This window comes from Streptomyces sp. NPDC006624 (assembly GCF_040611555.1).
GTDB lineage: Bacteria > Actinomycetota > Actinomycetes > Streptomycetales > Streptomycetaceae > Streptomyces.
Genome location: NZ_JBEXOM010000015.1, coordinates 1 through 54509 on the forward strand (window position 1 = coordinate 1; position 54509 = coordinate 54509).

The window sequence follows — 54509 nt, forward strand, 5'->3', positions numbered from 1 at the left end:
GCGCGCCGTTGCCTCCGGCAACATGACGCGCCGTCACTTCGCGACGGAATGCTGTTGCGTTGCTCCGCAACGCTAGAGGAAGAGGGTGGGGCGGGTGCCGCTACTCTTTGTGATTTTCGTGGGGGCCGGCGGGGGTGGCTGGTGGTTCGGTGGGGGTGCCGGCTGAGTGGGCTGTGTGCCGCTGGTGGGGTGTTTTGGCTGGTCAGTGGCTTGTGTAGTTGTATTTCGGTGGGCCCCGCGTCGCCCTCCGGGCTCCTTGGGCCCGCTCTCTTGTGGTTACAGTATGGCAGCAACAAGAGGGGGTGGCAAGCGGGTCGGTGTCCGCTGCTTTCTGACGGTTCATCATAACCATACTCGGCGACGGCTGGCAACTGGTCTACACCACTAGAGTAATAGAAACGGGTTGGTGGCACTTGAAACGAGGTTACAGAGCCTTGCCGGGATGAAATCTGACAGGAAATCAGAGAAAGCAGCAACAATGCGGTGTGCGCCGCTGCTTATTCTCCGTCAGAAGCCGCTCCATAAAGCGTAACAAACTCGGCCCGAAAACCTGTTACGTAATCCCCCGAGATTTCAACACGTAACACCCGGACGGGAAAGGCGAATTACGCCTTAGCCCGGCAGCCCGGAGCCGGCGGCGACGGTCGAGGGGCGGGCGGGAGGACGCGCACGCGAGCACGCCAGCCGGGACCGGGGGCCGGGCCGGACACCACCAGCGGCCGCAGACCGGGCCCAGGGCCGGGCGACGGCCGGACCACGAGGCTGACGACGGGGGTGCGGCACGGCGAGGGGCAGACGGCCGGGGGCGGCATGGCGGACCGGGACGCGGACGGGCCAGGCGCCCGGGGCCCCTGGCGGCCCTGCGAGCGCGCGGTCGGGGCCGCAGGGCGCGAGCGCGGCGAGGCCGACGGCCGGCGGCTCGAGCTGGAGGCCGACGGCCGGCGGCGGAAGGCGGCGCAGCCCGGGCGGCGGGCGGCGGCCAGAAGACGCAGCTGGTGGCCTGCGAACGAACGGGGCCGGCCCGGCACCACACGGGCCGACGGGCGAGCGGGACCTCCGAGCCGGGTTCGACGGCACGGGACGAACACGCTGGACGACGACCCGGCGGCACGGCGGCGATCGGCGCGACGGCAGACCGAGCCAGGAATACGGCGAGGAGCCACACCACCAGGACCACGAACACACGGGCACCGTGCAGGGTGGCACCCGGCCCGGCTCGCAGACGACGGCACACAGGCGCGGAGACGCCGACCAGCCCACGCCCACGGGCACGCCCGCGGGCACGGCCGCGGGCGCCGCGGCAGGAGGCGAGCGCGGCGGCGGACGCCGGCGGGCGGCAGAGCGGCGCGCAGAGGGCCGGGGCGGGGAGCCGGGGGCGGGGAGCCGGGGGCGGCGAGGCGAGACCCGACGGACGGCGACGCGGGCGAAGCGGGGAGCAGCACGGCGCGGCGCGGCGCGGCTGGGCCGCAGGCACACCGACGGCGCAGGGGTCCGGCGGGGAGCGCCCGGCGGACGGCCGCGGACGGCCGCGGACGGCGCACGGGGCCGACGGGCGGCGATGGCGGAGCAGCGCGCGCAGTCACACCACCACCAGGAGGAGCCCGAGCTCCCAGCCCGACACAACCCGACGCAGCGCAGCCGGGCGCAGCCGGACAGCGCCGGGACGCGGCCGGCCCGGCCGGGCCGCAGGCGCGGGGGCGGCGGGGAGCGGACGCGGGAGCGGCGGGCGGCGGACGGCGGACGGCGGACGGCGGGCACCGACCGACGGGAGCGGCGCGGCGCGCAGGGGACCGCACGGGCCAGGGACGGAGCGGCGGGCGCGGCACGGGCCACGCGGGCGGCCGGCGGAGAGCGGCGCGGGCGGCCCGCGCGGAGGCGACCGGCGAAGACGGGACGCGGGCGGACGGGCGCCCGCCGTCCGCCCGCAGAAGGCCAGCAAGACCGCCGGCCAGGCCGCAGGCACCGGCCGGCGGCGGGAGCAGCTCGACGCTGTTCAGCAATGTTCGGCGATGCTCACCGAACAACGCCGAACAACCCCGAACAACCCACAAGCACCCCACGAACGGCACGGCACGGCACGACACACCCCAACCCCAGGCCACAGGCCACAGGCAGGACGGCAGGCGGGACGAGGCAGAGGAGGGGCGGACACCCGGCGGACACCCGGCGGACGCGCGGAGGAGGGACGGGGGGCAGCGGGCGGACCTGAAGATAGGTCGCTACCCGATGCCGTGCTCGCGCAGGTACGCCGCGCGCTCCTCGGCGGTGCGCTTCGGCCCGGTGTAGGGGCGGTCGCGCCACGACGGGCGGGCAGACTCCACGACGGCCGGGACCGGCGGGTGCGGAACGCCGGTCATGGGGTCGGTCTCGTCGTAGGCGGCCGGGACCCGGCCGACGGGCGCGGTCGTCTCGTTCGGCTCGTCCGCCCAGTCGCCATGCAGGTGCCAGCCGGCGGCGAGGAGCACTGCGGCCGCTGCCTCCTTCGCCTCGTCGAGCCTGCCCGGCCCGGACGGGACGTCCAGGTCCTGGTCCAGGTCGGGATCGGCGTCGAGGTCGAGGCCGCCTTCCTCGTCGTCGGCGTGGACGGTGAGGTGCATGTGCGGGCCCTCGACCCAGGTCAGGTGGGCGCGGTGCTGCGCAACGGGCATGGCAGTTCCCTTCGTGACGGTACGGGCGTGTTCCGTACCCGCGCACGCGGGAACAGCCGACCTTGGGTCGCGAGGCCGTCCCGAGCCGCATCCCCTGTTGCCAGGGTCCAGGCGGAAGGCGATGCCTCGGCCGTCCGCAGCCACCACGCTATCGCAAGGGGCTGGGGTCAGGCGGCGGGCGGACGGTGGCGCGGCAGAAGCAGCGGTGGCGAGCAGCAGGGCGACCGACAGGCCCGTGGCCCAGGGCCGAGCGAGCGACGGAGGCCGTCGAGGACCCGGCGGCGGGCGTGGGCCCGGTCGCGGTGCGACACCCAGGAGGTGCGGGGCACGGGCAACGCCGTCACGGACCTCTTGTCCTGCGCCGGGGGGTCTCCCAACACCCTTTGATTGCGTAATTGGATTTATTATGGTAGTGTTGGCGTTGTTGGGCCGGAGAGGTTGAGTACCTCTCACATCGAGGGGGAGAAAGCCATGGACCTCAGTCCCGCACAGGAGGCCGTCTTCAGGAAGGCCAGGGCCCGAGTCTCGCACCGGTTGACTTTCAGCAAGACCACCGAGCCGCGCGGGTTCCTCGCAACCGAACTCCTGGGCCCGGCCATCCCCGACGCCTTCAAGGACGGCGCGGTACAGGCGGGCGAATGGCAGCAGACCCCCGAGTTCTGCGTGAACGGCCAGGCGCTTGAGGATCCGACCGAGCAGCACTGGCTTGGCCACTTCCTCTCCATGGTGATCAACGAGGCCGTCCACGAGGCCCTGGAACACTTCCAGGTCGACGGGAAGCCCTACCTGAACCCCCACGGCAAGAGCGAGGAGCTGATCTACATCCACGTCAACGAGCTGGCGGCCCAGCTGGCCGAACTCGCCGAGGAGGAAGAATCCGCATGACCAAGACCCGATTCGCCCAGCCCGGCGAAGCCGCCGCAGTGTCCGCCTTCGCCCTCTGACACAACCCGACTTCAACGTGAAAGGCGGCGCCTCTATGGCAGTCCTGGACTACAGGCCCTTCAGTCACCGCCGCGACGAGATGGACCACCTCGTCGGGCCCCGGCCCCGCGGGGAGCGCCGCCGCAACAGCCGCCGCGCCCACCGGCGGAAGATCAAGCGCCTCGAAACCCGCACCTGGCGCCTCGACGCTCTCCACCAGACCGCAGAACCCAACTAGGTACAGGCAAACAACAGAGCACGCCCAGGCCCCGGACGGACGGCGACGCGCGGCGCGGCCGGACCGCCACAAGCGCGAGCTCCCCAGACAGCCACGCGGCCGGGTGAAGGGCTGCGGCGGGGCGCTGCCGGTCCGAACACGCGGCCGGACCGCAACAGAGGACCCGGTGACACGCGGCCCGGAGGGCTCGGTGGCACGGCCGGCAGCGGGCCAGGGGGCTCCGAGCATGGCCCTCGGACGGCTCTGTTCAGCGAACAACCCCGAACACCCCAGGGCGGCACCGGCGTGCGACAGCCGGGCCGCCGAACGGGGCGGCGCAGGCGGCGGCAGGCATGAGCGGTTCGCGCGCCGGGGAGCCGCCGCCGGGGACGGAGGCATGCACGGGCGTGCCCCGGACAGATAAAACTTGCTTAATTGGATTTATTACGGTAGGGTTTGCGGCATCGCGGTATCCGGCAGCCCCGGCAGAGACCCGAGAGGAGTACCCCCGGTGGCACGCATGCTCGCCAAGTCCGCACGCCGCCACGCCGGCCACCCTTGCCGCTACGCCGGCCGTCGCGGCTGCACCTGCTACTACTTCTCCGCCCCTCCACGCGGCTGGCACCAGGCCATCGAACGGCGTCAGGCGCGAGCGGCCGAGAAGCAAGCCTGGCGCCACGCCCTTGAGAAGGAAGACTGAACGTGACCCAGTTCGTCGCCAGCCCGACGCACATTCTTGCCCTGGTCAAGGGAGCCGCTGAAGGCGACCCGATCAAGCACATCACCCCGATGGGCTTGGGGGTTCACCTCGACGACGCCGTCGCCTGTGGCCTGCTCGCGACGAGGAGCAGCCCGTACGACCTGCACGTGACCGACACAGGACTTGCCTTGTACGAGGCGCACTTGAAGGATCTCCCAGACGGCCGAGCCAACCACTGGGGCAGCGCCGTCCCGGCTGTCGCCGTCGACCAGGTGATGCGACTGCACCTGAAAGCCACAGGCCGTCTCGCCGTAGTCGAGGTCACCCTGACCAAGCCGGGCATCGGTGTCGTGACCGTCCCCCAGGGCACCCGCTCCCCCAAGCAACCCCAGGGCACTCTGGGACGCACCCGCAACGCTGCGGGCCGAGCCACCGGCTGGTACGTGGACGACGCGTGCGGCCACGACGGCCGCAAGCCGATCCGCGTCACCGGGCGCACCAAGGACGATGCCCTCCGAAAGTACCTGCGCGCGCTCGGCCTCTGGCCCGACGCGATCACCTACGCCCACTTCCACTACACGTCGCAGCGAGGCAACTGATCAATCGGCCGGAGACGGGGTGGCGCGGTCAGGGGCATGGCGTGGAGCTCGCCAAGCCCCGCGACGCCAGCCGTCCTAGCTGCACCTGGGCCACTGCTTCATTGCCGGACCCAGGCCAACCTTGAGCACCAGACCATCGAACGGCGACGGGCACGAGCTCGCCGTCATCCTGTTGAGAGAGGACCACTTGATGTGTAGTACGACGTCCCCCATGGCGGAGGGTCCGAGCAGCGGAGCGGAGCCGGACGCGGTGGGCACGCTGCCCGAGTATGCGCAGGAGCCGGCGGTCGTCGCAGCGCTGGGGGTGCTACGGGCGGGCGGTGTGACGCTGGCGACGGTGCCGGGCCGGAAGATGCTCTACCGGGAGTGGCACAGCGCGCAGGGGCCACAGGGCGCGTTCGTGTGGCCGGGGGCGGGCCGGACGCTGGAAGTGGTCTGGTTCATCAATGGGGCGCAGGACGAGCGGGGCATGAGGACGCGGGACACCCGGAGCGTGCGGGCCGCCCGTAACGAGGCCCTTGACGGCGTCGCCTCGGTGTTCCAGGCCGCCGGCTGGAACGTGTGGCGGGTGGAGAGCCGCCGGACCGCTACGCGGCGCGCCCTTCGGATGGACGTGACACCACCGGCCGAGGACGACCCTCTGTCCGTCATCTCCGAGGAGGAAGCCGAAGCCCTGGTGGCCGAGTTCGGCATCGGGGAGGGCGACCTCGACGAAGCCGTGTACGACGCGGCCAACGAGGACGGGGCCGACGAGTACAACGGCGGCGCGCACCCGGAGTCGAGCGACGCGGACGCTTACGAGCAAGTTCATGAGGCGGCCGACGCGCGGGCGAGCAGCGTGAACAATCAGGGGGCAACGGCCCAGGTGCAGTTCCTCGCCGAATGCTGCGGCACCGTCGAGGGCCTCCGGTCACTCCTGGGGGATCTGACGTCGTCGCCTGCGGCTGCGAAGTCCATGTCCACCTCCTGACGCCCCCATCGCGGGCGGCGACAACGGAGGACACCCGCCCCGCAAGTTGCATAATTGGATTTAATCCTGTAGTGTGACGATTGCAGTCAGGCTCCTGTAGCTCAGAAGGAAGAGCGGTCGTAAAACGGAACGACGACACGGTGGGACGGTTGCGGATGCACCGGGACCGGGCCCTGGCCAGCCAAAAGCTCCAGGGTTGGGGAACCTCAACGAGAAACCGCGCGAGCTGTTTCGAACCCCCGGCAGGGAAGCGCGTTGTCCAAGCCCACCTACTCGGCGCGGGTTCGAGTCCCGCCAGGAGCGCCTCTACGTTGCCATTCGACCGTAAACGCCTTACGCAGCTCAGAAGGAATCGCTAAATTGCCTCGTCCCCGGCCTTTGCTGATGCTCGACGTCGACGGGCCACTGAACCCATTCGACGCAAAGCCACACCGACGACCGCCCGGCTATCAAACACACCGCCTCAAGCCAGATAACTGGATTTCCCAGCACCCGGGGGTGCCTGAGAATCGAATCAGGCCCCTTCGTGTATGGCTCAACCCCGCACACGGCTCGGCCCTGATGGCGCTACCTTTCGATTTGGTCTGGGCCACCACCTGGGAGCACGACGCGAACGAGTGGATCGGTTGGCGTATCGGTCTGCCACGTGAACACGACTTTCCCGTCATCGAGTTTGACGACCAATTCACTATTCGCCCTGACGGTACCTACGTGAAAACATGGACGGTCGTCCAATATGCGGCAGGTCGTCCCTTCGCGTGGGTCGACGATCAGATCGAGGATGTCGACCGCGACTACGTCGCTCGACATCACAGTGGCCCCGCGCTCCTTCACCGCGTCGACCCACGCAAGGGGCTGCAGCACCACGACTTCGCCGCCCTCTCCGACTGGGCCTCACGGATCGGCAACGACTAACCCCTACACCCGCGGGGTCGGCGTAACGCGGCGACCCGGGTCCGGGCGGGCGGTGGGCATGACGTCAGAACGGCGTGCGACGGTCACGAGCCGCAGCGAGGGAGAGCGCACCGAGCTCCGGTGTGTCGCCTGCCCCTGACGCAACTGCGGAGAGGAGCTGCCGACGGATCCGCTGGGCAGAACACCGCGCTCCTTCTTGGCCGGGCGCCCATCAGGGCCCCGGCCGGCTCACAGGCCGTCGCGCAGCAGCCGGTACAAGGAGTCAGGTGCCTCCAAGACGCCCCAGTTGCGGGGCGCGCACGGGCGCAGGGGCGGGGGCAGAACGATTCCCAGGTACGCACTGCCCCCGAGGTCCGACCAGGTCGGATCGATCACATAGCCGTTCGCGTCCGTACACCAGGCGTGGGCCGTCGGTACGGGGCTGCCGTCCGCGACGGCGAAACCCTCGGTGTAGGCCAGGTGCGGGTGTTCCTGCTCGGTCGCCGCCGCGTTGGCGAAGCACTGCCGCTCCGGGAGGGCCTGGACCTCGGCCGGGAGGGCGGCGGGGGTGAACCAGCGGCCGTGCGCGGCGACGAGCTCGTACACCGAACGATGCTTCCAGCTGGCGGTGCCGTCGTGGTCCAGCCGGCCCTCCAGCGCAAGGTGCAATTCCAGCCAGTCCAGAAGCACTTGCTCGGAGGGGGACGCCCGGCGGGCAGGGGCAGCAGCGCCGACGACGTCGCGGACCGTCGTCACGTCCGCCAGGACGCCCCCGCTGTCTGCATCACTCGGCATGCTTCCCTCCCCTGCCGGGGCTCTCCCGGCGTTCCGGTCCGCTTCCTACCAGCACCGGAGGCTGCACGTCCAGCAGCAACGTGAGGCCGGACAGCGCGACGGGCCAGGACTCCTCGGGCGGGCATGCGAGACGAGACGGTCGTTCGCTCTGCCGGTGACCCGGCAGAGCCCCGACAGTCCGTCGGACAGCCTGATCAGCAGGCTTGCGAGGGTCAGCTGGTTGCCGGCACGTGCAGAGGGTGCTGGGGCAGGACGGCCGGTTGGCTGGGCGTCGGGGCGTGCTCGGCGAAGAGGATTCGAAGGCGCGTCGGTGGATGGGTGCACAGGCTGCGGGTCGTCGCCCAAACCCGGGGCGGGAGCGAGCGTGCTTGGTCGCGCTCAAGGTCCTCGCGCCACATGTCGGCCACAGCGGCCCGGCCGCAGAAGCGGACGGCCGCGAGGTCACAGGCGAGTTCGCCCCACCAGAAGAACAGGACGGTCAGCATCCAGGCGGCCGTTGCGGCAAGGAGGAAGGCAGGCAAGGACAGGAGGCCGGCGAGCAGGCCGACTACCGCAACGGCGAGGGACTCGGCGGCGAGGCGCTTGCCGGTGTCGCGGCGCTGGAGGTGGGCGAGCTCATGCTCCAGGACCGCGGGGAGGTGGGCGGTGTGACGGGGGTGGAGCCACCGCATGCCGAGCCAGACGTGTCCCCGGCCGCCGTGGCCGGTGGAGCGGGCATCGGCCCAGCTGCCGGTCTCGTCGGAGGTGCCCAGGGTGACCTTCTCCAGTCCACGCTCGGCGGTGGTGCGGCGTACGTGCTCGGTGGTCTGCCGCATCCTGGCAGCGATGCGTTTGTGCGTGTCGCTGTCGGAGGGGCGAGGCTTGCGGTCTGCGTGAACCTGCCAGGTCAGAGCCTGGGCTGTCGGCCCCAAGGCGACCGCCGACTGCTGACGGGCGCGCCCTTGAATCGCCCACAGCCCGCCCGCGGCCACCGCGACGGCGACCGCGATCCCGGCTGCCGGCCCGCGCAGGTGCGTCATGACGGCCTCGCTGATGATCGCCGTCGACACCACGGCCTGCGCGGCGTGGCGTTGCAGATTGTCCCCCAGTGTCATGGTGATCACCGTAGTCGGGCAGACGCGACCGTCCCGGCGCCTGCCGGTCGCGTCCCCTTCGCCTCGGCATCGTGCCCATGGGTCTCATGGCGGCCGCGGCGGCCGGTCCTCCGGTCGGCTACGGCGTGATGCTGCCGTTCTGGGTGTCGGCCCGTCGTGCGGCGGATGAGTTCCGTACGCCGGGTACAAGGCGCCGGGCTCTGTCCGCGACTGGTGCACCGATCAGCCCGACGTGACTGCAGGCCAAGCCAGCCCGCTCGCGACGGTGAGGTCATCCGCTCCAGGGGACGCGTGCGAGAACGAGTCCCCGGACGTCGGCGGCTCCGGTCGCCCGGAGCCGGCGCGCTACGTGCTGGAGCTGCGATCCGCTGGTGAGGACGTCGTCGACAAGGAGGACGGTGGCCCCTTTGATGTCGCCGGTGTCTCCGGTCCAGGTCAGAGCGGCAGCATGCGCAGCGGCGGCCGCTCGCTTCTCGTCAAGGGTGCGGCTCGCGGACCGGGCTGTCTCGGTCTGCTTCACCAGCCGGTGGCCGCCTGGCGGGCTGAGCGGGTACGCCCGTGTGACGTCCTCCGTGTAAGCGGCGTCCATGATCGCCTCGATGTGCTGGATGGGCTGACGCCCCTTGTGGGTCGGATTGCCGACGACATAGTCGACACCCCGCATGGCCTCGGGGTGGCTTTCCATCCAGCCGACGAGCAGGCGGCCGAAGATCATCGCCCAGCCCGTCTTCCCCTCGTACTTCAGTTTGTGGATCTTGTCGCGAAGGGCTCCGGAGTACATGGCCACCGCGTCGACGCGCGAGAACCCCCGCTCGGCCTCCGGCAGCGAGCACACCGCGTTGCTGCACGGCCTTCCGGGTGCGAGGCCCTGGGAGCAGACAGGGCAATGGGGCTCCGCGACGGGCTGGAGGGTGCGGCCGGCGCAGTCGGAGCACAGGCGGGCGGTGCCGGTGATGCGGTAGGCGCACACCGGGCAGTCGGGGAAGCCTGCCGGATCCGGGAGACCTGCCGTCACAGGCCGGCCAGGGCGAGCTGCTGGCGCTGCTGTCCGGCGGCCTGGATGTCCGCGGCCTGGCCGAGGCGGTCGGTGATGTCGCTGGAGGCGGTGACCAGGATCGCCCGGCCCTCGTCGAGCATCTTCTTGGCCCAGGGCTGGGTGTCGGCGAGGGAGCGGATCAGGAAGACGAGCTTGCCGTGCTCGGCGGCCAGGCGGGCCTGCATCTTGGCGCCCGAGGTGCTGGAGGCCTCGATGACGACGCTGCCCAGGGTGGTGCCGGACGTGACGACGTTGCGTCGGGGGAAGGTGTACTTCGCCGGAGGGCTCGTGGGCCAGAACTGGCTCAGCAGAGCCCCTCCCGCGTCCAGGATGGCCTTGGCGAGCGGACGATTCTCCGCCGGGTAGATCGGGGCGGCGATGCCGGTGCCCATGACCGCGAATGTGCGGCCTCCGGCAGCGAGCGTGGCCTGGTGGGCGGCTGCGTCGATGCCCTTGGCGAGTCCGCTGGCGATCACGACGTCGTGGTCGACGAGCTCGCGGGCCATCCGGGCCGCCCGGCGCAGCCCGGCCTCGGAGGCCTGGCGGGTGCCGACGATCGCGATGGAGCGGGCGTCGCGCTGGTCGAGCTCGCCGCGGTAGAAGAGGAACGGCGGCAGGTTGCCGATCACGCGCAGGTTCGCCGGGTAGTCCTTGTCGAGGACCGTGACCAAGCGTGCGCCGGCCTTGCCGGCCGCGGCCAGCTCGTCGTCGACGCGGGCGCGCGCGTCGTCGAGGCCGACGGTCAGGGCCTGCTGCAGCAGGGGGCGGTTCTTGGTTGCGGCACGTGAGTCCTCGTACAGCTGTCCGTCCATGAGCGCGGCAAGGCCCTCGGGGCTGTGGGCGCCGCGGGCGATCAGGCTCCAGTCGAGGGTGGCGTCGCCGGTGCGCAGCGCGCACAGGGTCAGCAGATCGTGCTGCTCAGCGGTGATATCGAGGTCCATCAGGGGTGTCCTTCTACTCGTGGCCCCGGGATGTTCGAAGGATGAAGCGAGGTACTCGGGCCACTTCCCATCATGGCGTACGCGGTCCGCGTACGGGAGACAAGGGCACGGTCGACTCGATCCTCGGTACCGGCCGCCCGGGCCGCGCCGGCTCCGGCGGCCGGACAGAGGACAAGATCATTCGGTGCTCTGCCCGGCGGCGATGAAGTGGGACATCGTAGCCTTCAGAGCATCATCGGGGCCCGGGCCTGCGGCTCCGGTGACGGGCGTCGTCACGAAGTTCGTGGCGGCCAGGTGGTAGCTGACCTGGAAGGGGTCGATCGTCGTGCCGGGTCGCAGCTGGTAGGCGGTGTGGCGGGAGGCGCCGTACTTGCCGATGGTCAGGGCGATGACCTGCTCCACCTCGGCACTGGTCAGGAGGGTGCGGGCCCATTCGATGGACTTGCCTTCGGTGGTGAAGTCGTCGAAGACGATCACGCTTTTGCCCTTGAGCTTGCCCTTGTACTTGGGGTTGATCCGGACGGTGCGGGCCTGGGCGCCGATCGAGATGTCCGCCGTGCTCGCCTCGCCGCGGCTCCTCCTCCACCGCTCCAGGCTGGTGTCGGGGGCCTGGCCGGTGCGCTCGAGGAGGTCTTCGCGGTAGTAGGAGCCGACCATGGCCTTGGCCTTGGTGAGGAAACCGGCGAGCTGCTGGCTTACCTGGCCCGGGGAGCTGCTGGGGTAGACGCAGAAGAGGCTGCGGTGGGGCAGGGTGCCGTCGAGGTAGGCGGAGGAGAGCAGCCGCAGCATCAGGATGTCACGGGCGTCTTGGGTGCCGACGGTGATGCTGCGGCCGCGGGTGAAGACGTCCTGGAGCTCGAAGGTCCGGGCAGAGGCCTGAGGGAAGCGCACGTTGGGGGGCAGCAGCGAGCGGATCTTGAAGGAGCGGGCGTCATCATCGTGACTGAAGGCCCAGCAAGGCTCGTCCAGGAGGAAGTGCTCCAGGAGCTCACCGACATCGGTCGGCTGGTCCGCCGACAGAGTGATCATGCCCTTCGCGTTCCGCACGTGGTTGGCCCAGCGGGCGAAGATGTGGACGACGCCGGCGTTGATGCCGGTGCGCCAGTCCAGCTCGGAGGTCCCCACGATGACGAGCTGATTTGCGCGCAGCTTGAGGCGGTCGGCGACCGTCAGCAGCCAGGCCGCGCCGCCGCGAGCCGGCTGGCCGGGGATGTCGTCACGGCACAGGTGGAGGGCGGGCGCGGGCAGGCCAGCGGCCCTCATGGCGGCCTCGGCGTCGAGGGAGTCGGTCGTGAGCAGCACGAAGGAGATGCCGCGTTCGCCGAGCCACTGCAGGAAGTCGGCGATCCCGTCGTGGGCGCGCCCGGGCGAGCGCAGGACCGCCTTGTAGTCGATCGCGACCGCGCGCACCGTGTTCGTCTCGTCCATCGCCGCCCCCACTGCTGTGCCATGGTCATCAGCTGACCCTCCTGCCATGATCTCAGCCGGTCTGACCGCGCACCCTCGGTTTCCGGATCCCCCGCTCCCCTCGCAGCCGCCCGTACGACTCCGTCGACGGAGGATCCGCCACACACGTCACACCCGCCTCAACTTCGTCAAAAAGTCCACTCCTCTGCCTCGAGCGGCCTGTAGGGCGAGAGGGCCACACCGGCCCCTAGAACGGAGGCATGGACGATGGAAGAGCACAGCGCCCGCGCGGTGGCCGTCGAGAAGATCCTGGTGGGGCTAGCACAGCGGCCTGGGACGGAACCGCCCTGCGCGGACGGAGCCAACGTGCAGCGCCGCGGTGACGTCGTGTGCGCCGCGGTGGTCGACGGGGCCGGCCATCATCCGGCGGTGGTCCGGTATGCGGCGATTACCCCGGCGGTCATCACCCACATCGGGATCGCGGTGGGCGGCCTGGCCGGCCTGATGACGGCCGGGCAGATGGCCGCGGCCTACGACCGGCCCCCGCACGCGTCCGCGGTCCTCGCCTGCGCGCAGCCGGGACAGCCGACCAGCGTCCACTGGATCGGGGACTGCAGGGCCTACGGGTGGGACGGGATCATGCTCAGGCAGTGGTCGACCGACCAGACGATGGGGAACTGGCTCCGGTGGAATGGGGGCGCCGCCGTGGAACTCGACGCCGTCAAGCATGACAACTGGTCGAGGCTCGGGCTGGCCCAGGCCGGGGCGGCGACGTGCCGGCAGGTGCAGGTCCCCTCGGAGGTCTCATTGGTGCTGCTGATGTCCGACGGGGTCTCCGACCAGGTGCCCTCGGAAATGCTGGCCCGGCTGTGCCGCGAGCACGCGGACGACCCACAGTTGCTCGCGACGGCCTTGGTCGCGGCGGCCGCGGAGGACGAGAGCGGATACCGCGACGACGCCACCGCGATCGCCCTGCTCCGGGCAGAGGGGTGAGCACCCGCCCTGACCTGGGCGGAGACGGCTTGTAACGTTGACGGCATGTGTGTGGATATTCGTACTGTCCTGCGTAAACAGGAGGAGGAGCTGCGGCGTTTTCGCCGGGGCCTCTTCTCCACGGACCCGGCCGACAGCGGCCTGGCCGCCGTAGTGCCCGCAACCGTGCTGGAGCAGATGCGGGCGGAGGGAAAGACGGTGCCGCACAGTTTCGGACCGGTGCGTTCAGTGACTGACCGGCATGCCGTCCTGACCATCGTCGGGGATATCACGGACCAGGCCGTACTCCTGGAGCGGCCGGGCCGGGAGGGGAGTGTGCTGACGCTGTCGGTCGCAGCGAAGCACAAGCAGCTCGGCACGCGCCAGGCCGTTGACCCGGCGGAGGCGCGGGCCTGGGTGGAAGCGATCGTGGGCCCGGGCTGGCTGCCGCATGTCTACTCTGCCGGCAACTTGAGCACCGTGGGCGGGAGCTCGGCTCCGAGGCAGCTGACGACGGCGTACTTCTACCTGTTCCTGGGCGCGGACGGTGTCCCGCACGCCGAGCCGGAGCATGAGCTTGGCGTGACGCTGTCCCTGCTCACCGGCCTTGGCTGATGTACCACTGAGCGGCCGCCTGCCCGATTAAGTCCGGAACGCTTACTCGATCACCGGGATATCCAAGGCTCATGGAATTACCCGATGCCGCCTTATTCCTGGTTGCCCAGTACAGCGTCGTGGGGCTGGCGCTCGTCGTGGTTATCCGGGTGGTCAGGGTGGTCCCGCCACGGTTCGGCCAAATTCGTGAGCTCCTGGAGAAGACTTTCGGCTGTAGCGAGGTCGTTGGCGTTTACGGCCTCGGCGAAGGTCTTTTCCAGATCATGGGCGGCGGTCCAAGCGGCTTCGTACTCCTCGCGCCCGGCGGGGTACTGCTCACCACGCCGTTCCTCGAGCCGGTCGACCACGAACTGGTAGGTACGTACGCCGGTCTGCAGGTCAACGGGCATCGGTGAACATCCTTCGGTGGTCGGTGGTCGGTCTGTCGCCTGAGGGTCGCGCGGCACGGGCGCGTCGATCTGCACGATATGCCGCTGAGGGATCACCACCGACTCTGTATTGCCTAATTGGATTTACTGCTGTAATATCGAGGGAGAGCCTCGGGTGAGACAGAGCCGCCGAGGGCCCGGTGCGGCCCACTGGCGCCTGCCCCGCAGCTCCCACCACTTGCCCCGGCGGCCGCTCTGCCGAGCCGCAGGCCGCCCCACAGGAGCCCTCGTGACCAAGACGACCCCCTTCGCCCCGATCCCCGCCGCACCTCCCACCGTCACCGGACTCGCCCGCCACGCCGAGCGAATGCGTGCACGGCTTGCCGACTTCTGGGGCAAGCCCGTCCGCGGAGTGCCGCTCGGCATGGACCTTTTCCAGGCCATGTACATCACCATGACCGGCGAGGACCCGACCACCGACGCTCTCAGCGCCTATCTCGCCCAGTGCGCCAACTTCGCCGCCGCCTACCGCACCAGCGACGTATGGGTCGCCCCTCACAGCATGAGCGAGGGCATCACCACGCACCCCTTCGTGAACAACGACAGCGTCGTCGCCGGGAACCTCGAAGACGCCGCCCCCGCCCGCGACGGGCTCGTCTACTTCCCCACCCCGATCAGCCTCGACGACCTACACCCGCTCTACGGCATGGCCTGGCACATGGAAGGCACCGGCGATGAGCTCGTCCTCGACGTCGAGACCATCACCGCCACCCGCCTGATCCCCACCCGCCTTCCGCCCCGGCTCGCCGCCTCCGCCGAACTGCCCCGTGGCCCGTACTGCCCCAACGGCGTGATCACCCTCCACGAGGGGATGCTCGGCGGCTACAGCAACTACCGCCTCTTCGGAGCGCCGGACCCGGCCAGCAGTCTCGCGATCCTCCTCGCCTTCTGGGATCTGCGCCGTCCCGCCGACGCGCCGGACGCCCTCACCACCCCCGACGAGGACGTCGTGAGCGTCCCCCAGAACGACAGCACCGGCGCCAAGCCAACCAGCCGCAGCCGCAAGAACAAGCGCAGCAACCGGACCGTCCGCAAGCGCCGCATCCGCATCATCCGCGAACCCGTCCATGCGCAGGCCTCCAGCGACCCGGCCCGAGAGGCCACCGATGACTCCGGCCCCAAGTGGAAAGACGACACGCTCCGCTGGGAAGTCAGCGCGAGGTACCAGAACCGCTGCCCCAACCCCCGCCAGCACCGCGCCATCATCGAGGCCGGCGGCGAGTGCAAGCCCATCCGCGTTCCCGTCCAGGCGCACGTCAACGGCCCCAGGGGCCGCGACGTCGACCCCCGCCGAGTAGTGCGAATCGTCCCCCACCGCTCAGGCACTCGCTCGTAACGGCCGCCCCGGCCCGCCGCCGACCGCCGCGCGCGGGCCGGGCCGCCATCCCGCAGTCAGTATTGCTTAAATGGATTTATTGATGTAGGGTCGAGGTATCGACGGTGACCTTGATCCACGGAGGCATGATGCTCGTCCAGCAGTACGTATTCCTGGACATCGACGCCGTACAGGCCCTGACACCTGCTCAGGTAGAGACCTACCTCGCGAGCAAGGGCTGGACGAAGGCAGAGACGGAGCCGCCCGGCGGACAGATATGGACACGTCCCGACCACGAGCCCCTCCCTCCGCATCTCACGGCCCTCCCGGAGTACAAGCCCCACCTCGTGTGGCCGGGGTACGTGAAGTCCCTCACCAGCACCCGCTTCCGCGACTACGCCGCCCGCATCTGCGAACTGCTCCTGGCACTCGCCTTGTTCGAGCACCGGCTCGTCGCGGATGTGCTCGCCGATGTCCGCGCCCTTCCCGCTACCGAAAACCCGTGACTCCAGGAGGAGCTTCCCCATGACCCCCGACGAACTGACCGTGACCGGCCTGTGCTGGTCCTGTGCCGCCCTCACGACCATGTGCGCCCGGTGCGCCACCGCAGTGGAGATCGATCCCGCAACCGGGCAGCCGACTCTTGGCCGCACACCGACCTCGGTCCCGCGGCTTGTCTGCTCAGACTGCGTGACCGCCGCCAACAACCGCGCCCGCGAGCACGGGGGTCCGACCGTCGCGACCGAGCCCGAGCGCCACGCAAGCCACCGACAACACCTCTACATCTGACGGACCGGCGCCGCGGAACCCGGAAGACGGGGCCTGAAGCGCGCCGCAGGCCGCCGAGCACGCTCACCCGGTCGAGGCCTGGCGCGTCACAGCCGATTGTGGAGACGCCCGAGGAAGCGGCGCGGCGTCAAGCCGCGACGCGGGAGGCGTAGCGCCGCCTCCCGGTCAGCGAGGTCGGAGCGACCCGGGCGTATTCATCAGGAGCGCCGGGGGGCTGGAACGTCATGCCGGCTCGGGGACCCGGTGCCGCAGGAAGACGCAGGACTGCAGGCTTGCCAGGGCCGGGTGCGCCAGGACGTTCTCCAGCTCTCCGCTCCGGCCGGTCAGTACCCACGCGAACTTCCCGGGCACCAGATGTGCCCACATGCCGTACAGCATCTCCAACGCGACGGTGCGCAGTTCGTGGGCGCCGAGCACCACGACCAGGCGTGGGGTACGCGTGAGTTCGGCAACGATCAGGTTCTCGGCATCCGCCAGGCGACGTGGCCGCGGGCCATGGGCACTGTCCAGGTGCAGCGCGGTGTACAGGGCATCCACCGCCGCAGCGCGGTCCCGCGGAGCCTTGGCATCGATCCACGCGACTTCCGGCGCCTCTTCGGACAGCTGTACCACCGCCCGGGTGACGGCCCCGGTGTACTGGAGTGCTTCCGGCCCTTCCACGCACATGATCGCCCTCATGGTGACGATCTCCTCCAGGTCTTCGTGCAGCTCCGTGTCGAGCACCGCGGGCCTCCCCTGCCTGACGTCGTTTCACGGACGAGCCTGCACGTCGAAACAGGCCGGCGAGGGGTGAACGGTCAATGACCACTCGCACGAGGTGACCAGCCCTTAGACTCCCAGTCCCGCGGGCAGCGCCGAACCGGGATGCAGCTGCGTGCCCGACTCGCACGCCCGACGCTCTCCGACCATGTCGAGGAGCGCCAAAGCGCTGATCACCGGATCAGGTGTCTTCGAGCCCATCGCTCGTCAGCCAGGCGATCCACGCGCCGTCAGGGGCTCGGCCCAGGTGAAGGTCCGGCAGGTGGCCGGCGGTGCGGGCACAGATACGGCCGTAGGCACCATGCCGATCAGGGCAGAGTTGGGCCAGGTCGCCGTCAGACAGTGCTGTCAAGTTGTCCGGAAGCTCTTGGCCCATCGCGGTCGCGCGAGCCTGTGCTCCGCGGCGCCTCTCGGCGGTGTCCACGCGCTCGGCGATCAGGCGGGCCCAGCGCAGATCGGTGTCCTCTTGGTCTCCGGCGGGGGTGTAGAGGCACTGAGGCTGCCCGTGCTCCTCGAACTCGTCGACGAGCGTCATCCCGATCGACTCCAGCAAGCGGCGCGACCCTGCGTTCGCCGCCTGGGTGACCGCGACCATGGGGCCGCCCTTGGGTACGGCCTCCGTCCACCAGCTGACGGCCGCGGCCACCGCTTCCCGTCCCAGCCCTTTACCCCAGGCAGAGGGGAGCAGCTGGTAGGAGATCTCGGCGGCGCCTTCGCACCGGTGGTCGGGGCCGATGGTTACCAGGCCGACCGGCTGGTCGTCGGCTGCCCGGACGACGGTCCAGGCGCCTGCTGTCGCCGGGTACGTGGCCTGCCGCGCGGCGACGCGCTCCTCCGAGGCCGGGCCGCCGAGGTGGGCGCGGACTGTGGCATCAGTCAGCAACTGGCGTACGAGGGAAGCGTCATCCGTGGTGACCGGGCGCAAGCGGAGACGGTCGGTACGCAGTTCGGCAGGCCACACGAGCCTCAGGGCCTCGTCGACGGAAGTCATGGCGCCAGCCTGCCAGGCGGCGGCCGTCATTGGGCCGTGCTGCGGAGCATCCCACTGGCCGCGTGATCACGAGCAGGAGCTCCGATCGATTGCATAATTGGAATTACGCCAGTAGTCTTTCGGTGTCCGCGGAGCGGGCTCCGCTCGCGCCCACTCGCGACGCTTCATCGACACGAGAGACCATGCCTCACTTCAGCTTCACCTCCCTCCCAACGGCCGTGCGCTTCCGCCTGACCGCCACCACCAGCGCAGAGGCGTGGGAACTGGCCATGCAGCTCAGCGACGGGACATACGACCTCGTCGCCCTTCACAAGCTGGGAGTCCAGATCGAAGAAGTCACCTTTGGCGACCACGCCGACACCGAGCAGTGCGAAACGGAGTAATTCAGTGAACGGTTCTTGGCGCAGTGTGCCCATGCCGCAGCACGTCGCCCAGCTGCCCCGCAACACTGCGGGACGCCCAGTCCCCGGCAACATCTCCTGGTACGAGGCGGATGACGACGGTTCGATCCTCGTAACGTCGAACGACGAGCTGGGAGGTCACATCACCTGCTCATGCACGCCGGGGCGCGGAACTCCCGCGTTCGGCGAGCAATGCCCGGTTCGGCAGCGCGAGTTCATGGTCCAGCGACTGTGCGGTCTATGCACGAAGGGGATCGCCACCATGGAACAGCTGGCGTTCGTCGGCGAGACGGACGCCGGGTACTACCTGGAGCCGCCGCTCCATCAGGACTGTGCGGCGTATGCGTTGCAGGTGTGCCCGCGACTGCATGCCGCCGGCGACCGCATCGAAGTCGCCCTTGCCCAGACGTACACGCTGATGGAGGACCGGATCGTAGGCATGACGGCCGGGGGCGAGCTGCGGCGCGCGAGGTTCGCCTTCGGCGATCCGGTGGCTCGATACCTGGCGGTCCTCGAGTTCTACCTCGCCGTCCCGGTTGCACCCACCCGGCTGACCGGGCCGGAATGGGTGGCGAACCGAACCGAGAGCGTTGCATAATTGGATTTACTCATGTAGCGTGTGCACATGTTCGAGAGCTGATTGCTCTCCTTCACACGCCGGCCTCCTCACAGGCCGTTTCCCGGAAGCCCACGTGGGCCCGGCACCGATGAATCACCCGGCGGTCTCCCGCCATCTGGACGGAACCCATGCAGCACGACGCTTCTCCTGAACCCACACCCCCTGTACGTATCGGACGCGCCCGCTTCCGCGACCTGGACGCGGTCTGCGATCTGCTGTCGCTGGTCAGCCCTGGAGAGCCGGTCCCGCGCACAGTCCCGGTGGCCCTCTCCTTGCAGCCGGGACGGCTCACGCACGGAGACTGCCTGTGCCTGACGGCCCGACGCGGCGACCGCATCGTCGGCGTGCTGATGGCCAGCCCGCCTCACTGGACCGAGACCCACCCCCTACGCATCGAACTGGTACGCAGCGTCCTGTACATCGGGGGTGTTGCGGTCGCGCCCGACTTCCGGGGCCAGGGCATCGCCAGCGAACTGCTGCGCGCGGCCGAGCATCACAGCCGCCTCGCGGGGCTTCGCCTGCTCGTGCTGGAGCATCCGCCCGGGCTCGCCGGCTTCTACACCCGGCACGGCTACACGGCGGGGCAGGAGCGTCTGCTCGTCGCACTGCCCAACGGCATGCAGGTGCGCAAGATGCCCGGGCACCAGAGTGCTGTGAAGCCCCTCGTCCCCGGGGTCGGGCTCACTGAAGTGCCGGGGGCTCCAGCAAGGGTCGTCACCGGTCTGCTTCCCGGGTGTGCGGTGCCGCCGTCCGCCCGCTACCGCCACGGCCGCCTTGTCCTTTGATCCGCCCGACCCCGGCCCGGCCGCTCACCGCGTCGCCGACCGCCTCCCGCAGTCAGGCCCGTCGACTCCCGGAAGGACGCTTCCTTGATCACAACGCCCTCCCAGCACGCCGCGCTGATCGCCAGTGCGCTCGCGGACGTCATCCGCAGCGATGCCAGGCAGCACCCCGACCGCGGGGCTCTGGAGCGCATCGCGGAACTGCTCGACACGGTGGTCATCGCCTTCGTCGACGCTGAGCCGGACGCGGACGCCGTCGCGGCTCCAGCGGACGCAGTCCTCGCGCTCCAGGACGCGGAGATCCTTGCCTCCCGGTCTCCGGGGGCCGGCCTGCCCCTGGGATTCACCGCGGCCGTCCTTGCGCCCGTCACGGGCCAAGCTCCCGAGTTGCCTGTCCCTGTCGGCGCGGCCTCCCCACAGCTCGCTGAACAGGATGCCCGGCTGCGGGCCCGGCTGGCGCTCGTTGAGGAGTGGCTGCTCGACACGCAGCACCCCGACATGGTGCCCGCGTACGCCTCCATGGCCCTCACTCTGCGCACCAAGCTGGCGCACATCGCCGCGGCCGTCGCTGTCGGCAGCCGGTCCTGACACCTCGGCTCTGCGCCCTCCTTCTACGGCCCGCCGCCCGGCGGGCCGTCCCGCGGCGGCACGTTGATGCGCCGCCACATCACCACATCTCATATGAATCGGGATTCTTCATGACCACCCTTGCCTCAGAACCGGTGCTGTCCAGCCGCGACGACTACCTGGCAGCGGTCCGCCAGGCGGTCGAGGCCGCCAAGGCCTACTTCGGCGACGGGGACAGCCCGCTCGACGACGTGACCTATGACCGGCTCATCCGAGCCATCGCGGCCTGGGAAAAGGACCACCCGCAGGACGTTGCCGCGGACTCTCCGACCGGCAAGGTCGGGGCGGGCGCGGCACCGACGGGCGATGTCCCCCACACGAAGGTGATGCTGTCGCTGGACAACGTCTTCAACCGCGAGCAACTGCTCGACTGGGGAGCCTCGGCGGACCGGAGGCTGGGCCGCCCTCTCGCCGGTGGCTGGGCAGTGGAGGCCAAGCTCGACGGCAACGCCATCGCCGCCCGCTACGTCCGCGGCCGCCTGACCCAGGTTCTCACCCGGGGAAGCGGCAGCCACGGTGAGGACATCAGCCACGTGGCCGGCACGATCGTCGGACTGCCCGTCCGGCTGACGGAGCCGCTGACGTTCGAAGTGCGCGGCGAGGCCCTGTTTACCCGTGACCAGTTCCAGCGCGCGAACGAGGTGCGTGCCGCACACGGTGCGAAGCCGTTCGCCAACCCGCGCGCTGGGGCCTCCGGCACGCTGCGGGCCAGGGACCGCGACTACACGCTGCCGATGACGTTCTTCGCGTTCGGCGCGGTCGACCTTCCGGGAGAGACGTTCGTACCCGGGGGAGCCACGCACCTGGAAGTCCTGAAGGCAGTCGGCGATGCGGGGGTCCAGACGATCAGCGACACGCCGACCGGCAGCGTCGTGGTGGACACGCTGGCCGAGGCTGCACGGCGCGTCGAGGAGATCAGGGAACAACGCGGCTCGCTGCCGTTCGACATCGACGGTGTCGTCGTCAAGGCCGTCAGTGCGGCTGAGCAGGCCGCACTGGGGGCCGGGAGCCGGTTCCCGTACTGGGCGGTCGCCCACAAGCTGCCGGCCGTGGAGCGCATGACCGTGCTCACCGCTGTCAGCTGGGAGACGGGCCGGACCGGCATCATCGCGCCGACCGCCGAGCTGGAGCCCGTCGAGGTGGAAGGAAGCATGGTGTCGCGTGCCACGCTGCACAACCCCGGCGACATCCGACGCAGGGATCTCCACCTGGGCGACACGGTGACCGTGCACAAGGCCGGCGATGTGATTCCCAGGGTCGAGGCCGCGGTGGTGGCCCGCAGGCCCAAGGACGCCGTGCCGGTGCCGCTGCCGGAGCGGTGCCCGAACTGCGGTGGAGAGATCGACAAGAGCCAGGAGCGGTGGCGCTGCGTCAAGGGCACCGCGTGCCGTCTGCCCGCCCTGATCGAGTACGCCGCCGGGCGCGACCAGCTCGACATCGACGGCCTGGGCGCCCGGTACGTCAAGGCCCTCGTTGACGCCGGAGCCGTCCGGGATGTCGCCGACCTCTTCACCCTCAGCACCGAACAGCTCACCGAGGCCTCCGGCAGCGCCAGGCGCGGAGCCAAGCTGGCCGAACAGATCCAGCAGGCCAAGTCACTGCCGCTCAACCGCATCCTCTGCGCTCTCGGCATCGTTGGCACCGGGCGCAGCATGTCCCGCCGGATCGCTGCCCACTTCGGAACCATGGAGGCCATCCGCCGCGCGGACGCGGCGGCCCTGCGCGAGGTGGACGGCATCGGCGCGGAGAAGGCGCCCGTCATCGTCCAGCAGCTCGCCGACCAGGGGCCGGTCATCGACAAGCTCGTGGCCGCGGGCGTCACCCTGACGGAGCCCGAGGCCGCCAGCACGGGTCAGGGGCCGCTGACCGGCAAGGTGGTGGTCGTCACCGGAAGGATGACCGGCTTCCTCGAAGGCCTCGGGCGCAGCGACATGACCGCGCTGATCCAGAAGGCCGGCGGCCAGGCGGGCAGCAGCGTCACCGCCAACACGGACTACCTCGTCGCTGCTCCGGCGGCCGGCGGCAAGCTGAGCACGAAGGCGGTCAGGGCCCAGCAGCTGGGTGTGGAGGTGCTCTCGCCGGACGCCTTCGCCGCACTGGTCATGGACTACCTCGGCTGATCTGACGCGGTGGCGGGGCGGGAGGCCGGGCTTCTCTCCCCGCCACCGCGCTCTTCCGTGGGCTCACCCCATCCCTCGGAGTTGCTTAATTGGATTTATTGCAGTAATCTTAGGGGAGTTGGGCGAGCGGTGGCGCCACGAGCGCCTCTTCGAGCACGCCGACTTCATGAGCAGAAACGAGAAGTACCTTGAACAAGCAGCAGCTGATCAAGGAGATCGCGGCCAACGGCAGCATCTCCACCGCCCGGGCCGCTGAGGCCCTGGAACTGGTGCTGGACACGCTGGTCCGGCGCGTCCTGGACGGCGACGCCGTCTCCGTGACCGGGTTCGGCAAGCTCCAGGCGGTCCACACCCCCGCGCGCCGCGCACGCAATCCGCAGACCGGTGAACGAGTCCTGGTCCCCGCAGGCAGGCGGATCGTGTTCCGCCCGGGCGCCGCGTTCACCGCGATGGCGCGCGGCGAGCGCCCCGTCCCCGAGGCCGGACGCAGCGCCGCGCGCAAGAGTCCCAAGAGCGCGTAACGCCCAGCCCATGTCGTGGTCCCGCCGGGCCGGATCTTCCGGCCCGGCGGGACCACGAACGACGCTCCTCCTCTGAGGAACGCCAACGTCAGCCGCACGCCTGTGCAGAAAGCACCGCTTCCATGACCGCCTCCGTCCACGACGCCACCACGCACGTACTCGTCTCGATCCCGGCCGCGCACCGCGGGCGCGCCACCGTCACGGCCGTTCCGGAGGAAGGCGTGCTGATCACATTCGCGCCGCGCCACGTGACCTCCGAGGAGCGCGCCGCCGTCGACCGGCATGAGCTGGGCAGCAAGGCCCGGCGTCGTGCCGAGCACAAGCTCATCACCACGCTCGCCAGAGAGGCCCGCGCGGTGCGCGGCGCGTGCGAGGGGGCCTTGCGGGCCGCCGGGTACGACGTCGCCCATGAGGGGCGCGCGGATGACGTGCTGGGGCTGCTGGAGGGTTTCGTGCTGCGCTCCATGCGTGCCGTGCCGGTCGCGTACGGGCAGGCGTTCTCGTCCGCCGGACGGGCGTGGCAGTCGGGGGTCGAGCACGGCTGGGACCACGCCGCCTTCGTCAGGGCGTACGGCACGGAGCACGACCGCCGCCGCCCCGCCGTGCCGAGCTACCACCGTGACCAGCACGAGGCGTACGAGCACGGCTGGCGTGAGGGCCGGAAGCGGTTCAACCGCGGCTGCTACACCGACAACACCCCGCGGTCCTAGGCGATGGGCCAGGCACTACGCGCCGGCCGCAGGGCCACGCACGCACCATCAGCCCGGCCAGGGGCTCGGCCCCGGCCAGGCGGGCCGTCTCGCTCCGGCGCCCGTCCGAGCCGCAAGCCAGCACAGCCTGTCCGGCGCGAGGCTCATGGATTCGTCCCGGCTGCGGCCGGTGAGATGCCAGATGGCGCCCACTCCTTCGTCCGCGCCGAGGGGAACCCGGCGCTCGCCGCGTGCCGGGCCACGGCAGCGGCTTTGACCGCGTACGCCGCTGAGCACCCCGGGCCCGAGGCGGCGGAGTGGGCCTTCGTGGCGCAGGAGCGGGTCGCCGAGTGCACGTACCGGATTGACGAGGGGGCCGGACAGGACGAGCTCCAGGGCCTGGCCGACGCTGCCCGCGGCGAGCTCGCCGCGCTGACGCTGGGCCTGCTTGACGAGGCCGGTCCCATGACGGCCGAGCGGCTGGCGGCGTTGGACGCGGACACGCTCGCGCTCCTCACCTGGTACGCGGCGCCGTGGCCGGTTCGCTGGCTGTGGCCTCCCGAGACAGATGCGCACGGGGTGGCGCTCCGGCCGCGGATCGTGAACCTGTTCCACGGACCGGGCGGCTGGAGCGAGGGGATCTGCCGTGTGCTGGGGGCGGACGTCGACATGATCGGCGTCGACCTGGACCCCGGCGCGGCCGCTACCGCGAATGCCGCCGGACACGTGTGCATCGTCGCCGACGTCGCCGCCCTGGACCCTGAACACCCAGCGCTGCAGTGGGTCGTCGGTGTCATCCTCTCCCCGCCGTGCCAGGCCTTCAGTCCCGCAGGGCGCCGCCGGGGGCACGAGGTCGCGGCGATCGAGCTGGTCTGCTCGGTGATCCGATCCGTGGGAGGCGCGGCCGGCTACCTGCAGACCGTGCACGCCGACGGGTCCCATGCCGGGTGCGCCCCGCGCTCGGGAGAGACGTGGCCCGAGGTCCGAGCCCAGCTCGCCGGCCTCGAGGACGAGCGGGCCGGGCTGATGGCCGAGGCGGCCATCTGGCCGCTGGCCATGCTGTGCAGCAACGGATCGGTCGAGTGGGTCGCCGTCGAGCAGTCCAGCGCCCTTCCGGCCGAGATCGAGGAAGCGATCTTCTTCGAGTTCGAGCAGGCCGGATGGCGCACCACGGAGGCCATGACCCTGGACTCCGTGGAGCACGGGTCGCCCTCGCACCGCAAGCGGCGCTTCCTGACCGCCTACCGCAACCAGACGCCTGTCATCAGCGTTCACCCCGAAACACCCTTCCCTGTAACGACGTTCGCCCAGTGCGTCGGCTGGGGGCCGGGACGCCGGGTCAACACCCGGGGACAGCGCGGGATCGACCCGCGCACCGGCCGACCCAAGGGCGGCGGGGGCTTCTCCGCAGACCAGCCCTCGAACTGTGTGACGGCCACGGCCTACGGCTGGAAGGACGAGGACAGCGGACAGCGCATCCACCAGAACGACATCGGCCGTCTGGTCGGCTTCCGCAGCGACTACCCGTGGACCCACATCGGGCGCGGCGAAGGCATCAGGACCCGAGCCCAGCAGGCCGCCGACGTGGTGTGCCCGATGACCGCAGCGGCCGTGATCGGCCGCATTCTGAACCTACACTGGGAGGAACAGACCCGCACATACGTCACCAAGCTGTACGACACCGCCGAAGCCGCGTAAACCCCCGACGCCGGGGGCTCGTACGGCCCCCGTAGACAGCACCTACCTACCCAAAACCCCAAGTTCAGCCGCAGTTGATGTCCCTCTTCAGGATCGCTGGTTGGCGCGCTTCTGCCGATGCCCGGCCAACTGCGCCCGCCGTTCGGCATCATGCGAAGTACCTCGTTGGTGCGCCCGCCTTGCACCGGCGCCCGACGACACTGTGTGGCCCAGGAAGGAACTCCTCTTTTGTCCCGCGTTCAGTTCACCGCCGGCTCGCCCGTCGGTGCCCTTACCGACCCGGTCATGATCGACAGCAAGGAGACCGTCGACCGCGACGACGCCATCGCGGTCCACCCGACGAGTGACGGATGGCGGCTGACGGTCTATGTCGCCGACGTCGCCTCCGGAGTCGCCCTGGGCAGCGACGCCGACCGCAAAGCCCTGCGGCGACGCGAGTCGGCCTACGGCGGCTGGCGTGGCCGGGCCAAGATGCTTCCACGGCCCGTGGAAGATCGACTGACACTGGCACCCGGGCGCGCATGCCCGGCGTTGGCGGTGCAGATGAAGGTCGGCCGGGACGGATCCGTGAATCACGTCGAGGTCGAGCGGGCCACGGTGCGCGGCGCCCTGGCCATGGACCACGCCGAGGTCGCCGCCGCGGTCCGCAACTCCGACCACCCCCTGCACGCCGGTCTGCGCCAGGCCGCCGCGGTGAGCGAAGTTCTCCTCGCGCGCCGGCGGGAGCACGGGGCACTCGCCCTGTACGACCTGCTGTCCGGCTGGGCCACCGACGAGGACGGCACCGTGGTGCGGCTGGCATCCTTCGAACGGAACATCGCCTATGTGATCGTTCAGGAGTGCATGATCGCCGCAAACACGGCGCTGGCCGGGTGGGCTGCCGAACGCGACCTTCCGGTGCTCTTCCGCAACCACTCCGCCTCCAAGGTCGCCCCGCCCCGGGACGTCCTGCTCCACGACCTTGACCTTGCCTTCACCGCCCGCTCCGACGCCCGGCTGGCGGCGCTGCAGCAACGCACTCTCATGACCCTCAGGGCCGCCGAGTACGCGCCGTTCATGCGCGGACACTGGGGCCTGAACCTTCCCGGCTACCTCCACGGCACCTCGCCTCTGCGGCGCTATGCCGACCTGGTGGTGCAACGGATCATCCTCAGCCACCTCGACAAGACCGCCAGCCCCTACTCCGCCGACGAGCTCCACGCCGTCGCGCAGGCCCTGAACGACGGCGCGCGCCAGGACCGAGAAGCCGAGAGCGAGTCGAGGAAGTCCGTCACGCACTCCCGCACACGGCGTGCCGCGGCCGATGACTCAGCCGACTACTCCAGGCTCGACAGCGCGGCCTTCCACGCCATCCTCAAACGAGGCTGCAAGGAGCAGATCGCCGGGCCCTCGCTCGTCGACGAGGCCGCCCGACGCGCCGCCGACCAGAATCTCACCTCCCTGGAGCAGCAGCTCGTCTTGCTCGTCGCGGGCGGGGCCGGATGGCAGCCGGCCCGCGTCGCGTGCCTGCAAGCCATCGCGGCGTCGCCGGAGACGGCCGTGTCCGTCCTCTCGGTACACGCCCAGGTCAACGGGTGCGAGCTGCCCGAGTTCACCGTCGAGGCCCGGGGCCAGGGGCACGACGCCGTCTTCCGTGCCCAGGCCTCCTGGACCTCCGGCGACGACCAGGTCACCGGCGCCGAGCGCTCGGCCTCCACGAAGAAGGGAGCCCGTCACCAGGCCGCTCTGAGCCTGCTCGCCCGCCTGGCCGACCTGCCCGACCCCTCGCGTGATCTTGCATCCTGGGGTCGCACCGGGGCCGCACCCGCCTCGAAGGCCCTCCCGCCCGCTGAGGACCGTTCCCCGGTGTCGGTACTCAACGAACTCGAGCAGACCCGGGTCATCACCGGCCTGACGTACGGAATGTCCAGCGACGGCCCCGGCCATCAGATGGTCTTCTCGTGCACGGCACGCGCCGATATGGGCGGTCAGAGCCTGTCCGCCACCGCTTCTGCGACGAAGAAGGCAACTGCCAAGGCGAACGCGGCAGACGGCCTGCTCACACAGATCCGTGCCGCACGGACGGAGTCGCACGCGTAACACCGCCGAGGGCGCCGCGGAGGCCACGAGCCCCCGCGGCGCAGTGCCCGCTGCACCGGCTCAGGCCGCCGGTGCAGCTTCTTGGTCAGCCACGACTTGATCGCGCTGTGGCCGGGACGTCCGGGCGATCCCTCAACTGGCCTCGGGCAACCGCGCGCCGGAGTCCGCAACGCGCCCGATGTGGGCTCGGTGTTCCTGGCGCGCGGTGTCCAGTAGCCGCCGCCAGGACGTGACTGTCGGGCGACGGCGCAGCAGGGCGCGCCGCTCGCGCTCGGTCATGCCGCCCCACACGCCATGCTCGACGCGGTTGTCGAGGGCGTGGGCGAGGCATTCCGTGCGCACGGGGCATCCGAAGCAGATCACCTTCGACCTGTTCTGTCCCGCCCCGTCGGCGAACAGTTCCTCGGGGTCGGCGGCCCGGCAGGCCGCGTGATCACTCCAGTGTCCGTCCGTTCTCACCCCGGTGCCGTCCTCTCCCCGTTCTGGCATGTGACTGCAACCTTACGCAGCGCCAGGTCAGAAGCGGTACGGCCAATCCGTGAGGGGCCGACACGAACGGCGCGGGATCCGCGGCACGGTGCCGCCTGGGCCTGATGCCGGTCGTCCGCTCCGTCCGTCTCAGTGTTGGAAGCCACCGCGCCGGTGGCGGCGTTGCCCGGCGCCGCCGCGCGCTACGGCACGTGCCTTCCGGCCTCGCGGGTACGAGGGCTGCCGCGTCATGACCCTTTCTCGTCATCGGTCCAGCGGGGTGGTGAACTCGAGCCGGGTGCGGTCCCCGGCCAGGGCAATGTGGGCCACCTCCACCACTCGGCCGGTGGGGTCCTGCGCGACCTTTTCGATGTGCAGTACCGGGTCAGACGTCCCGATTCCGAGTTCCACGGCCTCGGCCGGCGTCGCAGACCGTGCAGTGACGTGCTCGGTGACCTTTCCGAATTCGATTCCCACGGTTGCGAGCTGCGATTGGGTTCCGCCGGGCCACGGTTCGTTTCGGCTGTCGAGGAGCTCCTGGTTCTGGGCGATGTCTTCGCGCACGAGGTACGAGCGGACGATGCCGAGTGTGTGCCGCTCGTCGACGTGCTGCGTGCGATAGCTTCGCTCGACCAATGCGGTTCCAGGCGAGACTCCGAATATCTTCGCCAGGTGACTGCAGGCCTCCGTCTCCCGGTAAACGGCGGAGAACACGAGGTCCTGCTTCTTCAGCCCGGTGTCGTGCTCTGTCGCCCCCGTCGCCTTGCGTTCCGCGAGCGGCTTGCGCACGCGCGCCTTCTCCCAGGCATGGCGGGTGTTGCTGCGGGTCACCAGCCGGCGGAGCGGCCTCGCGTTCCTCTCGTCCGAAGTTCCGCGTCCGCGCCTTGTGTCAGTGGTCACTGCCATTACACATCCTCAATCCGTAGCGCTCGTGTGCGTGTCCATAGAGGTGTGCGACCGGGCCTGCGTGTGACATCCCAAGAGGAGTCGGCCCGCAGCCCGGTGGCGGAGGCGTACGGGCGCTGATGCGGGCGCGCCGTCACACGGCCGGTCAAGGCAGCGTGCATTGGGCGCAGGAGGATGCCCGAGCCACGGGAGTTGTCGATGGACGAGGTCGGCGCGCTGTCGTGCCAGGTCGACCGGGCCGACCCTGGGCACGGTGGTCGGGGTCTGCGTCTGCAAGGCATCGCAGGCGCACAGGGCGAGTTCACCGCTCTCCGAGCTCATTCCGCGTACGGTGGGCCCGCCGCCCCGCACCATCGGCGTGCGGGATGTCGGGAACGCGAACGGGAGGAAGAGCAGGATGACGCAGGCCGCGGTGAGCGAGCTGGACGAGCGGGTGCCGGGGCGCCGGTGGACTGTGCGTCTGGATGCCGCCGGTCGGGGCAGTACGGCGGTACGCATCTCGTGCAGCCGCCCCGCCTGCCCCGAGCAGCGTCTGCCGTCCGCGGCCGACGGCCGTGCGGCGGCGGTCGCCCACCTCAAGGCGCATCTGCGCGCTGCCCCAGCCCCCAGGCCCGGCGCGTACTGCGCATGCAGAGCCGACGGCTGCCACACCCATCTGCCGGACACGGGCCGGCATGCCCGTGCCGAACCCTGGCGATGCGGCGGGCCGGTCGTCCTGGCCGTGATCACCGACCGGGAAGGACGCTGGTGGAAGGCCATGGAGTGCTGCTCGCGGTGCGCAGCCGCCACACCCGGCGCGAAGACGGCAGCCACCTCCCAAGCCCCCAGACGCCAGACCGGGGACGAACCCCCGACCCCCGTAGCCCCGGGGGCGGGCACGCCGCAGTTCTCCGACCGCCAGGCCGTAGCCAGGACAGGGGTGCCTGCTCCCCGCTCCGCCCCGGTACGCCGCCGCCCGCCACAAGCGAAGATCGCCCAGCGTGTCATCCCCCACGATCTGCGGCCCGTCGCCCTGCGGGACGAGCTCGTCGAACTCGGTGACCTCTTCCGCGCCTACCAGCAGCGCACCGAGCCCGACCTGAAGCTCCTCGCCGACCTCCACGAGCGCAAGGCACAGGCCTTCACCACCTGGGCCGACGTCAGCGGCATCACGAGCCTGCGGATGGAGGCCCGGCGCGCCGAGCAGGCCGCCACCGCCGCCCGCTTCCAGCACCAGCAGCGCACCGGCGGCATCGCGGACAGCGATGGGCCGGCCGTATCGCGCCTGTTGACCGCACCGACACAGGGGGATCACGCGCGCTCTGTCCTCGCGTACGTGGCCGACCACAGCCCGCTGCCCGGCTCCGAGGCACGGCTGCTCACGCTGATGCTGACTCTGCGCACTGCGCACAAGGGCACCGGCAACCTCGTCGGCCAGGACCTCAACGCGCTGGGCCTGACCGACCCGGAGGACCTGGTCGAGAAGCTGACCGGCTGCGGCTGGCTCACCCTGCCCGGCACCGCCGGCGACCTGCTCGCCTCCCGGCCCGAGAACCCCACCCCGATCACCATCCCCTCCCTGGTCCCCCGCGACGGCGAAGCCGGCCCGTTCACGTTCGGCAAGAAGATGCGGCCCAAGCTCTCCGGCTGGGCCCAGAAGGTCATCTCGGACAAGAAGCTCCGCAAGGCCAAGGCCACCGCCGGCACGCGGCTCCTCGCGCTGACGCTGGCCACCCAGACCGACGCCGCGGGACGCCTCGGTCCCGGTGGCCAGGGCATCGCCTTGCACGCTCTCACTGCTTGGGTCCCGATCGAATCGGGCGAACTGCAGCACCTGGTCGACCAGCTGACCACAGCAGACTGGCTCGCCGAGACCGCCCTTACCGACACCCAGCTCACGGGGCAGCTGACGGAGCGCGTGCTTCCGCTCACCTGTCCGCTCCCGGCTTGAGGCACGGCGCCCGCCCGGGCGAACACCCTGACGGTACGGCCGTCTTGGCCCGGCCATCTGCGGGATGACGGGCAAGCCGGCCACTGCGAAAGCGTGATCGGGCCGAGCTGGGGATCGGTTCAGTGCCTTGAGGCGGGGGCTTTGTGGATCGCGCCGGCGCGTGCTCTGGGGCGCCGTGCGGTCGTTTCACGGAAGGCGACCAGTGGCCGTTGGCCGACACACGGATTCACTGGTGGTGGGCATCCGGGTTCCGACGTCGCCCCAGGGACGGTGCAGGTGGGGACAGCTCGAGGTCGGATCTGGTCTGTCATCCCGCAAGGTGTTCACCCCTGCCAAGGTCCGGGATGTTGACGGTGGTCACCCGGGCCGCGTCGATCAGATCGAGGACCTCTGTGGTGGGGCGTACGTCGCCGAAGGATCGGTAGATCGTGGCGAGCGTGGCGTTGTGGTCCTGATCTCGGCCGGTCGCGTTGGCGTCGGCGACCATCACCACTCGGTAGCCGCGGGTGAACGCGTCGCGGGCCGAGGACTCGCAGCACACCTGGGTGACCGTGCCCGTGATCAGCACAGTGTCGATGCCGCGCTCCTGGAGCAGGTCCGGGAGCAGGCAGCGGCCGGGAAAGAAGGCGCTCGGCGCGCTCTTCTCCACGAAGATGTCGTCCGGGCCCGTGACGAATCCGGGCCACAGCCGGCCGGGCAGTGGTCCGGTGCCGCCGGAGTTGCGGAACATCTCGGCGGCGTCGGGCCCGTGGAACTCGTCTCCGACCGGGGTGCGTTCGGTACGGGCGGGCACCACCCAGGCGACTGTCCCGCCGGCCGTCCGCAGCCGGTCGGCGAGCTGCTGGATGTTGGGGGCGATACCGCGGGCATAGGGGTTGGCGTCGACGAAGAACGGCACCATGTCGATGACGACCAGTGCGGTGCGGGCGGGCGTGAGGCGCGGGAAGGCGAAGCGGCGGCCGCGGCGGTCCTGCTGGCGCCGGTACTCGCGCTCCTCGATGTGCCACGCGTGCATGCGGGTCTCGGTGTTCTCCACGGCGGGGTCCCTCTCAGTCGTGGTCGGGGCTGAGCTTGCGGTGGCTTCCGGACCGGCCGATATCGAGTTCCACCAGGGAGCTGAGGGTGGTGCCGCTGTTCCAGTAGCCGAGCAGGTCGACGTCGACGAGGCACAGGCCGTGCCGCGCGGCGAAGTTCCGGGCCGGCCGGGTGAAGACGCAGGACGCCACGAACACCGGTACATCCGCGCCGTGCTCGGCACGCGCGGTGCCGTTGAACGTCTGGATGTCACGGCTTCCCACCGAGCGGTGCTTGGCGTACCTCTTGCACTGCACCACGATCTTCCTGCCATCGGGGAGGTAGCCGATCACGTCGGCGCCGAGATCGCCCGCGCCGCCCACCCGCTGCACCTGGGTGCAGCCGTCACGGCGGCACAGATCGGCCACGTACTCCTCGAAGGCGCGGTCGTCCATCGCCCACACCGCCGCCAAGGAGCGCCGGGCTTGGAGCTGAGCGTCCTCGGCGAGCCGCTGCTTCTCGGCCCGTGCCTCGCGCCGCCCGGCACGCACGAGCCCCGTGACGACGACTGCGAGTACGACTGCGGCTAACGCCGCCAACAGCACCGTGCCCATCCTGTGCTCCCTCCCCTGGTGGCTACGCCGTCTTCTCTCTCCCCAGTCCGGACCCTGCCTATCCTCCGGACGCGGGAGGGCCCTGGGGTCGGCGGACATCTGTGGGAGCGGACCGGAAACTGCCCCTGGACATCCTTATGCGGCCGCGGGCACCGAGGGGAGACCGGCAGTCTCGATGGCTGGCAGCAGATGCCGCAGGTGTTCGATGCCTCGGGGCGTGAGGGGGACGGTTGTCTCGCCGGCCTCTTGTTCGAAGTACGGATGCCGAGCGACCGCGCGGGTGTGAGTGATCGTGATCCGCTCTTCTTCCACGCTGATCACGGCGGGGTACACCGTCTCGTCCAAGTCATCTCGGACGAGGAACCAGCTCGTATCGGTAGCGGCCCAGTCCGAGAGCGTCGACGCCATGATGTCGTGTATCCAGGCAGGCCTGGCAGCAAGGAGTTTGAATGACCGAGTCAAGCCGTTTGCGGGACCGGAGGGGCTGGTGTGAACAGCCGGTTGTCTCGAAGTAGCGCCCATAGGACATCGATCCTCCGGCGGGCCACCGCGATGACGGCCTGGACATGTTTCAGGCCCTCGCTGCGCTTCTTGAGGTAGAAGTCGCGGTTGGGGCCCTCACGCATGATGCTCACCTGCGCGGATAGGTAGAAGACCCTGCGCAGGCGGCGGTTATAGCGTTTGGGGCGATGCAGGTTCCCGGTGCGTCGTCCGGAATCTCGAGGAACGGGTACCAGTCCTGCCGCCGAGGCCAGATGGCCGGCGTCTGCGTAGGCCGACATGGCGCCCGCAGCCACGACGAACTCGGCACCCAGGAGGGGCCCCATGCCCGGCAAGGACTCGATGATGTCGGCCTGGGGGTGACTGCGGAAAGCCTCCCGAATCTGCTGGTCGATCTGCCTGAGACGATCTTCCATAGCGAGGATCTGTGTGGCCAGATCGGCGATGATCTGAGCCGCGACGGTCTCGTTGGGCAGTGCTGTCTGCTGGGCCTGAGCGGCCTCGATGGCGGTAGCTGCGACCGCGTCCGCGCCGCGCACGTTGCGGTTGGCCAGCCAAGCCGTGAGCCGGGATCGGCCGCGACGGCGAATCGCCGCGGGAGTCTGATAGCCGGTCAGCAGCACCAGGGCGCCCTTGTGGGCCGAGTAGTCGAAGGCCCGCTCCAGGGCTGGGAACATGCCGGTGAGCACGTCCTTGAGGCGGTTGAGCATCCGAACCCGATCGGCCATCAGATCGGAGCGATGCGAGGTCAGCAACGCAAGGCCGGCGGCCAGCTCGGCGGGCACGTCGATGGAGGCGAAGTCCCGGCGGTGGCGGGCTGCTTCGGCAATGACGTACGCGTCGCGAGCGTCGGTCTTGGCTTCACCGCGGTAGGCGCCGGACATACGGTTGACCGTGCGGCCGGGCACGTAGACGGCCTGCTGCCCGTGAGCGGCCAGCAGAGCCAGCAGCAGCGCCGAGGAAGTGCCGGTGATGTCTACCGCCCAGCGGACCTCTACGGCCAGGTCGAGGATCTCACCGAGCGCGGCGAGGATCGCCGACTCGTCGTTGTCGATCTTCTTCGACCATAAGGTCGAACCGGTCTCGTCTACTGCAGCTGCCCAGTGGTGCGCCTTGCCTACGTCGATGCCCACCCAGATGCGGGCCCGTTGGTCGGTCACATGCTTCTCCTCGAACCGTTTCGCCTTGCCGGCGGCCCGAGGAACACCCCGTCGTCATCTCCGTAAACAGCGACCGATCCGCAGATTTCAATCAGCGACCAGGGCGCCCCGGAGAGCCGGGCGGCCACTCCTTGCGAGCCACTGCAGGCAGAGAACGTTCAGCCACACCCGACCCTCCCGGGCCACCGAACAACTTACGGAGAACGTTCAGGGCGACGTGAGCAGCGGGGAGCACCCGTGCCCGTGGTGCCGGAGTGGTCATGGTGCGAGTGTGGCCGGTCTCCGAGACGGGTTCAGCGCGCCACACCGTTCATAACGGTCCCAGGCCCTGCGAGCGGGGTACTTCGTCAGCTCGGGATTCCCGGCTGCTGCTCCGGAAAGGTCGGGTGCCGTCCGCGTAGCGCGGCGGGGCGCAACTTCGTCGTTCAAGGGCGTCTGCGATGGCTTCGTTTGCGGGTGAGCAGTCCGAGCAGGCGTCGCTTCCCGCGTGGCTGCGTCGGCAGAGGGGTCACGTGATGACCGGACGCGGTGATGATGTCCAGAGCGGTCAGCAGGCGCTCGCGTGCCGGTTCGGGGTCCAGTTCCCCTTCGCCGGCCAAGAGCCACACGTCTCGTTTGTGGGGGTGTGGCTGTATGCCGCCAGAGGCAAAGAGGGCGATCAGCGTGGTCGCCAGCATCCCGTCGGTCAGACCGGTGCGCTCACTGAGCCAGGCGTGTGGGGGCGCCGTGATCTCGTTGGCCGCGAGCCCTTTGGGGGTGGGCATCTCGTCGATCCATGTTCGCACGGCGTCCATCACCGTGGCGGTGTTGGCGTAGGCCGCCATGAACTGTTCGAACTGCTCTTGGCGGTGGGGCGGGACTCCGTCGTACATCGACATGCCGTCAGCCTAGGTGGGTGCAGTGGTGTGAGAAACGTCCGCCTCCTCGGGCTCGCAGTCGCGGCCCCGAGGGCGGCTTCCTTCAGGCTGTGGGTAGCTGGCCCAGCGGACGGTCCTGGTCGGACCGCGCGGTGATGATCGCCGCCACGTCACTGTCGTCGGCGAACGTGGGGCCCTGCCATGCCGGTGGTGCGTCGATGGGTTCGAGGCGGACCTCGGTCCCGAATCTGTTGGACGCGTCGTACAGGCTCTGCAGGATCTGCAGTGCGCGGGCGTCGAGTTGGCCGATGAAGGCTGTCCACAGGGCGGTGGCTGGATCGAATCCGGCTACCGCGCTTAGGAGTTGGCGCTGCTGCTCGAAGGCCTGGTCATCGATCGGGGCGGATCGGGCGGAGATGCGCAGTATCCAGCCTTCGCGAGGACCTTGAGGTGCGGCTGTCATGGAGGTGACCGTAACCGCTGGCGCTGACATCGACTCGCGTCCGCCGCCGTGCCGGGGCCCCTCCTGGGCGCCCCGGCACGGTGCGGGTCAGGCGTCGTCTCCGAAGACGTCGTCGACCCAGGACTCGACCTCGTGCACCTCCAGTGGGAGGGTCGCCACGATGCTCAGGAACTCGTCGCTGCCGCCGTGTCGCCACCGCGGATCGAGGTCCCTCAGCGCGGCGAGATCTGCTGTCCGAAGGGCCTGGGCCCCGGCGCGGTGGCGTTCGGCCACGTCGTGCTCGCCCGGCATCTCGTCGGCTGCGGCCAGGTAGCACTCGACGAAGGGGTCGAAGGCTGCGCGGTGTGCCGCCAGATGCCGGCGGTAGGCGGCACTGCCGACGGCGGCGTGGTTGGCCTCTTCGTCGACGAGGGTGCAGGGCTGGCCGTACCAAGTACTGATGTGTCCGGTGAAGCTGTTGGGGAAGTCCCCGTCGTCTTCGAGGCTGCGGTGTCCATCGGGAAGGCCGGCGGTGGAGTGGACGCGGTAGCTGAAGTAGGTCAGTGCCTGGACGAGCCCGCGGAAGTCCAGCACGTCGTGCGCGTGGGCGGCGAGGATCAGGTCCGTGATTGTCGGAACGCTGTCGGTGGCGATGGCATCCGGCTTCGAGAGGCGCCACGTGTCGTGTTCGCGCCGGAGTTCAGCCGCACCGACGTCTTCGATGGCTTCGTGCACAGCGATCATGTGCGATGCGGCCTCTTGCGCCGCCCTCTGGAGCGTGCGGCGGGGGGCGGGGTGTTCTTGAGCACCGGCAAGGGGCGGGCTGGTCGCTGCGGCCAGCGCCCAGTTCAGCAGTTCGATCAGCGTGTCCACGCCCCACCACAGGGGGACTTGGTACTTCTCCAGACCCCGGAGGTCGTCCAGTTCCTTCTGGGACAACTGGGCACGCAGCGCCAGAGTCCCGAGTTCGAGGAGGTCGATACCGGGAGCGTCGAGCAGCCGCTCCGTTCCGGGTGGCACCAGGCGGTCCTCGTGGGTGGAGTATTCGCCGCGGGCCGTTGAGCGACGGCAGGTGCCGATCCAGCCCCCGGCGTCCCAGATCGAGGTATGGGCCGGATCGTCGAGGACGGCCTGCGCGATCTTCAGCGCGTGTGTGGCCGCGCGCCGGGTGACCGCGGTGGCCTCCAAGTCCATGAGATGGCACAGGGATTCTGCCGGGTCGGTGGCGGTCGGCTGGGGCTTGAAGGCATTCACGGCGTCGAGTACGGCACCTCCCGCGTCCGCCCTGCGCGGTGCGCGGCGGGCCGGCCACAGCTGCAAGGGCATGGAGAGGGCCTGCCACAGGGGGATGACGCTCAGGCTCTGCCGTCCTGCCGAGGCGTCGAGAAGGTGGGTCTGGCCGGCGTGCTCGGTGAGCATCAGGTGCACGCTGGAGTGCCGGTGGGCCACGTCCCAGAGCAGGCCGATGCGCCGCAGCGTGGCAGAGAGCAGCGTCGCCAGCTCGTACTCGGGGGTGGTGTGATCGTGGCTGGCGGGCGGGGCCGGGCGCTGCGCTGCGCTGTCGGCCGCGTCGTGCCAGGCCGAGGGCGTGGCGGGGGCGAGGTTGATGCGCGCGCCGTTGATGGCGAGCGTGACGCCGGCGGTCGCCGTGCCGGTGTTCTGGGCGGCTGCTCCCGCGCGGATGTCGATTCCTGCGGCTGTGAGGGCACGGGCCCAGCGTTCGAGTTCACCGTCGGCGATGTGGATGGTGAGCTCGTCCGTGCGGGGCGTGATGCTGGTGATCCCGTACGGGCCGTCGGTCAGCTCGGGCCGGTGCATGCCGTACTCGCGGATGAGCGCGGTCAGGATGCGGGCCTCGGCGTGAGTCTGGGGCGTGGTGGGTTCGGGGATGAGCGGGCCGGTGTCGGAGATTTCCTGTCGGGCCGTGTCGTAGGGCTCGCGGGTGACCCACTGCCGCCATGCCGCAAGGGTGGAGGGTCCCGGCGGCCAGTCCGGGAAGTCGAACGGGTCGTCGCGTCGGGGCGGAGCCGTGAAGTCGTCGGGCACCGAGTCTCCTTCGTCCGGGGAGGGAGCGGATGTCGCCCATAGAGGTGTGAAGGGCGGTGTCCGTGTGACACGTGGCGGCCGTTTTCTTGCGGCGGTGCCCGGTCAACCGAATCTATATTGCTTAATTGGATTTCATCATGTAATGTATAGCTAGCAATCGGGGCGCGGCACCAAGTCGGCGCTCCTCGCCGATCCCGCCCTTACTGGTGCGGGACGCGGCACACCCGGCCCGCACCCGCGGATCGATGACCGCCACCCCAGAGACCTCAAGGTGCGGGGTGGCGGGCCCCCTTTGACTCTGGACTGGAGCAGCCTTGGCGGTACTCAACTACCGGACCGGACCCTGGTCTCACGACGAGACCCGGCCCTTCCCGCGACGTCGCGGTGCGAACCGGCGCAACCAGCGCCGCAACGCCCGCCGCATGGCCAAGCGTGCCGAGGAGCGCCTGGCCGCTGCCGAGATCCGCGAGGACCGTACGGAGATCGAGGAATGAGTTCCGCGTACCTGATCGACGGACGGGGTCCCGTCGTCGGCGAGGCCGCGCCCGGCGGCAAGCTGCACCGCGCCGTCGTCTACCGCAGTGGCCCCGCTCCCTGGGCCGGATGCGGGCGCGCCCAACGGCTGGAGACCGAGTCGCTGGCCCTGGCCGATGACGCAGACCCCAGCCGCTTCTGCCGGCACGCCGGGTGCATGGGTTCGCGCGCCGGCTCGTCACGGCCGCGCCCTCCGCAGCGCCGCCATACCTCCAGGACCTGAACGGATCAGACAGTGCGCACTTGCGACGACCCACGAAGTCCTCAGCGGCCCTTCCTTGCCTCCGAGTTCGACGACACCTGTGAAGGATGCGGTGCCCCGCCCGGTGCGTACTGCCGCCCGAACTGCGACAGCGGCTACACCGTCGAGGACGCACGTGCCCACGCCGCACTCCTGAGCCGACGCCCGCCCGGCCACGCCTGATCTTGCAAGCCCCGCCCCTCCCCGCCCGTCACCGACGGGTCACCGCACGAACGGAACAGCATCCCCATGCCAGCGAACCCGCAGAAGCACCTTCTGAACGATGTCCGAACCGCCCTCGGTCTCCTCGATGAGAACGGTTCCCTCGACGCGTACCGCGACGCCTCACCCATCGCGCTGAGCGCGCTGCAGGGCCGGGCCGTACGCGCGGTGCGCCGTCTGCGCGATGCCCTCTCCGAAGGGACCGGGGGCTACGTCGACCCCATCGACTGGCGCCAGGCCCAGAAGGACCAGCAGGACGACGCACAAGGGCTCGCCCTCCTGATCGCCGACACGCTGCGCGCCCAGATTCCCGGCGCCAGCTATCTGGTGTTTCACGTCAACGACAGCTACGACGCCGAGACCGGCCGGGACCTGGAACTGCACACCGTCCGCGCCGCCGACGGCACCGCCCTTCACACCTTCCACGATCTGCTTCCCGTCCCCGACGCAGGCCGTCACCACGAGATCGCCCACGCCTGGCGGGATGCACGACTCCCGCGGACCGGGCAAGACCTGGCCGCCCTCATGCAGCCGATGCGCGCCGCGGGCCTCGTGTTCGACGACTACCCCGAGCAGCTTCATCTGTACGGGCACCCTGTCCTCGGAAACGATCCCGAGCACGTGCTGTGCATGCTCTTGTCGGACTCCGCGCATCCGGAGCAGTGGGACCTCAAGGACGTCTTCGGCCCCCGACTCCTGCGTCCGTACGGCACCCCCCTGCCCGCCTGAACCAGGCCGCCGCATGCGGCGGCAACCGCTCACCGACCAACGGCCTCGCGCCCTCCATGCAGCCACGCCCCCGTGTCGCGGCATGAAGCCCCTGCCCGAACCGCCTTCCGGTGCCGCGATCCCGGCGCCCCGTACTCACACCAGAGCCACATGACCCACCAGACCATCACTGTCCGGGCGAAAGCTGTCGTTGTCGCCGTACACGACGTCTCGCTCACCGTACGAGTGCCCGGCGACCGCACGCCGAGCCGCGCCGAGGCCCAGCGCCTCCTTGAGGAGCTTGGGCCGGGCGTTCTCGACGCCGCGTGCACGCCCGACACCATCGATCATCACCGACGGGCGGAAGTGCTCGACGTCCTGGACGTCCAGGTCCTCGCCGCCGGAGCAGAGGCCAACCGTGTCCTCTAAGGCCCATGGACCCTTCGGGCGGGTAGTCCGCGTCGGTGATGAGACCGACGAGGCGTACCGCGCCCTTCTGCCGAACCCTCGTCTGCGGAGCGGACTGGCCGACTTCCTGTGCTTCCTTGTCCCTCTCGCCATCCAGGAACAGAGCCGTATGTCGGCGGGACGGATCGATGCGCTACGCGAAGAGCTCATCGACATGATCGCGGAGCACGGGGACGATCTGCAGTTCGGTGGAACCCACCAGAAGTCGGCCCGAGTCGCGCTGGCCAAGGCCCTTGCCGTCCTGGCCACCGCGGAGGGTGGCGTCACGATTCTGGGCGTCCACGCCTGTACGGCGGAACACGAAGGCTGCCCAGGTTCCACCCGTCCGACCGCTGGCATGGATGCGGCCCAGGCCCGGTGATACGGCACCGGCCCGCACCTCGCCACGAGGCGGCACCTTCCGCCCCCCACCTCTCTCACGAATAACAGGAGGAATCCACATGGCACGAGAACCTGGCAGTTCGCCGACCGCGGGCCGATCGCCCGGCAGGCCCGGAGCGACGCCGCAGGGCGTAGCTGTGCGCCCCACCCGCAGTCACACGGTCGCACGGGCACTGGCAGCTCTGGACGTCGACCGGCTGTCCGCGTACGAGGTGAGGGATCTGCCTACCTCCGCCCAGCCGGAGGGCTTCACACTCCGGGACTCCGCGCACCCGTCCGGCGTCGTCGTGTCTGTGCTCGGCGCATACGGGCCGGATTGGAGCGCGCTACTGGTCAGGCTCCGGACTCACCTGGAACAGCCCTCGGTCGGCTACACGGTGGAGGCCCTCGAAGGGCTCGACGAACACGAGGTGATGGTCCGCCGGGCGAACGCGGACGAGTTGCAGGCCCGCCGAGCCCTCGAACCAGCACCGCCCGCAGAGGCGCCGGCCCCCTCCCGAGCAGAAGTCCTTGAGGCAGCGGGCCAGGAGATCCTCTTCTGAGCCGCCCGCCCCGTCCCTCGCACCGCATTCCGCACCCTGTGATGAATCCAGACCCATGACCGTCTACTTCACCTTCATCCCCTCACGCGAAAGGCGCCCGGTGCGCCTCGGTTCCTTGGAATTCGCCCCGAACCAGGCCGTCCCCGAGTGGGCCCTCAAGCAGCGCGTGCGCGGGCAGCACGGCCCGACGTACCACGACGGCGTGAACCGCACCGTCGCTCTGGCGGACCGGCCCACCGCGGACTTCCCCGACGCCGATCACAGTGCCTGTCTGCTCGTGTGGAAACGCACGGCAGCGCAGCCCGTTCCCCAGCAGGACGAGGCACCAGACGAGGTGTGGACGCTCACACCCCGCGGCCGCGTGGTCAGAAGCCCCTGGGCTGGCACGCCCGGCCACACCCCATCCCCCGCCAGGAAGAAATCGGAAGGTCGCCACCATGGGTAACTCCTCGCGCCCCGGAAGCATCGTGATCCGTGAAATCGGCCACGCACCGTTCACCGTGCTCGGGGAGCAGTACGCCGTCCTGGAACTGGTCTGGAACGGCGACGTCGGCCGGTCATTCGACCTGGTGCGCGTCAGTGACAACACTGTGCTCACCGAGGACGAGTCCTTCGACAGCTACCCCACGGACGAACAGATCGCCGACACCCTCGCGGAGCACGACATCGACGCCGAGGTGGCGAGCTGCATGTTCTGCCGGCAGAACGTCTTGCTGGCCACCGCGCACCGGCACACCGGCGGCTGGATCGGCGATGCCTGCTGCTGGGACGAACGGCTGCGTTCCACGCAGTAAGACCAGCACCCCGAGAACCCCGCCCATGGGGTCGCTTCGGCTCGCCCGAAGAGCCTGGGCGCTCCCGCTCGCGGCGGTCAGCCCCCGTCTGACCGCTGCTACGACAACACCATCACCCTCAAGGAGACCCCTCGTGACCACCACTCGGTCCGGAGTCCGCATCGACGCCGACTCCACGACTATGAACACTGCCGTGCCCGGCCCCTGGGCCCTGAAGAGGGCGGTGCTGCACGACGAACTGGGCGGTGAACCGCACTTCGCGCGGTATGCGGCAGCCGACGGCACGGCTCTGCGAGTGATCTGCCGGGCGGCCACGGATTCCGGCACGGCGTTGCCGGCCAACGAGCTGGCCACCGCCTTCGTTCGCCGCGCGACCGGGCAGGCCCTGGCCCGGCCGCTGCGCGGGCCCGTCGTAGTGCTCGGCGCGGGCCGCGTCGGCGGGCTGTGGCGCTCCGGCGACCTCACCGATTTTCACCGCGCGCTGCTGTACTCCCTCGCCCGTGAGCGAGGCTGCCCGGGTGACTGGGAGGTCGCGCTGTGACCGCCGATCTGCCGAGGTATCCGCGTACGCCTCATCTGCCGGGGTCTCCGGGGGCGACGGACGACGACGTCTGGTGCGACTGGCCCCGTTTCGTTCCCGAGCCGGGGCGCGAGCTCGTCACCACGCTCAAGATGGACGGGGCGAACACGACGTTGCACGCGGGCGGGATGTACGGGCGCTCCCCCACCGGGCGCAGCCGGCCGTGGCAGAGCCGGATGCGGGCCTTCGCCGCAGCGGTGTGTCCGCTGATCCCGCAGGGAGTGCGGGTGTGCGGTGAGGATCTGACGGTTGCGCATTCGATCGTCTACGAGCGGGAGCTCCCGCCGTTCATGGTCTTCTCGGTGTGGGACGGCGACGTCTGCCTGCCGTGGGACGAGACGGTGGCCTGGGCAGGCATGCTCGGTCTGCCCACCGTCCCGCTGCTGGCCCGCGGGCCGCGGCCGGACGAGCCGCAGCGTCTACGCGAAGCCTTCGACCAGCGCACGGACGTCGAGCGGGACGAGGGGTTCGTGGTGCGCGACGCGCAGGGCTTCGCGCGAGGGGAGTTCGCCGGGCGGGTGGCCAAGTGGGTCCGCAGCGGTCATGTGCGGACCGGGTCGCGATGGCCCGTCACTCGTTGATTGCATAATTGGATTTACCGCAGTAGAGTTGGGGTATCGGTTGCGGCATCGGTCGCACTGTCTCTCCCGGTGCCGCACCGCGCCCGCTTCGCTGCCACTTCTCAGGACACTGCAATGTCTTCTCGACGCTCCCGTTCCCCGTTCCGCCTCCGCGACGCGGGTCAGCGCGATGTGGAGGTCTTCATGGACCTGATCCGTCACGCCGATCCCGACCACCCCTCGCCGTTCCACGCGGCCCGGCTCACCTTGAGCCTCCCGCCGGAACCGCCTCTGTCCCACCAGCTCGACCTCTGTCTCATCGCCGAGGACCAGCGCGGCAAGGCCGTCGGCGCGCTGGTAGCCGGCCCGCCGGAGTGGCTCGTGGCGCATCCCGGGCTGCAGAACTCCGCGCTGCTGCTGGACCTGGTGCACCGGATCACCATGATCCATGGGGTGGCTGTCGCGCCGCGCTATCGCGGACGCGGAATCGGCCGGGCGCTGATCCGCCAGGCCGAGCAGCGCTACCGAGCACTCGGCTGGGGCCTGTCCATGCTCATCCACGCCCCGTCGCTGGCGACCTACTACGAGCGGCTGGGCTACGTGGCGCACCCGGCGCTCCTGATGAATCTCCCCAGCCCGCACCCCCTCATCGGGCAGGACTTCCTCGACATGCTCACCGCGCTCAAGCCTCTGTCCCCCGACGTCCGCCTGGCCGACGTGGCGTTCGCGCCCGCGCCCGTCATCTCCGGTGTCCTGCCCGGCAGCCAGGTGCCCGAGCACGCCTGGTTCGACGGCGCCGGGCTGTGCTACTGACCTCGCCGTTGCTACCGCCTCCGAGAGCCACCCCATGCCCAACTACGAAGCGGCCGTGCGTGTCCTGACTCAGGACGCGCTCGGCAACCAGCGCTGGAACGGCCTGACTCGTGAATGCGAATCCATGCCCACCAGCGCGTACCACGAGATGCGCGACGGCGCGGCAGCGATCGTGCAGCGCCTGGCCGGGGCCGTGAACTGGCCCCGGCTGCTGTTCGAGGCGGCTTCCCGTCACCTACGGCTTCACCCCGACCTCGAAGCCGAGGGCGACCCGCACTACCCCGCCCCAGTGGACGGCGTGTGCGGCGAATGCCTTCGCGAGGCCTTCCTGGCCGACGACACCGGGGCCCAGAACTGGGACGCCCGCCCCGTCGCGCCCCGCGAACACCTCGATACGGACTGGCCCGCGATCGTGGCGGCCGTCTTCCGTCACCGCGCGGCAGCGCACTGGCACCCGTTCAAGAACCAGTAGCCGCCCTCGCGCCCCTCCCCTCCACCGCCTCACCTCTTCAGGAGCTTCTCGTGCCCGTCGCCCGTTATGCCCTTCAGTACGCCGCCCAACTCGCTTCCCTCCTGGGGCCGCAGTGGCGCGCGGCGAGCGCCGACTCGTCGACGTTCGCCGTACTCGAAGGCCCCGGTGTCGAATTCGACGTCCGCACCACCGCACCCGTACGGGCGCACACCCCGGTGACGGTGTCGACCCGCCCGCGGGGAGATCTGGTCTGGAGCAGGCGCTCGGACTACCGCGGAGAGGCATCAGGGGTCATCGGGGCCCCGGGGCCGGTCGCCGATGAGATCCGCTCCCACATCATGCCCGCCTGGCAGGAGTTGGTCACCGAGCTTGAGGCCCGCACGGCCCGGACGCAGGCGGCGATCCGGCACTTCGCTCCCCTCGCCGCCGAGATCACCGGGGCGACCGTCTCCTACGGCTCGCGCCCCGGTGTGGCCGACATCCGCTGGGAGGGAGGCCGCGCCGTGCTGTGGGCGAGCGACGAAGGACTCATCTCCTCCCCTTCCATCGAGATCACCAGGGCGCGCGGTGCGGACACCGTGTTCGCCGTGCTGCACAGCGCGGCGGGCAAGGCACGGCGGTTCAGCATCGGCGACATCGGCGAGGCGGCCGCCCTGCTCCTCGGCGACGGCTGGAGCGCAACGTCGTCACCGTGGGGCGTCGCCGCGCATATCGCGCACCGGGACACCCCCGGCGCCGGCTACACCCTGGCTGTCGCCGAGGGCCACCTGTACGTGTCGGCCGACCTCGTCGACGAGTCCCGTACCTACCTGAACGACGTGTCCGACGCCGACGAGCTGGAGGTGCTCGGTGCCTGCGTCTGCGCCGTCGTGCGCCGCTTCCACAACGACAGCTGATCTGCACCGGCCGGGGAGCTGTCCGCGCCCCGGCCCCACGTCCACTCTCCTCCGGCAGCACGGACGACCGCAGTCCGTTCGGGCCGGCTTCTGCGCGAAGGCTTCCGTATGCGTCCTCCTGTGCTCCTGGACCTCTCCCCCACCCGCACCGTGCCGTTCGCCGGGCAGACCATGGGCCAGTGGCTCACCGGCATCCTCGAAGAGATCCGCGATCTGTACCGGGCTGATCAGGTGCCCTGGGTGGTGGGCTACAGCGGCGGCAAGGACTCGACGCTGTGCCTCATGCTCGTGTGGATGGCGCTGGCCGGCCTGCCTCCGGCCGAGCGCACCAAGGTGGTGCACGTCATCAGCACCGACACCGGTGTCGAGAACCCGGTGGTCGCCGCCTGGGTGAACGCCTCGCTCGACTCGATGCGGCGGGCAGCCGCAGAGCAGGGTCTGCCGATCGAGGCGCACCGGCTGACGCCGGCGGTCGAGGACTCGTTCTGGGTATGCCTCATCGGCCGCGGTTACGCCGCGCCGAGGCCGAAGTTCCGGTGGTGCACAGAACGTTTGAAGATTAAACCTTCGAATGCGTTCATCCGCGCTGTGGTGGCCGCGTTCGGCGAGGTCATCCTGGTGCTGGGCACCCGCAAGGCCGAGTCGCGGGCGCGGGCGCGGACCATGACCCGCCACGAGAAGCGCAGGGTGCGCGACCGTCTCAGCCCGAACGGTTCGCTGCCCAACTCCCTGGTGTACTCGCCGATCGAGGACCTCAGCAACGACGAGGTGTGGGAGCTGCTCATGCAGCATCCCAACCCGTGGGGGCACAGCAACAAGGACTTGCTCACCATGTACCAGGGGGCGTCTCCGGACGCCGAGTGCCCGCTGGTCGTCGATTCCACGACGCCGTCGTGCGGCGACAGCCGGTTCGGCTGCTGGACCTGCACGCTGGTCTCCGAGGACAAGTCGATGCAGGCCATGATCAGCAATGACGCGGAGAAGGAGTGGATGCTGCCGCTGCTGGAGCTGCGCAACGCCCTGGACGTGGACGATGACCGGGAACTGAGGGACTTCCGGCGAATGAGCGGACGGCTTCATCCGTATAAGGGCCGTCTGGTGCACGGCGCCTATCTGCAGCAGGCCCGTGAGGAGTGGCTGCGCCGGCTTCTGGAGGCGCAGACGTGGATCCGGGAGAACGGGCCCCAGTACGTCCGGGACCTGACCTTGATCACCTTGGAGGAGCTGCGGGCCATCCGGCACGAGTGGGTGTACGTCAAGCACGAGATCGAGGACTCGCTTCCCGGCATCTACCAGTCTGCGACCGGTGAGCCCTATCCGGACCCGCCGGTGGACAGCGCCCTGGCCGTGAACGGTGCCGAGATGGTCGACACCCTGCGCGAGGTGTGCGGGGACGACGAGCAGCAGTTCCTGATGATCCGCGAACTCCTGGGCGTAGAGCGGGCCTTCCGGACGATGACGCGCCGCGCGGGTCTGTTCGACGCCCTGGAGAAGGTCGTCAGCAAGTACGCGTTCGAGGACGAGGAGGACGCTCTCGACTTCGCGCTCAGGCGGGAGCAGCACACGGCCGAATTGCGGGACCTGCCCCGGTCCGGCGCCCGCGCGGCCGGCGAGCCGCAGCCGTCCCCGCCACCGGAGGAGCGTTCCCCTACGGAGGCGGAGACGTTGGCCGCGGACCTGCGTGCCGCCGGACTGGTGCCGGCCGACACATCGTCGGATGGCCCGTAGGCCGGAACCTCATGGCGTTTGCCGTGCGGCTCCGGCGCCGGGAAGGCCGGCCGGAGCTGCTCAGGCCCCCTTGGCGGCTTCCTTGAGCTTGGACCCGGCGGAGACCTTCGCGCTGTAGCCGGCCGGGATCTGGATCGGCTCGCCCGTCTGCGGGTTCCGCGCGGTGCGCGCCGAGCGGTGGGTGCGCTCGAAGGTCAGGAAGCCGGGGATGGTGACCTTCTCGTCGCCCTTGGCGACGACCTCGCCGACCGTCTCGGCGAAAGCGGTCAGCACGGCATCGACGTCCTTGCGGGCCACCGAGGCTCGGTCAGACAGTGCGGCGATCAGCTCACTTCGGTTCATACAGCATCTCCGTATCTCGTGACATCGCACCACGGCGTAGCGGCGCGACGGGTCGGTCAATCCTTGCATCCGCCACGAGCCCTCCCGCCGCCTGCAGGGCGGTGCACTGCGGCGGCATCTGTACAGTCCACTGGCTCAGCCAAGCAGCGTCTGCTTGTGTGCCGGCGGGTCGGGCACGGGGGTGTACGTCATCTGGTCGGCGAGCTGGCGTAGCCCGTCGGGTTCGGTATGTGCATTGGTGATTCCTTCGGCCGCGCTTTTGAACTGCTGGAGTCCGCCCGGAAGCGCCCGATAGCCGCGCTTGACTGCCCACCTCGAGCCCGGCAGGTCGCCGTCCTGGAGGTAGCGGTGGGCCAGTTCCCGCGCCGCGCTCATGATGGCCTCGGTCATCTCCCGGAGGTAGGGGGCTGCCCATCCGTACCGGTCCGGGCGTATGGCTTCGGCGAAGGGTGGGCCCTCGACGAGCTGAAGGGCGGCGCGCAGGCATCGTGTGCCGGTCGGCGAGCGATCGCTCTCGCCCAGGGCAGCAAGTGCGCGGAACTGGCTCCAGTCGCTGGTGACTGACGGGGCGAGGACGTATCCGCTCTCTGGGGTCCACTTGGGGAAGTGGTCGACTCCGAGCCAGGCCCGCAGTCGGCTCATGGCCGTGTTGCGGCTGTCCGCGCGCGTCACTTGTTCTGGCCACAGGGCTGCATCCATGGCGTGCCGGTCGGTGCCGGGGTTCAGGTGGAGCCAGATCGCGTACTCGGTTAGCCGCGAGAGACGCTTGGTCTCGACGCGGCCTCGGGCACCGTGCACTTGGGGGGACCCCAGCAACATCAGGTAGATGCCGGCCGACGGCTGGGGGAAGGGCAGCCTGGCCCAGTCGATGGCCTGTTCCCGCTCGACGGGGACAGGAGGCTCTGCTGGTTCCGGGCGGTCCTGTTCTGGCAGCGGCAGCGTGTGGAGCAGGCCTTCCAGCACGCCGCACGTGATCGCCCATCCCTCGGCGAACATCTCCTCCCGTGCGTCGCAGTCGGCGGTGCTCGGCATGGTCCACGGCGCATCGGGGCGAAGGATCTGCCATGCGGGGTCCTCGGGCTGGCAGAGGGACTGGATGACAACCAGGGCGGCCGCTCGCCAGCGGGCGAGGTCGGAGATCGGACTGTTGGCATCGAGTGTCTCGGCCTCCTGGAGGAGGCGATGAGTGATCTGCCCGAGGCGGTACACGGAACCCGGGTGAAGGAACTCGGAATGTCGGTGGACCGACACAGGGGCGGTGGAGGGGAGCGCGGAGAGAGTGGTCATGATGCTCCAGATCAGATCCCTTGCTGGACTGCGGTGTTCACTGCTGTCGGAGGCCACCGCTGGTGCGCGCTTGGTTCAGCGGGCCGGTGATGTGCAGGTGGTGCTCCACGTCGCCACGGCGGGCACGTCGGGACAGGCCTCGCGACCGCCTTGCGCCGAAGAACGTCACGGGGATGCCGGCACGGTGAAGCCGAGCAGGGGATGGGTGATGAAGCAGCGGGCATGTCGCCTCCGTGGCATCGAGGAACCCGGTCGGGTATCTACGTGCCTATAGAGGCGTGAAATGTGGTGTCCGTGTGACATGGACGTCCGGCTTTTCTGCGCCACGGACGACTCAGGCCCCGGCGGACGCGCCGGGGCCTGAGTGAGAAGTAGCGGGGACAGGATTTGAACCTGCGACCTCTGGGTTATGAGCCCAGCGAGCTACCGAGCTGCTCCACCCCGCGTCGGTGCCCCTGACTATACGGGACAGGCGAGACCCTCAAACCGGATATTGCTTAATTGGTTTTACTGCGGTAGACTTGAGATCGCTCGGGCGGACGGCGCGCCACGCCGGCTGCGGCCCTACACAGCCCGAGGGAAACCGCCGATCCAGGAGAACCCCTTGTCCTTCCACTCACCTACCGAGCTACGGCTCGTTCTCCGCCAGGACGTCACCGTGCCCGCCGTCGGGATGTTCGACCGATTCACCGGGCATGCCCGCTATCAGGTCACCGGTGACGAGATCCGCGGCACGTTCATCGTCGTCCCCGAGACCGCCCCCGGAAGCGACACCTGTCTCGTTCGGGTCATCTACGGCGATCATCCCGAGACGCCGCAGCGCGAGCGGGTGGACGAACCCCGCATCCGCCGGACCCGCGTGCGTGGCGAGTGCGGGCCGCTCGCGGTCGATGCGCTGCCTGATGCGTCCCGGCTGGACGCGCGCGGCCAGTGGGTCAGGTCGGACGGGACACTGCGACCCGTTCCGCGCAGCACAGCGCGGTCGCTGGCCGAAGTCGTGCGCGCCGTGGTCGCGCACTGGGCCACCCGGCCCAACCGACTCGGACTTGTCAGGGCCGCCGCGCGCCATGCCCAGCAGCAGCCCGACACCCCGCGCCAGGCGGCACGGGAGGCGATGGAGCGGGAGCTGGACAGCATCCGCGCCCAGATCAGGCAGCACTGGTCCGTCCTCCAGGAGCTGGAGGCGGTCGCTCAGGCCGACACCCCGGCGCTGCCGGTTCTGCCGCCGCTCCTCCACATCGACTACCTCGACCCCATCAGCGGCAGCACCGGCATCCTCTCGGCCCGCCCCCGGCTCAACCCTTGCGACGGGACGATCACTTACAGCGTGACAGGGGGCACACGGGTGCGCGGAGACTTCACGGTCGGCCCGGTGCGCCTCAGCCGCGACCCTCTCCCCGGCGGGGTGAGCGTCCAGCTCGGAGCCGGTCTGCTCCCCGACGGAACGGGCCGGGAGGGCGAGCCGGTGGTCAACGGCATCCGGCTGCGAGGCTCGTGGAACTGCACCGACGCCGGGGCGTTCACGCTGGCGCTGCCCGAGTCGATTCCGGGTGTCCGGCGGGCCGACCGCCCCGACCGTCCGCTGCCCGCCCACACGGCCGCGTGGATCAGCAGCGTCATCCGGGCGCTCGCGGTCGCTTACCGCGACCGCAACGACGTGGACGTGCTGCGCCTGGTCGCCGGGAAGAACCGGGTGGACCAGCTGCGCCAGGCTCCTGCGCAGGCAGTCGCCGAACTCCGTCGGCACGAGGCGGCCGCAGAGGCACGCCTCACCGCCGCCCGAGAGGCCGAAGCCGCCTTCGCTTCTCTGTCCGCCTGACGCCGGGCGGGGCCGCCGCGCTCCCGGGAACGGGACAACGCAGCCCCGCTCGTTGTTTAATTGGATTTATTGCGGTAGCATTGTCCTTGCAGCGGGCGTGAGACGCCTCATCTCCCTCACGTGACCGCAGACCCGCGCTCCGCACTCATCCGGCTGATCAGCCGGCCCACACCGAAGCCAGGAGCATCTCGTGAGCGCACCCATGACCATCATCGTGGTCACCGCCGATGACCTCTGGGCGGCAGCCGCAGAGATCGAGCAGCACGGCCGAGTCGAATGGGCAGACCAGGGCGGCAACACCGTCCGCCTGGAACTCCCCCGCACGACAACGGCCGCCGACTCGTAACAAGGAAGAACCATGCACACACCCGATACGGCGGAAGTCACGTCACTCGCCGCCGAGGTCGCCGCACTGCTCCCCCAGCGCCACAACACCGGCTGGACCGTCAGCCCGGCCTCGGTCGCCGCCTGTCCGGCCGCGCGCCTGAGCGACGGCCCCCGCCACTTCCTCCTGGCGACGGACGGTGGTCGTACCACGCTGCTCACGGGAACGCCGCACACGGCCGAGGTGTCGCTCACCGTCGCGGGCAGCGCTCCGGCTGCGGTGGCGAGCGCGGCACTGCGTTCCCTGCTCCCCCGCATCGACGGTGCCGTCGATGCGCCCCCGACCAAGCAGCCGCACCGTCTCGCGTACCTCGCCGAAGTCGATACTCGGCTCCGTGAACTCGGCACCCTGTCCCAGCAGTTCGACCGCGCCGACAACACCACCGGGCTGGCCTGGCAGTGCCACGACGCGACCGTGAGCTTCACCCTGCGCGGCGCGTGCGCCACAGGGGCGGTGAGCTTCGCCGGAGGACTGGAAGCCCTGGAACGGTTCCTTGCCCCGTTCCTCCCGCCACATCCCGGGCCGGGCCGTGTCCGCGCCGCTGTGCAGCGCGGCTGCGGCGGCGTCGCCCGGCGCGTCGTGGCCGCGTACCCGCATGCCGTCGAATGCGATGCAGACGGCTTCGTCCGGTTCGCGGACGCAGACGGCGGGCCGCTCCAGGGCTGGGTGATGCCGCGCGACGTGAACGGGCCGGTCGGACCGAGGACACCGGTCACGGCCGGAATCATCGGCGTCGGCGTCGACCTCGTACTTTCCGCGCTGCCCACGATTACCTGAGCCACGCCCACGCGCGCAAGCAGGGCCGGTCCGTCACCACCCGGTCCCTCGTCCACACAGCAACACCGCACCACCGCACCACCCGATCCGAGGAACCTCCGAAGTGAGCACCGCAGTCGTCACGAGCACGTTCACCCATCCCGACGTCGTGGCAGCGATCGACGCCGGAACGAAAATGGCCGCCGACGAGTCCGGCCGTTCCCTCACCTCCGAACGCTTCACCTGGGCCACCGCAGCCGCCCTGACCTACCTCGACAGCACCGAGGCGCCATGGGCAGACGTACAGGCCCGGCACCTGGAGATCACGGCCGCGCAGGCCGCCGCCGGCCGGGGCGACGAGGTCGAGGACACGTCGGACCTGTACGAAGGCATGCGCTACAGCCGGGGGCAAGTCTCGGCTGCCGTGAACGCGGGAGTCGACGCCGCCGCCGAAACGATCCGCGAGCAGTGCGCGGACGACATCGACAACCTGACGGTGAACGCCATCCTGACGCTTCTGGACCACCCCGACGCCTCCTTCGCCGACGTCGTGGCCGAGTGCTACGACGGCGACGGCGCCGATGACGTCAGCGGCTGGCTCGCCGAGGTCCCGGCCGACAGCGACGCCGACTTCGAGGCCCTCCAGGCGGCCCGGATCGACGCCTATCTCCGATCCGTCGGCCTGTGACCATTCCGCGCATCCCTGGCGCCGGGCGGCAGCCCGCCCGGCCCCCCGAAGGAAGGAATCTGTCGTGTCCGTAGTCCTGATCGGCCGGTGGGACGCCGAAACCCTGGAGATCGAGGAGTCCCACACCGTCGGCGACGGAGACCAGGAAGCGATCGACACCCTGCTCAGCGGGCGCACCGGCGACTGGTGGTCATGCGAGTACCTGGTCGACCGTCACCGTGACGCCGTTCAGCTCGCCTACGAGGGCCTTGCCCCCGGACAGGCTCTCGTCGACGAGGCCGAGGGCTTCGATCCCTCGCCTTGAGTCCGGCCTGCCGGCGCTATGGGGCGCCGCGCGGCGGCCCCGTCTCCTCCCGGTTCACATTGTCCACGGGGAGCGTGCAGGGCTGCTGCCGCGCCGTCAGGCCCCCTCGATAGCGGGCGGCAGAGCGATGGCGGCGGCCTCCTTCGCGGACTCCAGCGCGGCGGTGAACGTGGCCGCGACGGCCGCCGCCTGGGCGTTCATGCCGTCGATCTCCGCTACAGCGTGATCATGGCGAGCAGTGCGGGCCAGGAGTTCGAGAACATCCGCGCTGCCCTCGGTGAGCTGCCGGATCTGCTTCAGCTCCTGGAAACGGTCGTCGGCCCGGCGGACTTCGTCGGCGTACGCCTCCAGGGCGACGACCCGGCGTTGGATGCCTTGGAGACTGGCGGCGAGGGACTTGCGGCGTACGTCGATCACTGCGGCGACCATGCTGCCCCGGGGCCTGTCGGGTTCTGCCTTCATCAGACGGCTGTACTCGCGCAGGGCCTCGGCGATCTCCCACTCCTGGTGGGGAAGGGCCACCTCGTTGCGCTGTCGGTCGATCAGGTCGCAGCAGTGCACGGACGAGCCGAGTACGGTCCTTCTCGCCTGCTGGGCACGGGCCAGGAGCGATCGGGCCTCGTCCGTCAACTGCGATGGCTGTACGTACCGTGCTCGGGACTCGTCCAGTTCCCGCAGCGCCGCGTTGTAGGTGGCCGTCTCCATCACCCTGAAGACGATGAGGACCGCGAGCCCGGTGACCGCGAGCGGCCAGAGCCGCTCGATGCCGCCGTGCAGCGCCTCGAGCGTGTTCCCCACCGTCTCGTGGAGGGCGTCGGAGAGGCTGGCCGTCGGCAGGTCGTCTGGAGGCTTCTGCGTCCGGTCGGCGCCGGTGGCCCGCCACATCAGTGCGGCACCCGCCGCTACGACGCCCCCGCGTACGATCTCGGGCGCCGCCGCCCGCCACGGGCTTCTCCGGCGGCCGCTGTATCGGTGCGGGTGCTTCTCCGCCTCGCGCAGCAGCTGGCGGGCCGACTCGGGCAGTTGCGGATCGGCGACCGGTTCAGCCGCCTTGCCCGGCGGCGGCACGGCCTTCGTCACGGCCCTGATCTTTCGCTCGTACGCCTTCGCCGGCGCATGCGTCCGTGCTCCCCGCAGGAGGGGGCGCGCTCGTCTGACCGTCCGCCCGCTGTCGCCTGTTTCCGCAGCGGCGGGCCGGGGCGCACCCGGCCTCCGCACGATGACCGTCGGCAGAGGCCGGGTGCGCCTGGCCGTCCGGCGGGCCCCGCCCTTCATGCGTGGGTGATCATTCCGGTGACGAACCACACCGCCCAGATCAGGGGCAGGACCGCGACGTACGCCATCGGCCGCTGGTGGACGGGCTTTCCCTCCTGGATGCGGGAGGCACCGTGGGCCGGCGGACCGGGCGTCGGCAGGGCGGCGAGCTTGCGGCTGGCCAGGAGGTTCCAGACCAGAGTGAACGGGCTGAAGAACACCAGCGAGAACGGAGACCACCAGCCCTGCCACAGGGTCTTGGTCGTCAGCTCGCGGACCAGCGCCGTGCCGCACGACCGGCAGAAAGGTCCGTCGATCTTGTGGAAGCGCATCATCAGCAGCAGACCCTGGTGCGCGCGCACGGTGACGGCCGCGGCCGGCTGGGCGCCGCAGATGCGGCAGGCCAGTACACCGCTGTGCCAGGCGGGGTGGGCGGATGACCCGGAGGCCTGCGCTGCGTCGGGGGCGGGCATCGTCCACGGCGGGGGCGTGTAGGCGGAGGCGTGGGGGTTCGGCTGCGCGGCCGGGGTGCTCATCAGACGGTCTCCTGGAATTCGGAAGGGACAGAGGCGGTCCACCTGTGCCGGGTGGCCGGTGGGCGGAAGGGGCTGCTGAGCCAGTCGCTGCCCGTCGGTCTCGCCGCGGGGGTGAGCGCGGCCACGGGAGTGGTGACGGGCTCGGTGAACGGGGAGGAGCTGGGGCGGGGAGCCTGCAGAACGAGGCGAGGCGGTGGCGCGGCGGCGTGTGAGAAGCGCGGCTTCAAGGCGTCGGACGGGGTGCGCGGGGCCTGGCGAGCAGGCCGCGCCTGGTATGCGCGGCTGCGGCCGGTGAGGTTGCGGTACCGCGGTTGGACGGCGGGGCGCGGCGGGGAGAGGGTCGTCATGCGCGATCCCGGGTCAGTCGTTGCAGCAGGCCTGCGAGGGGGGCGTGGTCGTAGGGGGTGATGCGGATCAACGCGTGGGCGGCGGCGAAGCCGGCTCCGCCGGGGCTGGTGTCGCGGTCGGAGTGGAGCCAGGCGGCGACGGCGTTGTTCAGGGTGCGACGGCTCTGTTCTTGAGGCCCGCCGAGCCGGTGGGTCGCGACGGCGGCCTCCGCGTAGAGAGAGGCCGCGGCAGCGTTGTCCCGGGCCATCGCTGCGAAGTACGCCTGCAGTTCGGTGCCCATCGC

The 54509-nt window shown here is 70.1% G+C and carries 63 protein-coding genes and 1 tRNA gene (1 of these 64 running past the window's edge); 40 read left to right on the top strand and 24 right to left on the bottom strand.

The genetic code is table 11. From position 1 onward, the window contains the following. Positions 1–2219: 2219 nt before the first annotated feature. Entirely contained in the window at positions 2220–2648 is a 429-nt protein-coding gene (locus ABZY20_RS25100; protein WP_356443882.1) for a hypothetical protein, read from the bottom strand. Positions 2649–3119: 471 nt separating this feature from the next. Between ABZY20_RS25100 and ABZY20_RS25105 the strand changes: the two genes are divergently transcribed. From ABZY20_RS25105 to ABZY20_RS25130, 6 genes are all read left to right on the top strand, one after another. After that, positions 3120–3533 carry a hypothetical protein gene (locus ABZY20_RS25105; RefSeq protein ID WP_356443884.1) on the top strand — a complete coding sequence of 138 codons (414 nt, stop codon included), beginning with the start codon at positions 3120–3122 and terminating at the stop codon, positions 3531–3533. A 94-nt stretch (positions 3534–3627) separates the two neighbouring features. Beyond that, on the top strand, positions 3628–3810 hold the full coding sequence (locus tag ABZY20_RS25110; RefSeq protein ID WP_319594038.1) for a hypothetical protein: 183 nt from the start codon (positions 3628–3630) through the stop codon (positions 3808–3810). 490 nt (positions 3811–4300) lie between these two features. Continuing rightward, a complete protein-coding gene (locus tag ABZY20_RS25115; RefSeq protein ID WP_319594037.1) occupies positions 4301–4489 on the top strand; it encodes a hypothetical protein in 189 nt (62 codons plus the stop codon). Between the two features lie 2 nt (positions 4490–4491). Further along, positions 4492–5088 carry a hypothetical protein gene (locus tag ABZY20_RS25120; protein WP_356443886.1) on the top strand — a complete coding sequence of 199 codons (597 nt, stop codon included), beginning with the start codon at positions 4492–4494 and terminating at the stop codon, positions 5086–5088. 211 nt (positions 5089–5299) lie between these two features. Next, complete coding sequence (locus ABZY20_RS25125; RefSeq protein WP_356443888.1) at positions 5300–6058, top strand: hypothetical protein; 759 nt, start codon at positions 5300–5302, stop codon at positions 6056–6058. A gap of 384 nt (positions 6059–6442) precedes the next feature. Continuing rightward, complete coding sequence (locus ABZY20_RS25130) at positions 6443–6973, top strand: hypothetical protein (RefSeq protein ID WP_043727092.1); 531 nt, start codon at positions 6443–6445, stop codon at positions 6971–6973. A gap of 228 nt (positions 6974–7201) precedes the next feature. Here the strand turns inward: ABZY20_RS25130 and ABZY20_RS25135 are convergent, their stop codons facing one another. The 5 genes from ABZY20_RS25135 to ABZY20_RS25155 form a co-directional block, all read right to left on the bottom strand. Next, positions 7202–7747, bottom strand: a complete 546-nt coding sequence (locus ABZY20_RS25135; protein ID WP_356443890.1) for a hypothetical protein — start codon at positions 7745–7747, stop codon at positions 7202–7204. 212 nt (positions 7748–7959) lie between these two features. Beyond that, positions 7960–8841 carry a M48 family metalloprotease gene (locus tag ABZY20_RS25140; protein WP_356443892.1) on the bottom strand — a complete coding sequence of 294 codons (882 nt, stop codon included), beginning with the start codon at positions 8839–8841 and terminating at the stop codon, positions 7960–7962. A gap of 271 nt (positions 8842–9112) precedes the next feature. Continuing rightward, a complete protein-coding gene (locus ABZY20_RS25145) occupies positions 9113–9856 on the bottom strand; it encodes a phosphoribosyltransferase family protein (protein ID WP_244313255.1) in 744 nt (247 codons plus the stop codon). Then, positions 9853–10818: a DNA-processing protein DprA gene (locus ABZY20_RS25150; RefSeq protein WP_356443894.1), complete on the bottom strand. Its 966-nt coding sequence runs from the start codon at positions 10816–10818 to the stop codon at positions 9853–9855. The genes ABZY20_RS25145 and ABZY20_RS25150 overlap by 4 nt, the downstream gene beginning before the upstream one ends. Before the next feature lie 177 nt (positions 10819–10995). Continuing rightward, complete coding sequence (locus tag ABZY20_RS25155; protein ID WP_356443895.1) at positions 10996–12246, bottom strand: HAD family hydrolase; 1251 nt, start codon at positions 12244–12246, stop codon at positions 10996–10998. 246 nt (positions 12247–12492) lie between these two features. On the opposite strand from ABZY20_RS25155, the gene ABZY20_RS25160 reads away from it, so the two are divergent. Then, the gene (locus tag ABZY20_RS25160) at positions 12493–13218 is read left to right on the top strand and encodes a hypothetical protein (protein WP_356443897.1); all 726 of its coding nucleotides are present in this window, start codon (positions 12493–12495) and stop codon (positions 13216–13218) included. Positions 13219–13263: 45 nt separating this feature from the next. Next, positions 13264–13812 (top strand): hypothetical protein, encoded by a 549-nt coding sequence (locus tag ABZY20_RS25165; protein ID WP_356443899.1) that lies wholly within the window; start codon positions 13264–13266, stop codon positions 13810–13812. Positions 13813–13904: 92 nt separating this feature from the next. Here ABZY20_RS25165 and ABZY20_RS25170 read toward each other — a convergent pair whose 3' ends face one another. Next, positions 13905–14201 (bottom strand): hypothetical protein, encoded by a 297-nt coding sequence (locus tag ABZY20_RS25170; protein WP_356443901.1) that lies wholly within the window; start codon positions 14199–14201, stop codon positions 13905–13907. Positions 14202–14469: 268 nt separating this feature from the next. Between ABZY20_RS25170 and ABZY20_RS25175 the strand changes: the two genes are divergently transcribed. The 3 genes from ABZY20_RS25175 (at position 14470) to ABZY20_RS25185 (ending at position 16344) form a co-directional block, all read left to right on the top strand. Then, on the top strand, positions 14470–15576 hold the full coding sequence (locus tag ABZY20_RS25175) for a hypothetical protein (RefSeq protein WP_356443903.1): 1107 nt from the start codon (positions 14470–14472) through the stop codon (positions 15574–15576). A gap of 104 nt (positions 15577–15680) precedes the next feature. Continuing rightward, positions 15681–16061: a hypothetical protein gene (locus ABZY20_RS25180; protein ID WP_356443904.1), complete on the top strand. Its 381-nt coding sequence runs from the start codon at positions 15681–15683 to the stop codon at positions 16059–16061. A 19-nt stretch (positions 16062–16080) separates the two neighbouring features. Then, positions 16081–16344, top strand: coding sequence for a hypothetical protein (locus ABZY20_RS25185; protein WP_356443906.1), 264 nt, complete (start codon positions 16081–16083; stop codon positions 16342–16344). A 222-nt stretch (positions 16345–16566) separates the two neighbouring features. On the opposite strand, the gene ABZY20_RS25190 is transcribed toward ABZY20_RS25185, so the two are convergent. Both ABZY20_RS25190 and ABZY20_RS25195 read right to left on the bottom strand, forming a co-directional pair. Continuing rightward, positions 16567–17067 carry a hypothetical protein gene (locus ABZY20_RS25190; protein ID WP_356443907.1) on the bottom strand — a complete coding sequence of 167 codons (501 nt, stop codon included), beginning with the start codon at positions 17065–17067 and terminating at the stop codon, positions 16567–16569. Between the two features lie 217 nt (positions 17068–17284). Beyond that, complete coding sequence (locus tag ABZY20_RS25195; protein ID WP_356443909.1) at positions 17285–18094, bottom strand: GNAT family N-acetyltransferase; 810 nt, start codon at positions 18092–18094, stop codon at positions 17285–17287. A 182-nt stretch (positions 18095–18276) separates the two neighbouring features. On the opposite strand from ABZY20_RS25195, the gene ABZY20_RS25200 reads away from it, so the two are divergent. From ABZY20_RS25200 to ABZY20_RS25240, 9 genes are all read left to right on the top strand, one after another. Beyond that, positions 18277–18477 carry a hypothetical protein gene (locus ABZY20_RS25200; RefSeq protein ID WP_356443911.1) on the top strand — a complete coding sequence of 67 codons (201 nt, stop codon included), beginning with the start codon at positions 18277–18279 and terminating at the stop codon, positions 18475–18477. A 31-nt stretch (positions 18478–18508) separates the two neighbouring features. After that, on the top strand, positions 18509–19093 hold the full coding sequence (locus ABZY20_RS25205) for a hypothetical protein (RefSeq protein ID WP_356443913.1): 585 nt from the start codon (positions 18509–18511) through the stop codon (positions 19091–19093). Between the two features lie 149 nt (positions 19094–19242). Beyond that, positions 19243–19899: a GNAT family N-acetyltransferase gene (locus tag ABZY20_RS25210; protein WP_356443915.1), complete on the top strand. Its 657-nt coding sequence runs from the start codon at positions 19243–19245 to the stop codon at positions 19897–19899. 84 nt (positions 19900–19983) lie between these two features. Then, positions 19984–20484: a hypothetical protein gene (locus ABZY20_RS25215; protein ID WP_356443917.1), complete on the top strand. Its 501-nt coding sequence runs from the start codon at positions 19984–19986 to the stop codon at positions 20482–20484. Positions 20485–20594: 110 nt separating this feature from the next. After that, positions 20595–22643 carry an NAD-dependent DNA ligase LigA gene (gene ligA, locus ABZY20_RS25220; protein ID WP_356443918.1) on the top strand — a complete coding sequence of 683 codons (2049 nt, stop codon included), beginning with the start codon at positions 20595–20597 and terminating at the stop codon, positions 22641–22643. A gap of 188 nt (positions 22644–22831) precedes the next feature. Further along, positions 22832–23164, top strand: a complete 333-nt coding sequence (locus ABZY20_RS25225; RefSeq protein WP_007490353.1) for an HU family DNA-binding protein — start codon at positions 22832–22834, stop codon at positions 23162–23164. A 122-nt stretch (positions 23165–23286) separates the two neighbouring features. Next, entirely contained in the window at positions 23287–23874 is a 588-nt protein-coding gene (locus ABZY20_RS25230) for a hypothetical protein (protein ID WP_356443921.1), read from the top strand. 174 nt (positions 23875–24048) lie between these two features. Further along, complete coding sequence (locus tag ABZY20_RS25235) at positions 24049–25551, top strand: DNA cytosine methyltransferase (protein ID WP_356443923.1); 1503 nt, start codon at positions 24049–24051, stop codon at positions 25549–25551. A 285-nt stretch (positions 25552–25836) separates the two neighbouring features. Beyond that, positions 25837–27630, top strand: a complete 1794-nt coding sequence (locus ABZY20_RS25240; protein ID WP_356443925.1) for a ribonuclease catalytic domain-containing protein — start codon at positions 25837–25839, stop codon at positions 27628–27630. Positions 27631–27762: 132 nt separating this feature from the next. On the opposite strand, the gene ABZY20_RS25245 is transcribed toward ABZY20_RS25240, so the two are convergent. Together ABZY20_RS25245 and ABZY20_RS25250 are read right to left on the bottom strand one after the other, a co-directional pair. After that, positions 27763–28119 carry a WhiB family transcriptional regulator gene (locus ABZY20_RS25245; protein ID WP_050814967.1) on the bottom strand — a complete coding sequence of 119 codons (357 nt, stop codon included), beginning with the start codon at positions 28117–28119 and terminating at the stop codon, positions 27763–27765. A gap of 243 nt (positions 28120–28362) precedes the next feature. Continuing rightward, entirely contained in the window at positions 28363–28929 is a 567-nt protein-coding gene (locus ABZY20_RS25250) for a UTRA domain-containing protein (protein ID WP_167546264.1), read from the bottom strand. Between the two features lie 472 nt (positions 28930–29401). On the opposite strand from ABZY20_RS25250, the gene ABZY20_RS25255 reads away from it, so the two are divergent. After that, positions 29402–30934: a hypothetical protein gene (locus ABZY20_RS25255; protein ID WP_356443927.1), complete on the top strand. Its 1533-nt coding sequence runs from the start codon at positions 29402–29404 to the stop codon at positions 30932–30934. A 307-nt stretch (positions 30935–31241) separates the two neighbouring features. Here ABZY20_RS25255 and ABZY20_RS25260 read toward each other — a convergent pair whose 3' ends face one another. The 7 genes from ABZY20_RS25260 to ABZY20_RS25290 all read right to left on the bottom strand — a co-directional run bounded on the left by ABZY20_RS25260 (position 31242) and on the right by ABZY20_RS25290 (position 37568). Then, entirely contained in the window at positions 31242–31970 is a 729-nt protein-coding gene (locus ABZY20_RS25260; RefSeq protein WP_356443928.1) for an isochorismatase family cysteine hydrolase, read from the bottom strand. Between the two features lie 13 nt (positions 31971–31983). Beyond that, entirely contained in the window at positions 31984–32562 is a 579-nt protein-coding gene (locus ABZY20_RS25265; RefSeq protein WP_356443930.1) for a restriction endonuclease, read from the bottom strand. Between the two features lie 135 nt (positions 32563–32697). Continuing rightward, positions 32698–32970: a hypothetical protein gene (locus tag ABZY20_RS25270; protein WP_356443932.1), complete on the bottom strand. Its 273-nt coding sequence runs from the start codon at positions 32968–32970 to the stop codon at positions 32698–32700. 50 nt (positions 32971–33020) lie between these two features. Beyond that, positions 33021–34223 (bottom strand): IS110 family transposase, encoded by a 1203-nt coding sequence (locus tag ABZY20_RS25275; RefSeq protein ID WP_356443934.1) that lies wholly within the window; start codon positions 34221–34223, stop codon positions 33021–33023. A 425-nt stretch (positions 34224–34648) separates the two neighbouring features. Beyond that, positions 34649–35101, bottom strand: a complete 453-nt coding sequence (locus tag ABZY20_RS25280) for a hypothetical protein (protein ID WP_356443936.1) — start codon at positions 35099–35101, stop codon at positions 34649–34651. An 82-nt stretch (positions 35102–35183) separates the two neighbouring features. After that, positions 35184–35543, bottom strand: a complete 360-nt coding sequence (locus tag ABZY20_RS25285) for a hypothetical protein (protein WP_356443938.1) — start codon at positions 35541–35543, stop codon at positions 35184–35186. Positions 35544–35630: 87 nt separating this feature from the next. After that, positions 35631–37568: a hypothetical protein gene (locus tag ABZY20_RS25290; protein WP_356443940.1), complete on the bottom strand. Its 1938-nt coding sequence runs from the start codon at positions 37566–37568 to the stop codon at positions 35631–35633. 314 nt (positions 37569–37882) lie between these two features. On the opposite strand from ABZY20_RS25290, the gene ABZY20_RS25295 reads away from it, so the two are divergent. From ABZY20_RS25295 to dndC, 14 genes are all read left to right on the top strand, one after another. Next, complete coding sequence (locus ABZY20_RS25295; protein ID WP_210907436.1) at positions 37883–38062, top strand: hypothetical protein; 180 nt, start codon at positions 37883–37885, stop codon at positions 38060–38062. Further along, positions 38059–38325, top strand: coding sequence for a hypothetical protein (locus ABZY20_RS25300; RefSeq protein ID WP_356443942.1), 267 nt, complete (start codon positions 38059–38061; stop codon positions 38323–38325). Before ABZY20_RS25295 ends, ABZY20_RS25300 begins: the two co-directional genes overlap by 4 nt. A 267-nt stretch (positions 38326–38592) precedes the next feature. Continuing rightward, positions 38593–39294, top strand: coding sequence for a hypothetical protein (locus tag ABZY20_RS25305; protein ID WP_356443944.1), 702 nt, complete (start codon positions 38593–38595; stop codon positions 39292–39294). A 150-nt stretch (positions 39295–39444) separates the two neighbouring features. Continuing rightward, positions 39445–39702: a hypothetical protein gene (locus tag ABZY20_RS25310; RefSeq protein WP_356443946.1), complete on the top strand. Its 258-nt coding sequence runs from the start codon at positions 39445–39447 to the stop codon at positions 39700–39702. Positions 39703–39850: 148 nt separating this feature from the next. After that, positions 39851–40102 carry a hypothetical protein gene (locus ABZY20_RS25315; RefSeq protein ID WP_356443948.1) on the top strand — a complete coding sequence of 84 codons (252 nt, stop codon included), beginning with the start codon at positions 39851–39853 and terminating at the stop codon, positions 40100–40102. 79 nt (positions 40103–40181) lie between these two features. Continuing rightward, positions 40182–40664, top strand: a complete 483-nt coding sequence (locus ABZY20_RS25320; protein ID WP_356443950.1) for a hypothetical protein — start codon at positions 40182–40184, stop codon at positions 40662–40664. A gap of 55 nt (positions 40665–40719) precedes the next feature. Further along, positions 40720–41109: a hypothetical protein gene (locus tag ABZY20_RS25325; RefSeq protein ID WP_007490392.1), complete on the top strand. Its 390-nt coding sequence runs from the start codon at positions 40720–40722 to the stop codon at positions 41107–41109. Between the two features lie 22 nt (positions 41110–41131). Next, on the top strand, positions 41132–41458 hold the full coding sequence (locus ABZY20_RS25330; protein WP_356443952.1) for a hypothetical protein: 327 nt from the start codon (positions 41132–41134) through the stop codon (positions 41456–41458). A gap of 133 nt (positions 41459–41591) precedes the next feature. Then, positions 41592–41999 carry a hypothetical protein gene (locus ABZY20_RS25335; protein WP_356443953.1) on the top strand — a complete coding sequence of 136 codons (408 nt, stop codon included), beginning with the start codon at positions 41592–41594 and terminating at the stop codon, positions 41997–41999. Continuing rightward, positions 41996–42619: an RNA ligase family protein gene (locus ABZY20_RS25340; RefSeq protein WP_356443955.1), complete on the top strand. Its 624-nt coding sequence runs from the start codon at positions 41996–41998 to the stop codon at positions 42617–42619. The genes ABZY20_RS25335 and ABZY20_RS25340 overlap by 4 nt, the downstream gene beginning before the upstream one ends. A gap of 183 nt (positions 42620–42802) precedes the next feature. Then, a complete protein-coding gene (locus ABZY20_RS25345; RefSeq protein ID WP_210907444.1) occupies positions 42803–43411 on the top strand; it encodes a GNAT family N-acetyltransferase in 609 nt (202 codons plus the stop codon). Positions 43412–43445: 34 nt separating this feature from the next. Further along, positions 43446–43883, top strand: a complete 438-nt coding sequence (locus ABZY20_RS25350) for a hypothetical protein (protein ID WP_356443956.1) — start codon at positions 43446–43448, stop codon at positions 43881–43883. Positions 43884–43933: 50 nt separating this feature from the next. Next, positions 43934–44779, top strand: coding sequence for a hypothetical protein (locus tag ABZY20_RS25355; RefSeq protein ID WP_356443957.1), 846 nt, complete (start codon positions 43934–43936; stop codon positions 44777–44779). A 171-nt stretch (positions 44780–44950) separates the two neighbouring features. Beyond that, complete coding sequence (gene dndC / locus ABZY20_RS25360) at positions 44951–46507, top strand: DNA phosphorothioation system sulfurtransferase DndC (protein WP_356444165.1); 1557 nt, start codon at positions 44951–44953, stop codon at positions 46505–46507. A gap of 60 nt (positions 46508–46567) precedes the next feature. On the opposite strand, the gene ABZY20_RS25365 is transcribed toward dndC, so the two are convergent. From ABZY20_RS25365 to ABZY20_RS25375, 3 genes are all read right to left on the bottom strand, one after another. Further along, positions 46568–46849, bottom strand: coding sequence for an HU family DNA-binding protein (locus tag ABZY20_RS25365; protein ID WP_007490405.1), 282 nt, complete (start codon positions 46847–46849; stop codon positions 46568–46570). 135 nt (positions 46850–46984) lie between these two features. Beyond that, positions 46985–48136 carry a bacterial transcriptional activator domain-containing protein gene (locus ABZY20_RS25370; RefSeq protein ID WP_356443959.1) on the bottom strand — a complete coding sequence of 384 codons (1152 nt, stop codon included), beginning with the start codon at positions 48134–48136 and terminating at the stop codon, positions 46985–46987. Between the two features lie 372 nt (positions 48137–48508). Further along, positions 48509–48582: transfer RNA gene (locus ABZY20_RS25375), tRNA-Met, on the bottom strand. A 212-nt stretch (positions 48583–48794) separates the two neighbouring features. Here ABZY20_RS25375 and ABZY20_RS25380 point away from each other — a divergent pair. From ABZY20_RS25380 to ABZY20_RS25400, 5 genes are all read left to right on the top strand, one after another. After that, a complete protein-coding gene (locus ABZY20_RS25380; RefSeq protein WP_356443961.1) occupies positions 48795–49955 on the top strand; it encodes a hypothetical protein in 1161 nt (386 codons plus the stop codon). Between the two features lie 190 nt (positions 49956–50145). Next, positions 50146–50301 (top strand): hypothetical protein, encoded by a 156-nt coding sequence (locus ABZY20_RS25385; RefSeq protein ID WP_167546265.1) that lies wholly within the window; start codon positions 50146–50148, stop codon positions 50299–50301. Positions 50302–50313: 12 nt separating this feature from the next. Next, a complete protein-coding gene (locus tag ABZY20_RS25390) occupies positions 50314–51117 on the top strand; it encodes a hypothetical protein (protein WP_356443963.1) in 804 nt (267 codons plus the stop codon). Between the two features lie 103 nt (positions 51118–51220). Beyond that, entirely contained in the window at positions 51221–51784 is a 564-nt protein-coding gene (locus tag ABZY20_RS25395; RefSeq protein WP_356443965.1) for a hypothetical protein, read from the top strand. Between the two features lie 64 nt (positions 51785–51848). After that, a complete protein-coding gene (locus tag ABZY20_RS25400; protein ID WP_007490411.1) occupies positions 51849–52088 on the top strand; it encodes a hypothetical protein in 240 nt (79 codons plus the stop codon). 96 nt (positions 52089–52184) lie between these two features. Here the strand turns inward: ABZY20_RS25400 and ABZY20_RS25405 are convergent, their stop codons facing one another. The 3 genes from ABZY20_RS25405 to ABZY20_RS25415 all read right to left on the bottom strand — a co-directional run. Further along, positions 52185–53168 (bottom strand): hypothetical protein, encoded by a 984-nt coding sequence (locus ABZY20_RS25405; RefSeq protein ID WP_356443967.1) that lies wholly within the window; start codon positions 53166–53168, stop codon positions 52185–52187. Between the two features lie 191 nt (positions 53169–53359). Then, positions 53360–53878 carry a hypothetical protein gene (locus ABZY20_RS25410; RefSeq protein WP_356443969.1) on the bottom strand — a complete coding sequence of 173 codons (519 nt, stop codon included), beginning with the start codon at positions 53876–53878 and terminating at the stop codon, positions 53360–53362. Between the two features lie 343 nt (positions 53879–54221). Continuing rightward, on the bottom strand, positions 54222–54509 hold the end of the coding sequence (locus tag ABZY20_RS25415) for a hypothetical protein (RefSeq protein WP_356443971.1). Its footprint extends 438 nt past the window's final position; only the last 288 of its 726 coding nucleotides appear in the window; the start codon falls outside the window, past its right edge; it ends in the stop codon at positions 54222–54224.

Bases quoted from the DNA above. Each gene is read 5' to 3' on its own strand.
- ABZY20_RS25100 (WP_356443882.1), bottom strand. From the start codon at position 2,648: ATGCCCGTTGCGCAGCACCGCGCCCACCTGACCTGGGTCGAGGGCCCG.
- ABZY20_RS25105 (WP_356443884.1), top strand. From the start codon at position 3,120: ATGGACCTCAGTCCCGCACAGGAGGCCGTCTTCAGGAAGGCCAGGGCC.
- ABZY20_RS25110 (WP_319594038.1), top strand. From the start codon at position 3,628: ATGGCAGTCCTGGACTACAGGCCCTTCAGTCACCGCCGCGACGAGATG.
- ABZY20_RS25125 (WP_356443888.1), top strand. From the start codon at position 5,300: ATGGCGGAGGGTCCGAGCAGCGGAGCGGAGCCGGACGCGGTGGGCACG.
- ABZY20_RS25130 (WP_043727092.1), top strand. From the start codon at position 6,443: ATGCTCGACGTCGACGGGCCACTGAACCCATTCGACGCAAAGCCACAC.
- ABZY20_RS25135 (WP_356443890.1), bottom strand. From the start codon at position 7,747: ATGCCGAGTGATGCAGACAGCGGGGGCGTCCTGGCGGACGTGACGACG.
- ABZY20_RS25140 (WP_356443892.1), bottom strand. From the start codon at position 8,841: ATGACACTGGGGGACAATCTGCAACGCCACGCCGCGCAGGCCGTGGTG.
- ABZY20_RS25150 (WP_356443894.1), bottom strand. From the start codon at position 10,818: ATGGACCTCGATATCACCGCTGAGCAGCACGATCTGCTGACCCTGTGC.
- ABZY20_RS25155 (WP_356443895.1), bottom strand. From the start codon at position 12,246: ATGGACGAGACGAACACGGTGCGCGCGGTCGCGATCGACTACAAGGCG.
- ABZY20_RS25160 (WP_356443897.1), top strand. From the start codon at position 12,493: ATGGAAGAGCACAGCGCCCGCGCGGTGGCCGTCGAGAAGATCCTGGTG.
- ABZY20_RS25165 (WP_356443899.1), top strand. From the start codon at position 13,264: ATGTGTGTGGATATTCGTACTGTCCTGCGTAAACAGGAGGAGGAGCTG.
- ABZY20_RS25170 (WP_356443901.1), bottom strand. From the start codon at position 14,201: ATGCCCGTTGACCTGCAGACCGGCGTACGTACCTACCAGTTCGTGGTC.
- ABZY20_RS25185 (WP_356443906.1), top strand. From the start codon at position 16,081: ATGACCCCCGACGAACTGACCGTGACCGGCCTGTGCTGGTCCTGTGCC.
- ABZY20_RS25195 (WP_356443909.1), bottom strand. From the start codon at position 18,094: ATGACTTCCGTCGACGAGGCCCTGAGGCTCGTGTGGCCTGCCGAACTG.
- ABZY20_RS25200 (WP_356443911.1), top strand. From the start codon at position 18,277: ATGCCTCACTTCAGCTTCACCTCCCTCCCAACGGCCGTGCGCTTCCGC.
- ABZY20_RS25205 (WP_356443913.1), top strand. From the start codon at position 18,509: ATGCCGCAGCACGTCGCCCAGCTGCCCCGCAACACTGCGGGACGCCCA.
- ABZY20_RS25210 (WP_356443915.1), top strand. From the start codon at position 19,243: ATGCAGCACGACGCTTCTCCTGAACCCACACCCCCTGTACGTATCGGA.
- ligA (WP_356443918.1), top strand. From the start codon at position 20,595: ATGACCACCCTTGCCTCAGAACCGGTGCTGTCCAGCCGCGACGACTAC.
- ABZY20_RS25230 (WP_356443921.1), top strand. From the start codon at position 23,287: ATGACCGCCTCCGTCCACGACGCCACCACGCACGTACTCGTCTCGATC.
- ABZY20_RS25235 (WP_356443923.1), top strand. From the start codon at position 24,049: ATGCCAGATGGCGCCCACTCCTTCGTCCGCGCCGAGGGGAACCCGGCG.
- ABZY20_RS25240 (WP_356443925.1), top strand. From the start codon at position 25,837: ATGATCGACAGCAAGGAGACCGTCGACCGCGACGACGCCATCGCGGTC.
- ABZY20_RS25245 (WP_050814967.1), bottom strand. From the start codon at position 28,119: ATGCCAGAACGGGGAGAGGACGGCACCGGGGTGAGAACGGACGGACAC.
- ABZY20_RS25255 (WP_356443927.1), top strand. From the start codon at position 29,402: ATGACGCAGGCCGCGGTGAGCGAGCTGGACGAGCGGGTGCCGGGGCGC.
- ABZY20_RS25265 (WP_356443930.1), bottom strand. From the start codon at position 32,562: ATGGGCACGGTGCTGTTGGCGGCGTTAGCCGCAGTCGTACTCGCAGTC.
- ABZY20_RS25270 (WP_356443932.1), bottom strand. From the start codon at position 32,970: ATGGCGTCGACGCTCTCGGACTGGGCCGCTACCGATACGAGCTGGTTC.
- ABZY20_RS25280 (WP_356443936.1), bottom strand. From the start codon at position 35,101: ATGTCGATGTACGACGGAGTCCCGCCCCACCGCCAAGAGCAGTTCGAA.
- ABZY20_RS25285 (WP_356443938.1), bottom strand. From the start codon at position 35,543: ATGACAGCCGCACCTCAAGGTCCTCGCGAAGGCTGGATACTGCGCATC.
- ABZY20_RS25300 (WP_356443942.1), top strand. From the start codon at position 38,059: ATGAGTTCCGCGTACCTGATCGACGGACGGGGTCCCGTCGTCGGCGAG.
- ABZY20_RS25305 (WP_356443944.1), top strand. From the start codon at position 38,593: ATGCCAGCGAACCCGCAGAAGCACCTTCTGAACGATGTCCGAACCGCC.
- ABZY20_RS25310 (WP_356443946.1), top strand. From the start codon at position 39,445: ATGACCCACCAGACCATCACTGTCCGGGCGAAAGCTGTCGTTGTCGCC.
- ABZY20_RS25315 (WP_356443948.1), top strand. From the start codon at position 39,851: ATGTCGGCGGGACGGATCGATGCGCTACGCGAAGAGCTCATCGACATG.
- ABZY20_RS25320 (WP_356443950.1), top strand. From the start codon at position 40,182: ATGGCACGAGAACCTGGCAGTTCGCCGACCGCGGGCCGATCGCCCGGC.
- ABZY20_RS25325 (WP_007490392.1), top strand. From the start codon at position 40,720: ATGACCGTCTACTTCACCTTCATCCCCTCACGCGAAAGGCGCCCGGTG.
- ABZY20_RS25345 (WP_210907444.1), top strand. From the start codon at position 42,803: ATGGACCTGATCCGTCACGCCGATCCCGACCACCCCTCGCCGTTCCAC.
- ABZY20_RS25350 (WP_356443956.1), top strand. From the start codon at position 43,446: ATGCCCAACTACGAAGCGGCCGTGCGTGTCCTGACTCAGGACGCGCTC.
- dndC (WP_356444165.1), top strand. From the start codon at position 44,951: ATGGGCCAGTGGCTCACCGGCATCCTCGAAGAGATCCGCGATCTGTAC.
- ABZY20_RS25365 (WP_007490405.1), bottom strand. From the start codon at position 46,849: ATGAACCGAAGTGAGCTGATCGCCGCACTGTCTGACCGAGCCTCGGTG.
- ABZY20_RS25370 (WP_356443959.1), bottom strand. From the start codon at position 48,136: ATGACCACTCTCTCCGCGCTCCCCTCCACCGCCCCTGTGTCGGTCCAC.
- ABZY20_RS25390 (WP_356443963.1), top strand. From the start codon at position 50,314: ATGCACACACCCGATACGGCGGAAGTCACGTCACTCGCCGCCGAGGTC.
- ABZY20_RS25410 (WP_356443969.1), bottom strand. From the start codon at position 53,878: ATGAGCACCCCGGCCGCGCAGCCGAACCCCCACGCCTCCGCCTACACG.